The 57,671-nt window shown below is 40.2% G+C and carries 49 protein-coding genes and 1 tRNA gene (1 of these 50 running past the window's edge); 37 read left to right on the forward strand and 13 right to left on the reverse strand.

Translation table 11 applies throughout. The features are described 5' to 3' along the window. Window positions 1-544 (reverse strand): IS110 family transposase (locus IE080_RS15385; protein WP_189584603.1); only part of this gene is annotated, 544 nt, incomplete at its 3' end. Between the two features lie 174 nt (window positions 545-718). Beyond that, the gene (locus tag IE080_RS15390; RefSeq protein ID WP_189584606.1) at window positions 719-1,621 is read right to left on the reverse strand and encodes a nucleotidyltransferase family protein; all 903 of its coding nucleotides are present in this window, start codon (window positions 1,619-1,621) and stop codon (window positions 719-721) included. Between the two features lie 313 nt (window positions 1,622-1,934). Between IE080_RS15390 and IE080_RS15395 the strand changes: the two genes are divergently transcribed. Beyond that, window positions 1,935-2,273: a P-II family nitrogen regulator gene (locus tag IE080_RS15395; protein WP_189584609.1), complete on the forward strand. Its 339-nt coding sequence runs from the start codon at window positions 1,935-1,937 to the stop codon at window positions 2,271-2,273. A gap of 42 nt (window positions 2,274-2,315) precedes the next feature. Further along, window positions 2,316-3,548: an ammonium transporter gene (locus IE080_RS15400; RefSeq protein ID WP_189584612.1), complete on the forward strand. Its 1,233-nt coding sequence runs from the start codon at window positions 2,316-2,318 to the stop codon at window positions 3,546-3,548. 63 nt (window positions 3,549-3,611) lie between these two features. Here the strand turns inward: IE080_RS15400 and nadC are convergent, their stop codons facing one another. Both nadC and IE080_RS15410 read right to left on the reverse strand, forming a co-directional pair. After that, window positions 3,612-4,472 (reverse strand): carboxylating nicotinate-nucleotide diphosphorylase, encoded by an 861-nt coding sequence (gene nadC / locus IE080_RS15405; protein ID WP_189584615.1) that lies wholly within the window; start codon window positions 4,470-4,472, stop codon window positions 3,612-3,614. A gap of 25 nt (window positions 4,473-4,497) precedes the next feature. Beyond that, the gene (locus tag IE080_RS15410; RefSeq protein ID WP_189584618.1) at window positions 4,498-4,905 is read right to left on the reverse strand and encodes a DUF4783 domain-containing protein; all 408 of its coding nucleotides are present in this window, start codon (window positions 4,903-4,905) and stop codon (window positions 4,498-4,500) included. A gap of 131 nt (window positions 4,906-5,036) precedes the next feature. Here IE080_RS15410 and gpmI point away from each other — a divergent pair, with 131 nt between their 5' ends. The 6 genes from gpmI to ftsY all read left to right on the forward strand — a co-directional run bounded on the left by gpmI (window position 5,037) and on the right by ftsY (window position 9,003). After that, window positions 5,037-6,563, forward strand: a complete 1,527-nt coding sequence (gene gpmI, locus IE080_RS15415; protein WP_189584621.1) for a 2,3-bisphosphoglycerate-independent phosphoglycerate mutase — start codon at window positions 5,037-5,039, stop codon at window positions 6,561-6,563. Window positions 6,564-6,571: 8 nt separating this feature from the next. After that, window positions 6,572-7,150 (forward strand): hypothetical protein, encoded by a 579-nt coding sequence (locus IE080_RS15420; RefSeq protein WP_189584624.1) that lies wholly within the window; start codon window positions 6,572-6,574, stop codon window positions 7,148-7,150. Between the two features lie 148 nt (window positions 7,151-7,298). Further along, window positions 7,299-7,541 carry a 50S ribosomal protein L28 gene (gene rpmB / locus IE080_RS15425; protein ID WP_189584627.1) on the forward strand — a complete coding sequence of 81 codons (243 nt, stop codon included), beginning with the start codon at window positions 7,299-7,301 and terminating at the stop codon, window positions 7,539-7,541. 35 nt (window positions 7,542-7,576) lie between these two features. Next, window positions 7,577-7,759 carry a 50S ribosomal protein L33 gene (rpmG, locus tag IE080_RS15430; protein WP_189584630.1) on the forward strand — a complete coding sequence of 61 codons (183 nt, stop codon included), beginning with the start codon at window positions 7,577-7,579 and terminating at the stop codon, window positions 7,757-7,759. Window positions 7,760-7,803: 44 nt separating this feature from the next. Beyond that, complete coding sequence (locus IE080_RS15435) at window positions 7,804-7,956, forward strand: DUF4295 domain-containing protein (protein ID WP_189584633.1); 153 nt, start codon at window positions 7,804-7,806, stop codon at window positions 7,954-7,956. Between the two features lie 90 nt (window positions 7,957-8,046). Beyond that, complete coding sequence (gene ftsY / locus IE080_RS15440; protein WP_189584636.1) at window positions 8,047-9,003, forward strand: signal recognition particle-docking protein FtsY; 957 nt, start codon at window positions 8,047-8,049, stop codon at window positions 9,001-9,003. A gap of 294 nt (window positions 9,004-9,297) precedes the next feature. Here the strand turns inward: ftsY and IE080_RS15445 are convergent, their stop codons facing one another. Together IE080_RS15445 and IE080_RS15450 are read right to left on the reverse strand one after the other, a co-directional pair. Beyond that, entirely contained in the window at window positions 9,298-10,422 is a 1,125-nt protein-coding gene (locus IE080_RS15445; protein WP_189584639.1) for a DUF4221 family protein, read from the reverse strand. 939 nt (window positions 10,423-11,361) lie between these two features. Continuing rightward, a complete protein-coding gene (locus tag IE080_RS15450) occupies window positions 11,362-12,936 on the reverse strand; it encodes a calcineurin-like phosphoesterase family protein (protein ID WP_189584642.1) in 1,575 nt (524 codons plus the stop codon). 428 nt (window positions 12,937-13,364) lie between these two features. On the opposite strand from IE080_RS15450, the gene IE080_RS15455 reads away from it, so the two are divergent. The 6 genes from IE080_RS15455 (at window position 13,365) to IE080_RS15480 (ending at window position 23,353) form a co-directional block, all read left to right on the forward strand. Next, the gene (locus tag IE080_RS15455) at window positions 13,365-16,319 is read left to right on the forward strand and encodes a SusC/RagA family TonB-linked outer membrane protein (RefSeq protein ID WP_229800679.1); all 2,955 of its coding nucleotides are present in this window, start codon (window positions 13,365-13,367) and stop codon (window positions 16,317-16,319) included. A 14-nt stretch (window positions 16,320-16,333) separates the two neighbouring features. Continuing rightward, the gene (locus tag IE080_RS15460; RefSeq protein WP_189584645.1) at window positions 16,334-18,019 is read left to right on the forward strand and encodes a RagB/SusD family nutrient uptake outer membrane protein; all 1,686 of its coding nucleotides are present in this window, start codon (window positions 16,334-16,336) and stop codon (window positions 18,017-18,019) included. A gap of 42 nt (window positions 18,020-18,061) precedes the next feature. Next, window positions 18,062-19,378 (forward strand): histidine phosphatase family protein, encoded by a 1,317-nt coding sequence (locus IE080_RS15465; RefSeq protein WP_189584649.1) that lies wholly within the window; start codon window positions 18,062-18,064, stop codon window positions 19,376-19,378. 448 nt (window positions 19,379-19,826) lie between these two features. Further along, entirely contained in the window at window positions 19,827-21,470 is a 1,644-nt protein-coding gene (gene susR / locus IE080_RS15470) for a SusR family glycan utilization regulator (protein ID WP_189584652.1), read from the forward strand. 329 nt (window positions 21,471-21,799) lie between these two features. Next, entirely contained in the window at window positions 21,800-22,525 is a 726-nt protein-coding gene (locus IE080_RS15475) for an energy transducer TonB (protein WP_189584655.1), read from the forward strand. Window positions 22,526-22,708: 183 nt separating this feature from the next. Continuing rightward, a complete protein-coding gene (locus IE080_RS15480) occupies window positions 22,709-23,353 on the forward strand; it encodes a response regulator (protein ID WP_189584658.1) in 645 nt (214 codons plus the stop codon). A 69-nt stretch (window positions 23,354-23,422) separates the two neighbouring features. Here IE080_RS15480 and IE080_RS15485 read toward each other — a convergent pair whose 3' ends face one another. The 3 genes from IE080_RS15485 to IE080_RS15495 form a co-directional block, all read right to left on the reverse strand. Next, window positions 23,423-23,632 carry a hypothetical protein gene (locus IE080_RS15485; RefSeq protein WP_189584660.1) on the reverse strand — a complete coding sequence of 70 codons (210 nt, stop codon included), beginning with the start codon at window positions 23,630-23,632 and terminating at the stop codon, window positions 23,423-23,425. Window positions 23,633-23,762: 130 nt separating this feature from the next. Then, a complete protein-coding gene (locus IE080_RS15490) occupies window positions 23,763-24,800 on the reverse strand; it encodes a cellulase family glycosylhydrolase (RefSeq protein WP_229800680.1) in 1,038 nt (345 codons plus the stop codon). 103 nt (window positions 24,801-24,903) lie between these two features. After that, window positions 24,904-24,975, reverse strand: a tRNA-Arg gene (locus IE080_RS15495). A 327-nt stretch (window positions 24,976-25,302) separates the two neighbouring features. Here IE080_RS15495 and IE080_RS15500 point away from each other — a divergent pair. The 13 genes from IE080_RS15500 to IE080_RS15560 all read left to right on the forward strand — a co-directional run bounded on the left by IE080_RS15500 (window position 25,303) and on the right by IE080_RS15560 (window position 38,612). Next, window positions 25,303-25,845 (forward strand): 30S ribosomal protein S16, encoded by a 543-nt coding sequence (locus IE080_RS15500; protein WP_189584662.1) that lies wholly within the window; start codon window positions 25,303-25,305, stop codon window positions 25,843-25,845. Between the two features lie 14 nt (window positions 25,846-25,859). After that, a complete protein-coding gene (gene rimM / locus IE080_RS15505) occupies window positions 25,860-26,390 on the forward strand; it encodes a ribosome maturation factor RimM (protein WP_189584664.1) in 531 nt (176 codons plus the stop codon). A gap of 3 nt (window positions 26,391-26,393) precedes the next feature. Then, a complete protein-coding gene (gene trmD, locus IE080_RS15510; RefSeq protein WP_189584666.1) occupies window positions 26,394-27,080 on the forward strand; it encodes a tRNA (guanosine(37)-N1)-methyltransferase TrmD in 687 nt (228 codons plus the stop codon). Window positions 27,081-27,166: 86 nt separating this feature from the next. Next, entirely contained in the window at window positions 27,167-27,538 is a 372-nt protein-coding gene (gene rplS / locus IE080_RS15515; RefSeq protein ID WP_189584668.1) for a 50S ribosomal protein L19, read from the forward strand. Window positions 27,539-27,972: 434 nt separating this feature from the next. After that, the gene (gltX, locus tag IE080_RS15520) at window positions 27,973-29,499 is read left to right on the forward strand and encodes a glutamate--tRNA ligase (protein ID WP_189584670.1); all 1,527 of its coding nucleotides are present in this window, start codon (window positions 27,973-27,975) and stop codon (window positions 29,497-29,499) included. Between the two features lie 21 nt (window positions 29,500-29,520). Continuing rightward, complete coding sequence (locus IE080_RS15525; RefSeq protein WP_189584672.1) at window positions 29,521-29,730, forward strand: hypothetical protein; 210 nt, start codon at window positions 29,521-29,523, stop codon at window positions 29,728-29,730. A gap of 93 nt (window positions 29,731-29,823) precedes the next feature. Further along, window positions 29,824-32,571: a TonB-dependent receptor gene (locus IE080_RS15530; RefSeq protein ID WP_189584674.1), complete on the forward strand. Its 2,748-nt coding sequence runs from the start codon at window positions 29,824-29,826 to the stop codon at window positions 32,569-32,571. A gap of 55 nt (window positions 32,572-32,626) precedes the next feature. Then, entirely contained in the window at window positions 32,627-33,292 is a 666-nt protein-coding gene (locus tag IE080_RS15535) for a porin family protein (RefSeq protein WP_189584675.1), read from the forward strand. Window positions 33,293-33,345: 53 nt separating this feature from the next. After that, on the forward strand, window positions 33,346-33,927 hold the full coding sequence (locus IE080_RS15540; protein WP_189584678.1) for a NifU family protein: 582 nt from the start codon (window positions 33,346-33,348) through the stop codon (window positions 33,925-33,927). Then, window positions 33,920-34,990: a DUF3810 domain-containing protein gene (locus IE080_RS15545; protein WP_189584681.1), complete on the forward strand. Its 1,071-nt coding sequence runs from the start codon at window positions 33,920-33,922 to the stop codon at window positions 34,988-34,990. The genes IE080_RS15540 and IE080_RS15545 overlap by 8 nt, the downstream gene beginning before the upstream one ends. A 343-nt stretch (window positions 34,991-35,333) precedes the next feature. Further along, entirely contained in the window at window positions 35,334-36,914 is a 1,581-nt protein-coding gene (locus IE080_RS15550) for a peptide chain release factor 3 (RefSeq protein ID WP_189584684.1), read from the forward strand. Between the two features lie 4 nt (window positions 36,915-36,918). Beyond that, window positions 36,919-37,653 carry an RluA family pseudouridine synthase gene (locus IE080_RS15555; protein WP_189584688.1) on the forward strand — a complete coding sequence of 245 codons (735 nt, stop codon included), beginning with the start codon at window positions 36,919-36,921 and terminating at the stop codon, window positions 37,651-37,653. A 437-nt stretch (window positions 37,654-38,090) separates the two neighbouring features. After that, window positions 38,091-38,612, forward strand: coding sequence for a phosphoglycerate mutase family protein (locus tag IE080_RS15560; protein ID WP_189584691.1), 522 nt, complete (start codon window positions 38,091-38,093; stop codon window positions 38,610-38,612). 1,670 nt (window positions 38,613-40,282) lie between these two features. Here IE080_RS15560 and IE080_RS15565 read toward each other — a convergent pair. Then, a complete protein-coding gene (locus tag IE080_RS15565; protein ID WP_189584694.1) occupies window positions 40,283-41,044 on the reverse strand; it encodes a DeoR/GlpR family DNA-binding transcription regulator in 762 nt (253 codons plus the stop codon). Window positions 41,045-41,170: 126 nt separating this feature from the next. Here IE080_RS15565 and IE080_RS15570 point away from each other — a divergent pair, with 126 nt between their 5' ends. From IE080_RS15570 to IE080_RS15580, 3 genes are all read left to right on the forward strand, one after another. After that, entirely contained in the window at window positions 41,171-42,736 is a 1,566-nt protein-coding gene (locus IE080_RS15570) for a glycerol-3-phosphate dehydrogenase/oxidase (protein ID WP_189584697.1), read from the forward strand. Window positions 42,737-43,207: 471 nt separating this feature from the next. Further along, window positions 43,208-44,698 carry a glycerol kinase GlpK gene (gene glpK, locus IE080_RS15575; protein ID WP_189584700.1) on the forward strand — a complete coding sequence of 497 codons (1,491 nt, stop codon included), beginning with the start codon at window positions 43,208-43,210 and terminating at the stop codon, window positions 44,696-44,698. Further along, entirely contained in the window at window positions 44,698-45,444 is a 747-nt protein-coding gene (locus IE080_RS15580) for an MIP/aquaporin family protein (RefSeq protein ID WP_189584703.1), read from the forward strand. The genes glpK and IE080_RS15580 overlap by 1 nt, the downstream gene beginning before the upstream one ends. Window position 45,445: 1 nt before the next feature. On the opposite strand, the gene IE080_RS15585 is transcribed toward IE080_RS15580, so the two are convergent. Continuing rightward, on the reverse strand, window positions 45,446-46,813 hold the full coding sequence (locus tag IE080_RS15585) for a DUF5723 family protein (protein ID WP_189584706.1): 1,368 nt from the start codon (window positions 46,811-46,813) through the stop codon (window positions 45,446-45,448). Window positions 46,814-47,070: 257 nt separating this feature from the next. Here IE080_RS15585 and IE080_RS15590 point away from each other — a divergent pair, with 257 nt between their 5' ends. Both IE080_RS15590 and IE080_RS15595 read left to right on the forward strand, forming a co-directional pair. Further along, entirely contained in the window at window positions 47,071-48,177 is a 1,107-nt protein-coding gene (locus tag IE080_RS15590) for an NHL repeat-containing protein (RefSeq protein ID WP_189584709.1), read from the forward strand. 155 nt (window positions 48,178-48,332) lie between these two features. Further along, entirely contained in the window at window positions 48,333-49,481 is a 1,149-nt protein-coding gene (locus IE080_RS15595) for an ATP-binding protein (RefSeq protein WP_189584712.1), read from the forward strand. Window positions 49,482-49,772: 291 nt separating this feature from the next. Here IE080_RS15595 and IE080_RS15600 read toward each other — a convergent pair whose 3' ends face one another. Next, on the reverse strand, window positions 49,773-50,912 hold the full coding sequence (locus IE080_RS15600) for an acyl-CoA dehydrogenase family protein (RefSeq protein ID WP_189584852.1): 1,140 nt from the start codon (window positions 50,910-50,912) through the stop codon (window positions 49,773-49,775). Between the two features lie 307 nt (window positions 50,913-51,219). After that, window positions 51,220-52,854 (reverse strand): adenine deaminase, encoded by a 1,635-nt coding sequence (gene ade, locus IE080_RS15605; RefSeq protein WP_189584715.1) that lies wholly within the window; start codon window positions 52,852-52,854, stop codon window positions 51,220-51,222. A 155-nt stretch (window positions 52,855-53,009) separates the two neighbouring features. Here ade and cmk point away from each other — a divergent pair, with 155 nt between their 5' ends. The 5 genes from cmk to nqrC form a co-directional block, all read left to right on the forward strand. Beyond that, on the forward strand, window positions 53,010-53,720 hold the full coding sequence (gene cmk / locus IE080_RS15610; RefSeq protein WP_189584718.1) for a (d)CMP kinase: 711 nt from the start codon (window positions 53,010-53,012) through the stop codon (window positions 53,718-53,720). Continuing rightward, window positions 53,701-54,594 (forward strand): 4-hydroxy-3-methylbut-2-enyl diphosphate reductase, encoded by an 894-nt coding sequence (locus tag IE080_RS15615; RefSeq protein WP_189584721.1) that lies wholly within the window; start codon window positions 53,701-53,703, stop codon window positions 54,592-54,594. The genes cmk and IE080_RS15615 overlap by 20 nt, the downstream gene beginning before the upstream one ends. 138 nt (window positions 54,595-54,732) lie before the next feature. Further along, on the forward strand, window positions 54,733-56,115 hold the full coding sequence (locus tag IE080_RS15620) for a Na(+)-translocating NADH-quinone reductase subunit A (protein WP_189584722.1): 1,383 nt from the start codon (window positions 54,733-54,735) through the stop codon (window positions 56,113-56,115). 4 nt (window positions 56,116-56,119) lie between these two features. Further along, entirely contained in the window at window positions 56,120-57,337 is a 1,218-nt protein-coding gene (locus tag IE080_RS15625) for an NADH:ubiquinone reductase (Na(+)-transporting) subunit B (RefSeq protein WP_189584725.1), read from the forward strand. Next, window positions 57,324-57,671: the 5' portion of an NADH:ubiquinone reductase (Na(+)-transporting) subunit C gene (gene nqrC, locus IE080_RS15630; protein ID WP_189584728.1), read on the forward strand. 432 nt of this gene lie beyond the right edge of the window; 348 of the gene's 780 nt are visible here — the first part of the coding sequence; the start codon lies at window positions 57,324-57,326; its stop codon lies beyond the right edge, outside the window. The genes IE080_RS15625 and nqrC overlap by 14 nt, the downstream gene beginning before the upstream one ends.

A 57,671-nucleotide genomic window follows, 5' to 3' on the forward strand; every position in this document is an offset into this window, starting at 1 on the left:
TTGACCAGCTTCTGGATTGACTACTGCTGAATTTTTCAGGAATCTCTATACCGAACTGGTAAAGAGTAGCTTTAACCCTGTTCTTTTCAGAGGTTAGCATTTTGGGCAGTGCAAAGTGTTGCCTCAAAAGCTTTCTGTCAATCTCGATATGGACAGGAGGTACATCAATCCCTTCAAATCCGTTGGAGCGGAGTAATTGAGCCAACTTTCTACTGTCAGATTTATCGGACTTCTGTTGCCTGTCCTTATGACTGGTAGGTACATCCATAGCGTGGACTACCTGGCAGTCTACACCAAGATTTCTAAGGCTTCTACAAATTGTAAACCCATTGAAACCAGATTCATATACAGCCTTATAATCTGCACTAGGATAATGCTTATTCAGATAAGACACTAAGGATACAGGGTCTGGATCCCTTGACATGGTCTTGAGTTCGAACTTGTCGGTAAGTAATGTTACCTTCCAACTTTTCAAATGACAATCAATTCCAAGATAAATAGATTGTCCGGTAAATGAATCTTTACTAACTTTAGTAGATGGCATAAGCGTTCTGTATTTAAAGGTTAAGGTTGAAATTCTTCCTTTAATATACGAAATTTAGCTTATGCCTATTTTTCAAACATAATACCTTTGCGCCTTAGCGTGACACCCCCCCCCAAAAAAAATAGCAACCCTTGAATCCCCTCTTTCAAGCAAGGAGACTCAAGGGTTTTACTTTTATGACCATAAGTTGGAAGGATATTCACCCTTTTCATGAAGTGCCTTCAAGGCTTCAATCACTCCAGGCTTATCCTCTGTATACGTTACCCCAAACCATGTCTTGCCGCCTTCTAAGATTTCAAAGGCTGCTTTGCCTGCTTGAATCAGGTTGTTGGCAATAGTCGGTATAAAAAATTCGGACTTGAGATTTTCCTGGTTAGTGGGAAGAAACTCCTTCCACATGGATTCAATGTCAGAGAATACCGCTGGATGAAAACCCCAGAAATTCATGGAAACAGGCGTGCCCGTCGCAATCTCCAAAACCTCCCCATCTCCTTTGGCTAGAATTTTCTCTCCTTCACGTGCAATAGCCGTGCGTTCGGTCATGCCAATGAGTTGGTTAGCGTCATTCATTTCGCAGACTCCTCTAGAAACTGTCCCATTTTCGGATAATACATTCTCAATAGCATAGCCAACCATCGCATGTAAGTTGGGCTGAACGCCATTGCTCAAAAACTTTCCTAGTACTTCAAAAGCCTCTTTTCCATAAAAGTCATCTGCATTGATCACAGCAAAGGGTTCGGCGACTGCATCTTTGGCGCATAACACGGCATGAGCTGTGCCGTAAGGCTTGACACGGGCCGGGTTCTGGAACTCTTCGGGAACAAAAGACTGCAAAGACTGTATCACAAAGTCAACTTCGATTTTTCCCTTGACCTTTGGTAGTATCAGTTCTTTGGTAGCTTCCAGGATTTCCTCTCGTACGATCAGGACCACTTTTCCAAAGCCAGCTCTGATGGCATCAAAAATTGAATATTCCAGAATAATTTCTCCGCTTGGTCCAAATCCGTCGATTTGTTTATTTCCTCCATACCTGCTGCCCATTCCGGCAGCCAATACTAAAAGTGTTGGTTTTGTCATGAAATCAATTGGTTAGTAGAAACGCAAATTTACTCTTTTACGGGTACTTTAAAAGGATTGTGTTTTTTTTGCTTTCATGAGCCAATTTTTCTTAAAAAATCAATTTTTAGCTAAAGCAGGTATTAAAAATAACTATCTAATTTCAAAAATGTAGTAAAATCATCGAATAAGGATTTATCTAAATCTTGAAAAAAGAAAAAATGCATAAAATTTGGCATTGATGGTTAAAAAACTGGTCAAAAATATTTTTTTATCAAAAAAACCGCTAGATTAGCATCGAAAACCTACTAAACCGAATAAAATATTGTAGAAAATGAAAAAAATCGAAGCAATTATTAGAACATCCAAATTTGAGGACATACATAAATGTGTCGCAGGTTTGGGGGTGAAATTTTTCACCTTCTATGAGGTGAAAGGTATGGGTATGGAACATCCCAAGGTTCAAACCTACAGAGGTATCGCCTATGAACCGGCTTATATTCCCCGTACAAAGATTGAAATCGTCACTGCGGATGAGCATGTGGAGGATATTGTCAACTGCATCCTTACCCAAGGTAGAACAGGGGAAGTTGGGGATGGTAAAATCTTTATTTACGAAGCCTTAGAAGCGTACAGAATCCGAAACAATGATACTGGAGAGGCTGCCTTATAATTCCGTTTCTTTATCGATCACTCACCTTTAACGTTCAAACCTATGAATCAAGAAATCTTTACTATAAATAATTTGTGGATGATGGTGGCCACTATTTTGGTTTTCATCATGCACTTGGGCTTTGCTAGCTTAGAAGCTGGACTGACCCGCGCCAAAAACACGGTAAACATCCTATTTAAAAATACCATTATTCCAGCCATCGGTTTATTGACTTATGCCTTTATTGGCTTTAATTTAATGTATCCGGGAGATGACTTTGTGGGTAGTTTCTTTGGCTTTGCCGGAATCGGCCTGTCTTTACCTGAAGGCTGGAGTACCTCTGAATACAATGAAGGATATACCTTTTTTACTGACTTTATTTTCCAGGCCATGTTTGCAGCTACTGCCGCGACTATTGTGTCAGGTGCTGTTGCCGAAAGGATCAAATTAGGACCATTTATCTTCTTCTCTTTGCTCTATGTGGGCATCTGTTATCCAATCGTGGGTATGTGGAAGTGGGGAGGAGGGTTCTTGGATGCACTGGATATTCCTTTCTATGATTTTGCTGGTTCTACCATCGTGCACTCCGTCGGAGGATGGGGGGCTTTGGTGGGAGCATTTTTGCTAGGGCCAAGGTTAGGAAAATACACGGCAGATGGTATGAAGCCTATTCCTGGGCACAATATCCCAATGGCCACTATCGGTGTGTTCTTGCTATGGTTTGGCTGGTTTGGATTTAATGGAGGTTCCGTGTTGACCGCCGATCCGGGAACGGTATCCTTGGTCTTTGTAACCACCGCCATTGCGGGGGCAGCGGGAGCTTTTGGAGCTTTGATTGCCTCGTACCTGAAGTTTAAAACATATGATATCACCATGGTGTTAAATGGTGTGTTGGCAGGGTTAGTGTCCATCACAGCAGGAGCCGATCTGATGGGTGTAGGTGAAGCTGCTATCATCGGATTTATCGGAGGAACTTTAGTAGTCTTTGCAGTGGTGTTCTTTGATAGAATCAAAATTGATGATCCGGTAGGTGCTATTTCTGTTCACTTAATCTGTGGGGTTTGGGGAACCTTAGCTGTAGGGTTGTTTGGAGATTTAGCAGGAATGGGCCAAGTATGGTCCCAATTGATCGGTATTGGTGTAGTGGGTGCTTTCTGTGTGGGGACTTCTTGGTTGATTTTCTTTAGTTTGAAGAAAACTATCGGAATTCGTGTAGATGAGCGGGAGGAATTAGAAGGGTTGGATATCAACGAGCATAGCATGTCAGCCTACCCTGATTTTGCAACAAAAGATTAAATACAATTGACTATAGCCATTATATGCAAAAAGCCGGGATGATTTTCATGCCGGCTTTTTTCGTTAAAAGGCTTTTAAGCTAATATCGAGAGATTTTACCGTATGGGTCAACGCTCCAACCGAAATAAAATCAACGCCACATTCCGCCACATCGGCTAGCGTCTCTTCGGTAATGCCCCCCGATGCTTCTACGAGGTATTTTCCATCAATAAGGTTTACTGCTTGTGTCATGGTAGCAATGTCCATATTATCCAACATGATGAAGTCTATGCCTCCAATTTCCAAGACCTGAGCGACTTCATCCAAGCTACGGGTTTCTACTTCAATTTTCAGATCCAACTGATGCGTACGTAGATACTCTTTCGTATTGGCAATGGCTTGTGCAATCCCTCCTGCAAAGTCAATATGATTGTCTTTAAGCATCACCATATCGTATAAAGCAAAGCGATGATTCACTCCGCCTCCTATAGCTACAGCCCACTTTTCCATCATGCGGAAATTAGGGGTTGTCTTTCGGGTATCCAGTAATTTGGCTTTGGTGTGTGCTATTTTTTCTGTTAGGTAAGCAGTTTTTGTAGCAATGCCACTCATACGCTGCATGCAATTGAGGACCAGGCGCTCTGTACTCAAAATGGAGGAGGCTTTTCCCCGTACGATCAATCCAATATCTCCAGGATTAACTTTTGCCCCATCAGGGATGAATCGCTCTACCTGAAGGCTTGGGTCGTATTGATGAAAAATCTGCTCCGCCAGGTCCATGCCTGCTAAAACACCGGCCTCTTTGATGATCAGTCTTGCCTGACCGGTACGGTTTGGGTCAAAAGCGGCCAAGGAGGAATAATCTCCTGGGCCTATGTCTTCCTGTAAGGCAGCATGGATAAACGCTTGAATGCGTGCTGTGGTTAAGTAAGGTAAGTTTTTCACAGCGCAAAGGTAGGGATATTTGCGATTAGTCCTTGATGATGTCTAATGCAAAGATGGTAAATGCGTCTTTTTCAGACCTTGCTTTGATGAGAATTTTGAAGCGCTGATCTAGGGAGAAGTAATGGCCCATATTTGCGGTAATATCCTGACTTCCTGCGCTTCTATTGAGCAAGTTGAAGTCTTGAGGTGGATATTTTCTGAAAAAATCACGCATGACCTGTTCGGCTTGATTTCTGGAGTAAATACCCGAATTTCCGCTGATATTTATTTCCACGCGGGAGCCAAAGTAATGGGAGAGTTCCTTGCTGGATCCGTTTTTGAAGCTGTAGGCCAATTCTTCCAAGTCATTGTGTACAGTCACAGCACTTGGCTGACTCCACAATGGAAGAATCAAAAGACTTAAAACGATAATAAAGGTACTCAGGTTTGTCATGATGAAGGTAGTTAAACAAATATTAAGCCAAAAAGAGAAAAAATATTTCAGTGCTAATTTTGTGGTATAGCTAAAGAATAGGCATTTTTACGCTCTCTTTAATTTTTGTTTGAATAAAACACACATGCGACATGAATAAGAAAGTTGTTTTAATGATTTTGGACGGTTGGGGTTTGGGTACCAATCCAGCAGTATCTGCCATAGAAAAGGCGCAGACTCCATTCATGGACAGTCTATTTAAAACATACCCACATAGTAAGCTGGATGCCTCCGGTTTGGCGGTAGGTTTGCCTGAGGGTCAAATGGGGAATTCAGAAGTGGGGCATATGAATATCGGTGCCGGAAGAGTAGTCTATCAGGATCTGGTAAAAATCAATAAAGCTGTTGAAGAAGGCGATTTAAATACGCATCCGGTCTTGCAGGAAGCCTTTGCCTATGCCAAGGAGCAATCCAAAGATGTACACTTTATTGGATTGGTGTCGGATGGTGGGGTTCATGCACATATCAATCATCTGAAAGGTCTATGCGATGCTGCTAAAGCAAATGGCTTGCAAGAGGCCTTTATCCATGTGTTTACGGATGGGAGAGATACTGACCCCAAAGGTGGGTTGGGATATGTAACCGAATTACAGGAACATTTAAAAAATTCTGTTGGGACCATTGCATCGGTGGTTGGCAGATACTATTCCATGGATCGTGATAAGCGCTGGGAGCGGGTGAAGTTGGCCTATGACGCTTTGGTGAAAGGTGTGGGTGAGCGTTCCAAAGACATCAAAGCTGCCATTGCCAAGTCTTACGATAATGGTGTCACAGATGAGTTTATCCGTCCAATTATTCAAGCCAATGGAGAAAACAAGCCAGTAGCGACGATCAAAGAAGGAGATGTAGTCATTTGTTTCAATTTCAGGACAGATCGTGGAAGAGAGATTACGCAGGTATTGACTCAAGAGGACTTTGAGGATTACAGCATGAAAAAGATGAATCTCCATTATGTAACCTTTACCAACTATGATGATACGTTTAAAGGGGTAAAGGTCTTATTTGAGAAAGATAATTTGAATAACACCCTTGGGGCAGTCTTGGAAAAAGCGGGGAAAAAACAAATCCGAATTGCTGAAACAGAAAAATACCCACATGTGACTTTTTTCTTCTCGGGAGGAAGAGAGGTGGCTTTTGAGGGAGAAAGCAGAATTTTATGTCCTTCTCCAAAGGTGGCTACTTATGACCTGAAGCCTGAAATGGCAGCTTTCGAAATCGCCTCCAAAATCAAAACCGAATTGCGTAAAAAAGAAGTGGACTTTGTTTGTTTGAATTTTGCCAATGCGGATATGGTAGGACATACAGGGGTGTTTGATGCAGCAGTCAAAGCCTGTGAAGCGGTGGATGCCTGTGCCAAGCAAGTGATAGAACAAGCCTTGGAAAGTGGCTACACCACCATTGTTATCGCAGACCATGGAAATTCTGACATGATGATCAATGAAGATGGTAGCCCGAATACGGCCCATACAACCAATCTAGTGCCGTGCATCATGGTGGACAAGGAAGATGTTCTGAAAGTGAAGGATGGCAAGCTAGGAGACCTAGCGCCGACAATTCTCTCACTTATGGGTATTGATGCACCTGCAGAAATGACCGGAGATAATTTATTAGTGGGATGAGTTATGCTATGAAAAAGTCAGCAACCCGGTATTATTATTTCTTTGCATGCATTCTTTTCTTCATTGGTGTACAAGCTTGTAATCCTGCTTCAAGGGAAGCCTCTGAGGCTGATGAACCTGCTTATTTCCCTATGAAGGAATATGTAGAAGTCTTGGCGGAACAATTGTCGGGTAAAAATGTAGCCCGACAAATCACTGTTAACGGGGAAACGGAACGGAAGGAGGATTTATTCGAGTTGGAAGATTGGCTCAATGAATTTGATTTCTTTATCCAAAATGATATCAACCGTCCTGCCTTGGCCTCCGCGTATGCTACTACCCGAAGTGAGGAATACCTGATTCATGAATTAAAGGAAGGAGAAAAAAATAAGACCCGTAAATTGGTGGTGCGTTATGAAGACGGCCAAGTAAAGGAGTTAAGCTTTTTTGAAAAGAAAGAAAATTTCTTTTACACCTCAGAAATCAGAGGGGTCATGTTTTTCAATTCAGGGGACGGTTATTTGAGCCATTACTTGGTTGAGAGCTTCCAGGACGTGATTTGGTCCAAGCCTAATCGCATGGTCGTGCAAGGATATGTGCGCTATTGAGAAGGATTGATTGAAAAGGTTGTGGATTTAAACTGTGGTTTTGAGAACTTTATCGAAAAAAATAAAATCAACTTTTGTTAATTCGAGCAAAAGTCCGATATTTGCAGACTCAATTTAAAAAACGTCTATACTATTACGACAATATATCATGGCAAAAGTTTGTGACATCACCGGTAAAAGACCTCGAGTAGGTAACAACGTATCGCACGCGAACAACAAAACCAAGCGTATGTTTTATCCAAACCTACACAAAAAGAACTTCTACATTCCAGAAGAAGATGCTTGGATTACGTTGAAAGTTTGTTCCAAGGCTTTGAGAACAATCAACAAAAAAGGCGTTAGCGCCGTTTTGAAAGATGCTCAGGCTAAAGGTATGATCATCATTAAATAATCAGTCAGGTTAACGCATATAAATACTAGGAAGCGATGGCTAAGAAAGGTAACAGAGTACAAGTGATTATGGAGTGCACAGAGCATAAGGATTCTGGCCTTCCAGGTACTTCAAGATACATCACAACAAAAAACCGTAAGAATACGACTACACGATTGGAATTGAAAAAATACAACCCAATCATGAAGAAAATGACGGTTCACAAAGAAATTAAGTAATTAGGCACGGTGTTGTCAAAAACAACCTTTAATTCTCCAAAGATATGGCAAAGAAAGTAGTAGCGACTCTAAAGAAAGAAGGTGGTGTAACGTATGCTAAAGTTATCAGAGCAGTAAAATCTGACAAAACTGGTGCTTACACCTTCAAAGAAGAAATGGTTCCAACCACTATGGTTCAGGAAACGTTGAAGAAATAAGAATTTATTTCGATAAAATTCGAAATGTCCCTTCGAGCAATGACTTGAAGGGACATTTTCATTATATTCGGGCTTCAATTACATAACATTATGGGAATCTTCGGTTTTTTTTCCAAAGAAAAAAAGGAAAGTTTGGATCAAGGGCTTCAAAAGTCCAGTGAAAATATTTTTTCTAAAATCAGCAAAGCAGTTGTCGGAAAGTCAAAAGTTGACGATGAAGTTTTAGATGAACTGGAAGAAATCCTGATCACCTCTGATGTGGGGGTTGATACGACCATCAAGGTGATCCGAAGAATAGAAGAGCGGGTTGCAAAGGATAAGTATCTCAGTGCATCTGAATTGGATGTAATCTTGAGAGAAGAGGTGATGGGGCTTTTGGAAGAAAACAAAAGTGCCGATCTATCAGACTTTGATTTGCCTGCGGATAAAAAGCCTTATGTAATTATGGTGGTTGGTGTGAACGGTGTTGGAAAGACTACCACCATCGGAAAATTGGCGCATCAGTTCAAAGCAGCCGGTAAAACAGTTGTCTTGGGAGCTGCGGATACCTTTAGAGCTGCTGCCGTGGATCAGTTGATTTTGTGGGGTGAGCGAGTAGGGGTGCCGGTAGTATCTCATGGGATGAATACGGATCCTGCTTCTGTGGCCTTTGATACGGTGAAGAAAGGTGTGGAGATGAATGCCGATGTAGTAATCGTAGATACTGCAGGCCGTTTACATACCAAGGTCAACTTGATGAATGAATTGACCAAAATCAAGCGCGTGATGCAGAAGTTTATCGATGCCGCCCCGCATGAAATTTTGTTGGTACTAGATGGTTCCACGGGTCAAAACGCCTTTATCCAAGCCAAAGAATTCACCAAAGCTACCGAAGTTAGTGCCCTAGCCATTACCAAATTGGACGGAACTGCCAAAGGTGGAGTAGTTATTGGTATTTCTGATCAATTCAAGATTCCTGTGAAATATATCGGCGTAGGCGAAAAAATGACCGATCTACAGGTGTTTAATCGAAAGGAGTTTGTAGATTCTTTGTTTAAGAAGAAGTAAGCTGCTGAATGGCTTTGAATGAAGTCTCCTTTAGATGCCAATATAGCCATCCATTTTTTTTGAAATTATCATATTATAAATGATCTATTAGCTCCATCGGAGCGGGCGACATTTGACCAACGGGCTCCAACCCGTTGGTATATTTGAAACTTTTTTAAGAACATGCACCTATTTTTAAGCCACAAAATATATCGCCGATAGGCATATATCAACTTATTTCGCACTAGCATATTTCATTATCTATCCCTCCTAATCTCTCGATTTAATTATTTCTAATCTTACTAAAGCGGCTAATCAAAAATCGGTCTTAAGCCTCACATACCCATCATAATCATCTGATTCAGCATCCAACAGCTTGAGGTAAATTCCATCAGGAGTAAAAAACGGCGTGCGACTAATGATGGCGGCATTGAAACTAATCTCTGCTAGTTTCTGGAAATCAGCATCAAAGAAAAGTAATCGATGGTCTCTAATGACCTTCTCATCTATCTTTTTCTCTGATATAATCAGGTTCCTAATAAAGTGATTACGATATGGGTCCCAAGTGATGGTTCCATACCGACTACTTTCATGATTGGGTAAAAAGGCAATCATCTCTCCATACTGCTCGGTTTTTCCTTTAAGGAATTGTAGCTTTTCTGTTGAACCGGCATATCTCCATTCCTGTCTATCGGAATGAATGAGCAACAATGAATCTGAGGCAGGTAAGGAAATAACTTGTGCTTGAAGCTTTGGATGGTAAGTGTTGTAAAAAGTTCCCAACTCAATATCGTCTAAAAACTCTTTGTAAAGATCGGGGAAAGTAAATGAAGCCAAGGGTCTGATTTCGTCTGAGGTAAAATCTGCTTCCCAGATCCAAGGATTGTTTTCAAAACTTTCTTCTTTGAGAACAAAAGGTACTAATGGGATGATCAATTGTTGGTTTTCTTTGTCCCAGGAGATTTCTTGGCCTTTGAGGATATTGAAAAGCGCATTAGGTATTTTGCTATCCAAGGGAAATGGAATTCTTTTTAAAACCTTCCCCTTTTTGTCTAGCTGAATCAGTTCTTTGGGGCTGTTCAGAATAAAGATGTAATCATCTGTAATTAATCCCCCATAGCTAAAGGAACCAATGCCATCCGGACCTTCTTTTTCCAAAAGCTGTTTGCTGACCGGTGTGAGTTCGGGGTAGGGTATGGTGAAAAGGGTGTTTTGTGCCAATGCCATCAATGACTGCGAAGATGCATCGTAAGTAAAGGCGCTTGGGAGACGACTTGTCTCTAGGTCTTTAGCGATGTAAATGGTGTCAAGAATTAATTCTTCAATTGAAGCATACAGTACAGTGGGTGTTTTGGATTCTTGATTGGAGGTGCAGGAGAATAGCAATAAAAGTGAGGAGATTAAAAGAATCGTTGTTTCGAAAAGCTTTGTAAATTTCATGTCGGATTATTGTAGTTAACTAATAGGTTAAATTTAACGATTTCGTTGGGTATTCCAAAAATTCATCATTCAAAATTCGACGTTCGTCATTCGACATTAATACCCTACTTTGGTTCACGCCACGCTCGCTACGGTAGATCGCTACGTCCGCGGAGTGGTGGTCCACGAATGGCACGAATGTCACTAATTTAGTATGAATAAACCTTGGCTTGGAATACAGCCCAACTCCTATTTTTCATGTATCCTCCGTCTTTTATAAGCACAACCCCGATCCCAGCGGGATCACATGTTTATAGTACAAAAATATGCCTCGTAAAGAGTGCGACCCCTCAGGGGTCGAATGTGCTATATGCCAATATTTTAGCTATAAACATATGACCTCTTGGAGGTCATCTCATTCCGAACTTAATAACTGATTACGTTTTCTATTACCAGAAACCTACTTGGTATCCCGAGGGTCGGGACAGGCTCTGGTACTTAGTATTAGGTTCAATAATTCATCATTCAAAATTCGACGTTCATCATTCGACATTAATACCCTCCCTACTTTGGTTCACGCCACGCTCGCCACGGTGGATCGCTACGTCCGCGGAGGGGTCGTCCACGAATGTCACTAATTTATTCAAAATATGCCATTCCTGATATGATACCTGGCCTAAACCCTATTTTTTCCAATCTATACTAAGTCTTCCACAAGCATACCCCGATCCCAACGGGATCATATGTTTATAATACAAAAATATGTCTCGTGAAGAGTGCGGCCCCTCAGGGTCTGTTTGTCTGCAAAAGGCAGGGTCGAATGTGTTATATGCCAATATTTTAGCAATAAACATATGGCCGCTTGGAGGTCATCTCATTCCGAACTTAATAACCGATTACGTTTTCTATTACCAGTAACCTACTTGGTACTTTGTACTTGGTACACCCCCCTTTCACAAATCAAGGCTTAGGAACTACCCTCAAGGCATGCGTAGCGGTATGCACAGCTCCATACATATCGGTGGCTTGAATTTCTATGGTGTAGTCACCTGCGGGTAAGTTATTGGGAAGGGCTGCTCTCCACAAATGATCGGTTAGAGCCGGATTAGATGGCCTTCGGCCTGGGATGGGTGTTTGAGTAGTGTCCCACTCCATGACTTCTAACCAAAAACTTGGATCCAAACTTTCAAAATTGATCATGGGCTTCCATTCTCCACCGTTGATTCGGTAGTTAACTTTATCCGATGCTGCGCCTGTGAAAAAGTTGGCTACTAGTTGAGCGGTGGTCCGTACGCCTTCTACCAGAATTTTTGGTGCATGCACTTGCATCTGATAATCTCCTGATCTTCCAGCAGGCTTGTATCGGGCAGTATAGTTTGTTCCTTCAATGTCTAAATACACATATCCTTTAGGAGAGCCGTCTCGCTGGGTAGCAATTGGGGTGCCGTCTGCTTGTATTTTTCCACTATACCAATCCCCTGATGGTGTGCCAATATTGAAGTGATGGTGGGGCTTGTTTCCTTGAAAGCCATCCTCTTTGCCAAAAAAAGTTTGTTTCATGTAATGGGTATGTGCACTCATGGAAAGTGTGTTGGCAAATGGAGAGATCAATTCCAAGATTTTCTCTCTATCAGCATCTCGAAAACTATCGCCATTTTCTTCAAACAAAGGGATATGCATCAATAAGACAACCAATTTATCTTTGGGTACAAGCTTGAGGTTGTTTTCAATAAAGGCCAATTGGTCTTCCCGCAATCCTCCCCAATAACCTTGACCATCCCGTGGATCTGGGTAAAGGATGTTTTCGAGTACGACGAAGTGAGCATTTCCCTGATTGAAAGCATAGGTAGCAGGTCCAAAGGCAGCGGTAAAAGATTCGTCGCTGAATTCATCAGAAGCTGCATCAAAATTCATGTCGTGGTTGCCCATCACATGGAACCAAGGCAATCCAACCATACCAATAACTTCTTTGTAAGCAGGGAAAAAGTCAGGCCTATCTCCTACAATATCACCTAAGGATGCACCAAAACTCATTCCTGAAATTCCTTCAACCTCGGATACGATCCCTTTTCTAAAAAACTCCAACTCATCCAAACTGTATGGCTGAGGATCTCCAAAAATCAAAGCAGTGAATTTATCTGAGGAAGTGGTGGGGATTAATGCAAAATCTACTGATGCAGGTAGTGGTCCTGTAGGAGCAAACCCTGGGTATTTTAGATCAGCAGGTGAACCATTGGGTTTATGGGTATAAAAAAACTGAGGTAGATTATTCCTATCTACTGGTAGTTCGTGTGTAGATGGTTTGATCACAAAAATGGTCTGATGCTCTTGAATTGGTAATTCATAAGCTCCATTACTATCAGTCAGTACAACTTCCACTCCATTGGAAACAGCCACATTGGCAACACCACGTTCTCTGCGTTCTTTTTTTCCATTTTGGTTACTGTCCTCAAAAACAAATCCTTTGACAGTTTGCTGAGCATGAAGTGTAATGGTAAAGGAAAAGAAGATGGCTAGGAGAAGTAATTTTTTCATGGTCTTTGTTGATCAGATTGGATACGTCAAAAGTAGTGATTATTGATGGTAGTGAATTTAAGGGAAGGTTAAGGATTTATTATAAAATGGGGGAAGTACCAAAAATTTATCGATTTTACTTTTTAAATATAAGTTTCAATTAGATGCTCTTTTTTGGAGAATAATTTTAAAAAAAGCTATTCATTTTTGAATGTGTCACTAAATATCAGTGGCACTTTTTTGCTTAAAAAGACTACTTCCTTCTTTCTTAAAATCTACTAATATTTAGAGATATGGTTTGTGTAAATAATTCAAAAACAGGAGGTTAAAATTTTTATTATAGTTTTGGTTTCTACTTTCTAGTTCTACTTGCTTTTGTTAAACGATATCATGACTCTAATTTTATCACTGCCTAGAAAGAGAATTATTTTAACCAAACTAACCTTAAAATGATGATGTTGAAGATTTACAAAATTAAAAGACTATTACTACTTGCATGGTGCTTTTTTGGATTTCTGATTCTATTAAATAGTGCCAATGCTCAGGAGTCACTATTGGTTACAGGAACTGTAACCGATAAGGAAACTGGCGAACCATTAATTACTGCATTGATCTCTGTTAAAGGAGGTACTTCTGGGACTGCTGTGGACGCTAGTGGTAACTTTAGAATAAGCGTCGCACCAAATACTATACTAATCATTTCAAGCATTGGCTATAAAGCAAAGGAAATTATAGCTAATCAAGATCCATTAATTATTTCATTGGAACCAAATGAAGAGAGCTTAGATGAAGTAGTCGTTATTGGATATGGCCGTGTAAGAAAAAGCGACGCTACAGGAGCTGTTAGTTCTGTAAAACTAGACCCATTGAATAAAGGTTTAATATTAACACCCCAAGATGCACTGGTTGGAAAAATAGCAGGTGTAAATGTTGTTCCTGGTACAGGAGCTCCAGGCAGCGAAGGCATAATTAGGATACGGATGGGAGCATCATTATCTGCTTCGAATGACCCACTTATTGTGATTGACGGTGTGCCAATTGCTGGAAGTGCTCCCTTGAGTTCAATTAATCCCAATGATATTGAATCATTTACAGTATTAAAAGATGCCTCAGCAACAGCTATTTATGGTTCACGTGCCTCCAACGGTGTGGTAATCATTACTACCAAAAAGGGTGCCGCAAGATCAGGGAAACCCCAAGTGAGCTACACTGCTAACTTCATGGTAAACAGAGTATATGATTTTTTTGATGTTTTATCAGCTGATGAATACAGAGAGATATTTCCAGTAAAAGCAATTGCGCCAGAAGATTTTCAATTAGGTTCTGCTTCTACGGACTGGCAAAGAGAAATCTATCGTACTAGCTTTGGGACTGATCATAGCGTTTCATTAAGTGGGAATTCATTAAACGTTCCTTATAGGGTTTCAGTTGGATATACAAATCAAGACGGAATAATTTCAGAAAATAATTTTCAAAGAAGTAATGTAAGCTTAGGGGTTTCTCCAAAGTTTTTTGATAGTCATCTTTCATTAGATATAAATTTCAAGGGGATATGGGAAAACGAAAGACCAATATCTACTGGAGTGATCGGAAGCGCAATATCCTTCGATCCAACAAGACCCGTTAGGGAGCAGCATCCCAATAATATAGGACTTGGTTATTTTGTGTGGATGAACGAAGGAAACCCGATTTCTTTAGCACCTACAAATCCAGTAGCAAATCTTTTTCTTACTAGTAGACTGAACAAAGAGTTCAGAACTTTAGGGAATATAGCATTGGACTATGTTGTTCATGGTTTCGAGGATTTAAGGATTAATACTAATTTTGGTTACGATATCAGAAATCGAGATTTTAGTGAAATTATTCCTGATAATGCCCCTGCAACCTTTACATCTATAAGGAATGATGGTCGTGGAAGACAGCTTTTTTCAGAAAATCAGAATACAAATTTCATCTTTACTACCTATGCTAATTATAACAAGACCGTTAGAAATAGGAATAATTTTGACGCAATGGGTGGTTATGAATGGCAGAGGTTCTGGTATAGTATAAATCCCCAAAGCATCGTGCGTGATGTAGTTGATACATCCGTACCTGATGAAGATGCGTTATATTTACTTTCATTTTTCACCAGGGTAAATTATTCAATAGGTTCAAAAATATTATTCACGGGAACCTTACGAGCAGATGGATCATCACGTTTTAGCCAAGAAAACCGTTGGGGATATTTTCCATCAGGAGCAGTTGCTTATCGTTTAACAGAAGAGGCTTTTATCAAAAATATTTCAGCAATTTCAGATTTAAAGTTTAGAGTCAGTTATGGCAAAACGGGTCAGCAAGATATTGGAGGATATCATCCATCATTAGCCACTTATACTGTATCAACAAATGCTCAACGATATTTATTCGGAAATGAATGGATAAATATGATGAGACCAAATGGGTATGATCCAAATATTAGGTGGGAAACTACTTCTACATACAATTTAGGTTTTGACTTTAGTCTATTTAAGGATTATGTTTTTGGTAGTATTGATGCGTATCATCGTACCACAAACGATCTTCTTAATAGGATAGCGGTACCTGCTGGGAGTAATTTTACAAATATTATTGAAACCAATATTGGCAGTATGCGAAACCAAGGAGTTGAATTTGCTCTAGGAGGCACTCCAATAAAAAAGAATAATCTTGAATGGACTATTAGTGGGAATTTCACCTATAATAAAGCAACCATCACAAAACTCAACACCATTGATACAGAAGACAATTTTGTAAAAACTGGAACCATAAGCAGACGCGATTTTCAGATTCATAAAGTGGGTCATACTCCCAACACCTTCTTTTTACTACAACAGGCATATGATGATAACGGAAACCCATTAGAAGGACAGTATATCGGCAGGGATGGAGCAATAACTTCTAGTGAACAGGATGCAAACAAGTATGTTACAGGAAAAAGCTCTTTACCTCCATACTTCTATGGTATAAGTACAAGGGTAACATACAAATCTTGGGACTTCGGAATGAATGGACATGGAAGCTTTGGGAATTATGTTTTAAATTATCAACAAGCTGGCCAAACTCTTATGTCACTATTTAGCTCCGAGGGAGTCTCTAGCAATATTTCAAGGCAAGCACTAGATCGTGGATTTACAATGGAACGTTATTTTTCTGATATGTTTTTAGAATCGGGCTCATTTTTTAGGTTTGATAATATTACAGCTGGTTATACGATTAATAACATATGGAAAGAGGGCAGTATGTTAAGACTTGCATTAAGTGCCCAAAATATGTTACTTCTAACACGCTACTCAGGAGTAGATCCTGAAATTTTTAATGGTCTTGATAACAATGTTTATCAACGTCCGAGAATATTTACCTGTTCTATCAATTTTAACTTCTAATTCGACAAATAGCCATGAAAAGATTTAATTATTTACCATTTATCGCTGTAATACTCTTATCTACATTCACAACTGGTTGTTTCAAGGACTTGGATACATTACCCCTTAACGATCGACAATTAATTAGTGAACAGGTTTATGCAACCGAACAGGGATATTTAGCTGTTTTAGCCAAGATTTATGGATCGCTTATATTGAATGGTCAGGATGGGCCTGATCGAGATGGTGATCTTGGGGGTTTGGATGTTGGATATAGTGGATACACTCGTGCCATTTTTTATTTGCAGGAATGTTCCACTGATGAGGTAGCTCTTCATGCTGGAAGCTCGCAGGGATCTAGAGATTTCTTGTTCGTTAATTGGAATCCTTCTACACCTATTTTGCAATATGCCTACTATAGACTTTATATGACCATTGCGTATTGTAATGAATTTTTGAGGGAATCCACAGATGAAAAATTACAAGCAAGAGGTCTATTGGATCAAATGAGGTCAAATATAGAGTACTATCGCTCAGAGGCTAGATTTATTCGTGCATATAGTTACAGTATGATATGTGACTTGTATGGATCAGGGCCATTTATAGATGAATCAATGCCTGTAGGTGTGATACCTCAACAACGCTCTCGTGCTGAAATATATAATTTTGCAGTAAATGAATTAGAGGAAATTAAAGATAAACTTAAGTTGCCGGGTACCAACGATTATGGAAGGGTCGATCAGGTAGCAAGCTGGTTCTTATTAGCACGTATTTACCTAAATTCAGAAACTTGGGTTGGACAACCAGAATATCAAAAAGCATATGACTATGCATCCATGGTAATCAATAGTGGTCAATACCCACTTGCTTCAGACTGGCGTCATATTTTCCTTGCGGATAACAATACCTGTCAAGAAATTATTTGGCCATTGGTGCAGGACGGAGAATATACCATAAACAGTGCAGGCACAAATTTTCTTATGAAAGCATTAAATAATGGTCGCATGAGTAACTTTTATGTGACTGGAATAGGAGCACGTAGTTGGGGAAATGCAAGAGCAAAAACCCAATTAGTGGAAAAATTCTCTCCTAGCGATCAAATATTCGACATTGAAGATACTTGGGGAGATAAAAAAGCCGATAAGCGAGCTCAATTTTTCACAGAAGGTCATACCAAAGAAACTTGGAGAAGTAATCAACCTTTTATAAATGATTTCACGAACGGCTATGCCATAATAAAATGGCGTAATGTCAATAAAAACAGAGAAGAGCTTGTGCCTGGGGGAACGACCTATACCTACATTGACTATCCTATGTTTAGAACTGCGGATGCATACCTTATGGCTGCTGAAGCGATCTTAAGAGGAGCAGATGGTTCACGAGCTGTAGCGTTAGAATATGTTAATGAAATTAGGGATCGAGCCTATTTATCAGGAAGCTATGGTAATGATATATCAGGCCGAATTTCCGATGCTGAGCTAACTTTGGACTTTATTTTAGATGAAAGAGCAAGAGAGCTCTATACCGAATCAGTAAGGCGCACAGATTTAATTAGGTTTAATAAATTTACAAAAGGGTATAATTGGGATTGGAAAGGGAGTGACGGAACCGCAAATAATTTTTTAGGAAGAGATGTGGATGATAAATTCAAGCTTTTCCCAATCCCAGATAATGAGTTCACTGTAAATCCAAACTTAACACAAAACCCAGATTTCAGATAATTTATTTATCTCAAAAGTAATTATTAATCAAAAGGTGAAAGAATGAAAATATCTCATAATTTAAGAAGATTATCTTTAATATTTTGGATACATGTATTTATTCCAAACATATTAGTTAATGCGCAAGATGTTCGCAAAGAAATTTTTTCAACTATTGAAAAATCAGGTGGAGTTAATTTTGCGTATACAATACCAAATGACATTGAAGCCAATGTGCCACCCTCTGGATATGAGCCTTTCTATATCAGTCATTTTGGGAGACATGGGTCACGTTATCTTGTTAGTGATAAGGAGTATTTGAAGGTTATAAATGTTTTTGAAAAGGCAGATAGCGAACAAATACTTACCCCACTTGGTCAGGATGTTTTTAACCGATTAAAAATTATCTATAGTCAAGTGGAAGGAAATGGCGGAGAACTTACTCCTTTAGGAAAAAGACAAATGAATGAAATATCTGAGAGGATGTTTGAAAAATACCCTAATGTATTCATTCAGAATGCACAAATTACAGCGGTCTCTACAACAGTAGGGCGTTGTATAAATAGTATGGAATTGTTTTGTGAAGGATTAAGGGAAAAGAATCCTGTTTTAAATATAAACATGGATTCACATGAAAACCATATGGACTATTTAAATCATCATACCAGTCAGGCTGTTCAGTTTCGCTACGCAAAAGACACCTGGCTACCTGAATATGAGTTGTTTGAAGAATCACATATTATACCAGATAGGTTAATTAAATCCCTTTTTCTTAGTGTGGAACACTTGGGGCCTGAGTTTAAGCCAAGCTCATTCATGTTTGATTTATTCGAAATTGCTGGGAATATGCAAAATACAATGATTGATATTTCACTTTACGATTTGTTTCAAAAAGAAGAGCTATACAATCTTTGGCAAGCCAAAAACTATCAGCTTTATGTGAAATATGGTAATGCTGCTATTAATGGAGGCATGATGATGGAAAATGCAAAGCCCCTGCTTAATGATATTTTAAATAAAGCAGAGAATGTTATTTCAAAGAATGAGGTTGGCGCTTCTTTTCGGTTTGGGCATGACGGTAATATTGTTCCACTAGCTATGTTACTTCATATTCAAGGAACCTACAATAGCGTTGCTAACCCTCAAGATTATGCTAATTTTTGGAATGATTTTAAAGTTGCTCCAATGGCTGCTAATATACAAATGGTTTTTTACCGACATCCTGAAGTGAAAGATGTGTTAGTTACTTTTTTATATAATGAGCAAACAGTGAGTGTACCTCCAATTGAAACTTCTCTTTTTCCGTTTTACAAATGGTCGGATGTAAAAACATTTTACCAGTCCTTACTTCAAAAGCCAAGTAAAGTGCCAACATCCTAAATTACAAATGATTGAAAATAGGCAGGTTACAACTTTAAATTCATAAAATAGATGTAAAAAATAAGTTTAAAGATCATCTTCAGTAAAGATTATTCGAGTTCAGTTTATACCTGATAGTAAGTATTGAAACCTTATTTACGGACTTGTATTTTCAATCATTGTTGACAGGTAGCAAGTGAAGGATATAAGATTTCTTCATATAATGGAAATTAATAATCACCTATCTTCATGTCTAAACATGAAGATAGGGACAGATTAGGACGCTTTAATTCAATGAAAGTTTAAAGTAAAAGTATAAGATGGTAATTAGATATTAGGTTTGATTCAGTAAATTAGATGAGCAATGAATTGTATAAATTTTCGATTCTTATAACTTAGCACTTCTTGTAAAAACCAAAATTCCTCCTAACCATTGGATTTACTCCACTTCAAACAATTTGAAAGTTATATGTTAAGCAGAAAAAGAAAATTACCTATAGTCTTATTTTTTTTCTTAGCATTTCTTTGTTGCCATTACTCTGCATTTGCATCTCTTTCCAATCTTGATTCACTAATCAAGGCTATTGATAGTGCTATAGAAAATAAAGATTTTTTTACTAAACGAAAAGAAACAAAAATTGATAGTCTACATGCTGCTTTGGCAATATTTACTGATAAGAATAGAAAATACGATGTTAATTCATTTCTTTTTAAAGAATTAGAGCACTACGACTTAAATCGTGCCCTAAATGTTGCGAAAGAAAAACGAAAACTTGCCTTACAGCTTGGTGACAAACACCATATTGAGCAATCCCAAATGAATGTCGCTGAAATGCTTGGTAAAATGGGGATGTATAAGGAGGCATTCGAAATTTTAGATACCATTGATGTTGCGATAATTGATAAAAATAACAAGCAGTATCTTTACCACATTTACCATTCTACTTATTCTCTTTTGTATCAAAGTTCTTTATCTGATGAAGAGAGACAAAAGTATATACGGTATGTTTATCAATATAAGGACTCCTTGTTACAAGTGCTTGATAAAAGTAAATTAAATTATCAGCTGGTTTATACCGCTCGTCTTTTGGATTATGGCCATTATGACTCTGCCTTGGAATACATATTAGGAGCATATCCAAATTATTTGGACCAAAAAGATAACTTTTCCTTTGATTATACATTGGCCTCAGTATATGAGGCTATGGGCAATACTAACTTACAAAAAGAATATCTGGCTAGGGCTGCATTGCAAGATTTAATGAAGCCAGTTAAAAGTTATATAGCCCTTCGTAAATTGGCTATTATTTTGTTTCAAGAAGGAGATGTAAGTCGCGCCTACACTTATATTAAATGTGCGATGGAAGATGCACATTTTGCAAAAGCTCGATTTCGTATGATTGAAATCTCAGAAACTTTACCCATCATTACCGCTGCATACGAGCAACAGGTGAATGCTGAAAAAAGAAATCTTCGTAAATTACTTTACTTTAGTTTGGTCTTAGTAGCATTTTTATTGTTGATTTCTTTTATAGTGTTACAACAAATAAGAAAATTAAAAAAGGCTGAAATAAAGTTAAAAAATAAGACTAAAGAAATTTCAATAATGAATGATCAACTCAAAAGTTTGAATGATCAACTTGCGGAGTCAGATCATGTAAAGGAAGTCTATATAGGTTATGTATTTGATATCTGCTCGTCATATATAAATAAGCTGGAAAACTTCAGACTAACAGTTCACAAAAAGTTACGTTCTCAAAAAATTAACGATGCTATTCTTTTCACAAGTTCAACTAAATTATTTTCCGATGAGCTTAAGGAATTCTATCAAAGTTTCGATGCTATATTTCTCGGGATTTTCCCAAATTTCATAGATGATTTTAATGCTTTGCTCAGGGATGATAAACGTATTTTTCCTAAAGGAAATGAGATACTTACTCCAGAGTTGAGGGTATTTGCTTTGATAAGACTTGGTATTAGTGATAGTGGTAAAATTGCTTTAATTCTTCACTATTCACCTCAGACAGTTTATAATTATAAACTAAAGTTGAAAAATAAAGCTAAATCATCCAAAGAAGATTTTTTCACGAGCTTACAAAAGATTGGGAAGTGACTCTTGATGTCTTTTGCATATTTAAATCCTAATGTTCACTAATGTATCGGCTTAGTTACAGCTTAATAATGGTCTACCTGAAAGCGAATTAAAAAATTATAGAATCCTCTAGTTGGTATATTGATGATAATCTCAGCGTTACCTTGTCTTAAGGGGGATGGGGATTCGGCGCAACTGCTGACTAGTAAAAGTAGGGTTGCAATCCAATATAATTTGATGCTTTTCATATATACGGGAACGCAGTACAAGCAATAAACGCTACAAATAGCAGGTAATTTATTCGAAAATCTTGTAGATTAGTGTTTATAAGTTAGTCATTGTTTCCTGCTATGCGAAAATTAGTTGTTCTTCCGATAGTTTTTTTATTTGTTAGTTTTCATGCCATTGCACAAGAGCGGGAAATTATTCCTCTCAATGAGCATTTTTATCCTCTAGCTCTTGGGTTTGGAGAGCACACGTTCAATGATGTAAAAACAACACCTTCTGAGGGGGAAATCTCAGAAAAAATTTATACCCTAGATCATCGCTTAGTTCAGAATCGAAAGACAACCCTCGGGGACAATGGAGTAGAGCGCATACAAATTTCTACATACGGACCTGATGGGGATTTAATTTCAATTGAAATAACCGAATTTGAAGAAGGGCTAACATACACCCAAGTACACAATGGTAGTCGGGTGGTTTTAGAATTGGCCTGTGCCGGAAATTTTTGTGAGGGAGAGTTTAATGGGTCTTTTGTAGATAGGAATGTATTTAAGCCAAGCCTTAGATCAATGGATTCCTGGGAAAGGTTTATTCAGAGCGAATTAACTTATCCAGTCGTAGCTAGGAGAGTTGGGGCTCAAGGCACGGTTTTGCTAGGCTTGAAAATCAGTTCAAATGGTAGCCTGCTGGAAAAAGTAGTGATAAACCCAAATGAAGTTCATAAATCTTTGGCCAAGGAGGCTCTTAGAGTGATTGATCTTTATAAAGATGGTTTTGTGTATGCTGTGGACCTTCAAGACTACCCTATTGATGCATGGCTGTTTCTACCAGTAAGATTTGTTTTGGGTTAACAGTAATCTTAAAAACTCAGCACAGAAGTGATGCTTTTAGATACTTTTCTGGATAAGAAAAAATTGCGTTATTTTTATATTAAATGGTATTAGTTTCGCTTTTTTACAATTTTAACTGCCTCATTTAGAGTATATTTCTCAAACCTTATTGAATTTATCTTTTCAACTTAAACTATTTTTAAGATGGGGATTTCTATTTTAATGGCAGATGATCACCGGCTTTTCGCTATCGGGGTCAGTAAGCTCCTGGAAGGGTTTCCGGAGTTTAAATTAGTAGGACAAGTTGAAAATGGAAGGGAAGTTATCCTGTATTTGGAGAAGAACTCGCAAGTGGATGTATTGGTCATAGATTTGAATATGCCTATCATGAATGGGATTCAATTGTTGCCATATTTAAACCGGAAGTATCCTGAAATCCGAAAACTTGTCATGAGTGGACAGCGGAATAAAACTACGCTTGAGATGTGTAAAAATCTGGGGGCTAATGGTTTTATTGGGAAAGATGCTTGCTTACAGGAATTTACCGATGCCTTGAAAAGGATAGCTACCGGAGGAGAATACTTTCCATGTTTTGAAGCTTTACATAATCATCGATCCAATGAAACGCCTTGCCTTTATCAAAAAATGCGTGATGTGTTTTGCTTGTCAGATAGGGAAACAGAAATCCTTCAAATGATCTTAAACCAAGCAGAAGGGAAGGAAATTGTTAATAAGCTACACTTGAGCCCTCATACCGTCAAAACACACCGAAAAAATATATATCGTAAGCTGAATGTTCACAATGTATCAGGTTTGTTAGGTTTGATCCGAGAGCATCCTCAATTGTAGAATGTGTACCTTTTTATGGTTGGTAGATTCTTATTTCAGGAAGCTGGCTCCCATGCAAGGCTGCATTATTCATTCTAATTTTTCCTCTAAAGCTAGAATAAGTGGTAGATGATCTGAAAAGCCACGTGTATTGAAACTACTTGGGGAAGAAGGTCGCCCAAATCTAATGGGAGTTCGATGGATGCCTCGTTTCATATTTGGAAGTGAAAATACTCCATGGCTAGCGTTACTCAAGTCAAATGCTCCTTGGCTATCCAAAAAGCCTTTGCTTACCATCATTTGATCAATTAATAAGCGTTCATTTCCAAAGACATATAAATTATCTTCGTGTGAAGGTTGAAAAAAGGTCTATTTGAACTAATAGGCTGACCGTGTTATCTCAACTTTTATTTCAGTATCGCAGATTTTATTATCGAAGGAAGTTTTTGTAAACTTCGCCCCAATGATTGTTGGAAGGACTTGAGTTTGGTTCTCCTTGTTCATTTAATAAGGCATTATTGTATTGGCTGTTTTGAACCCATAGCCAACCTAATACGGGGACTCCATAGCTTTTCGCGGCATTAAGGAAGTGGTTTACTTCCATTACATCGCCTACATTTTGAACCCCAACCTCTCCAAAGATAAAAGGTATGTTGTTACTTTTAATGCTAGCCAGACGCTCCTTAAGTTGATCTTCGTTGGTGTTTACTAGCCATTTTTCATAGGCATGTAAATCAAATGCGATGTTGAATCTTTTTTCTGTAAGTTTTTTACCATGAGAAAGGATGGCGCTTTCTGATTGTCCCATTTCATTTCCAGGAACGATGATTAAATTATGAAATCCATTGACCCATCTGAGGTTATCTACCATTTCACTCATATCTCTAAGCCATCTTTCATGAGTGTATCCATTTTCATTGTTCCAATGATAAGGTTCATTCCAAACCTGTATCCAAACATCGGTCTGATCCTTGAAGTGTTCAGCAATTTCTTTCATTTTCGCTTTGTATGCGATGTAAAAAGACTGTTCTGAAGGGTTGAGTCCTGCCAATAAAATTTGTTCTCCATTTGAATTTACCCAGCCAAATGGACATAGGATTGTGATAATATTTTGAGAGCGGTTTTGATCAACGATTCGCTGTAAGGAGTGGTACCATTTATTGTCACTTCCGAGTATTGGATAGCCATCGATGGGCTGTTCGCCTACATTCCCAATAAATTCCCGGACGATTTTCAGGTTCCATTCTTTCATCAATAGAGGGTCCGCAAGTCCAAAAGTCTGCATAGTGTTGGCACCATTTAAGGTAAATGGCATCCCATTATTGATTATATTGGGTCCTTCTACATGAAAGGGACCTTTGATGATACTTGGTATAGGAGGTATAGAGATATTTGGGTGGTTATCATCAGGTTCGCAGGAGCTCAGCGTGAAACTCAAAAGAGCTATAACAAAGAGTACTCGATTCAATTTTATGCACCGAAACTTTGATATCGACTGTGATTTAAGTTGGTTCAACACAAACTTTTTTAATGCTTTTGACAATTTTGCAACCACGAAATGGACAAACTAGTAGCCTCGCTAGGAATCGAACCTAGATCTAACGTTTAGGAAACGCTTGTTCTATCCATTGAACTACAAGGCCTGATATGAATTGATAGTCCTTAGACAAGATCGGGAACCGAGCTAGGACTTTTCCAGCTACTAGTATGAATAGGAGTTGAGAATCAAGAATCAAGATGCAAGAATCAAGATGCTAGACAGCTCACTGTTCACTACTCACTATTCACTGCTCACTATTCACTGTTCACTACTCACTGCCCCTTCCTCCTTTATTCAAATTTAACCCAATTCCTTACAATTATACAAATATATTCCGTGTGATTTGCTGATTTACAATAATTAACCGTATCTTTGCAGTCCAAAAATTAAGATGGACGGGATCCATCAATTCACTAAATATCAAAATTATATGGCAGTTAAAATCAGATTAGCGCGTAGAGGCCGTAAGAAATTGGCAATCTATGACGTAGTAGTAGCTGATGCGAGAGCTCCACGTGATGGACGCTTTATCGAGAAGTTGGGTACCTACAACCCAAACACTAACCCTGCATCTATCACCATCAACAACGAGCGTGCTCTCACTTGGTTGATGAACGGTGCACAGCCAACAGATACTGTAAGAGCTATGTTGTCTTACAGAGGTGTATTGTTGAAAAAACACCTTCAAATCGGTGTAATGAAAGGTGCTATCACGCAAGAACAAGCAGATGCTAAGTTTGAAGCGTGGAAGTCTGGCAAAGATGCTGCAATCGGCGGTAAAGTGGAATCTTTATCTAAGGCTAAAGCTGATGCTCGTCAAAAAGCATTGGAAGCTGAAGCAGCGAAAAACCAAGCGCGTTTGGACGCTATCAAAGCAAGAGAAGAAGAAGCTAAAGCTGCTGCGGCTGCTGAAGCGGCTCCTGCTGCTGAAGAAGCTCCTGCTGCTGAAGGCGAAGAGGAAACTCAAGCTTAATATCTCATATCCCCATGAACAAAGACAATTGTTTTCAATTGGGCCATATAGCCAAAGTTCATGGACTTCATGGTGAGGTAGGCATCGTACTCGATGTAGATTATCCGGAAGACTACGAAGATCTCAAACATGTATTCGTAGAGCAAAAATCTAGATTGGTCCCCTTCTTCTTAGAACATTTTGTATGGCAGCATAGCAACAAAGTGCTCGCAAAGTTTGAGGATTATGATACAGTAGAAGCAGCTGCCCCACTCGTTGGTTCAGGCTTGTTTCTCCCGCTATCACAACTGGAAGAGTTGCCGGAAGATCAGTATTATTACCATGAGTTAATAGGATTCGAAGTACTGGACGAAGTACTGGGAAGTATAGGGGAAGTAAAAGTTATTTATGACTTAGAAACCCAAGATCTAATGGGTGTTGACCATCAAGGCAAAGAAGTCCTTATTCCGATTCAGGATGGGATCGTCATGAGGGTCGACAAGGTAGCTAAAAAAGTTTACTGCCAATTACCTACAGGATTACTTGACATCTACTTGGAAGATTAACCCATGCGTATAGATATCATTACCGTGGTTCCTGGCTTATTGGAAGGTCCTTTTGCACATTCTATTCTGAAAAGAGCAGAAGAAAAAGGTATCGCAAAAGTCAGAGTTCATAACCTCAGAGCCTATGCCAGTGGCAAACAAAAGCAAGTCGATGACTATGCATTTGGAGGCGGTGCTGGAATGGTCCTGATGGTGGAACCCATCGTCAAATGCATTACAGCATTACAGGCGGAGCGGATCTATGATGAAATAATCTACATGAGCCCCGATGGAAAGACCTTTGACCAAAATATGGCCAATGAGCTTTCGCTGAAAGGGAACATTATGATTCTATGCGGTCATTATAAAGGTGTGGACGAGCGGGTCCGTCAAAAATGGATCACCCGCGAAATCAGCATCGGGGATTACGTTTTATCAGGAGGAGAATTGGCAGCTGCCGTAGTGACAGATGCAATTATCCGATTGATACCAGGCGTACTCAACGATGAAACCTCAGCATTGACAGATTCCTTCCAAGATGGACTGCTAGCACCACCTGTCTACACTAGACCGGCGGAGTATGATGGAATGAAAGTTCCGGATGTATTGCTATCAGGTCATGAAGCCAAAATCGAAGCCTGGAGATTTGAAGCATCGGTTCGCCGGACAAAAGAAAGAAGACCCGACCTATTGGAAGGGAAAGATTTCTAAAGGCGATTGTAAGCAAGCACTAATAATAGAATTCATTCAAGACTGCGCGGAAGCGCAATGCTACAAGCAAATAAAACATTTAAGCTATGAGCGAACTAATGAAAATCGTAGAAGCGGAATACAGCGAGGTAAGAGCTAAATTCCCTTCTTTCAAAGCTGGTGATACCATCAACGTTCACGTAAGAATCGTAGAAGGTAACAAAGAAAGAATCCAGCAATTCCAAGGAACTGTAATCCAAAGAAAAAACCCTAACTCCAATGGTGAGACGTTCACTGTAAGAAAAGTTTCTAATGGTGTTGGTGTTGAGAGAATTTTCCCAATCCTTTCTCCTGCAATCGAAAAAATCGAATTGATGAGAGAAGGTAAAGTGAGAAGAGCTCGTTTGTTCTACTTGAGAGGCCGTCAAGGAAAGTCTGCAAGAATCAAGGAAAAAATCAGAACAAAGAAAGACGCTTAATCAAAGCAAATCTTTGCAAGAAAAGGGAACTCGTTCAGGGTTCCCTTTTCTATTATAGTTTTTTCAGTTGATTTTGAGGTTTTTAACCACTCTCTTATCATAACTCTTGAATAAATTTGATTAACATTCTTAAACTTTCGCTTTTTGGTGAATCTAAAACCCAATTCTCAATCTGTACAGTGTTCAAGTTCCTTAACCCACTTTCATCTAACCTTAAATTTTCAATCAAAAACTCATATGCATTTTTTATACTCCTAAATCGTACATCTCGTGTGGTAATTATTTTATCACAAATAGCCTTCTCTGGGCTCGCAATCATCACGTATTGCGTGTCGCTAAGTCGATCAAAATTTACTATCTTTGCACCCTGATTTTCAGAAACCAAACCAACCATTTGCCCTCTAAATGGGTTAGATGACAGAAGAAAAACCAATATGAATAGAGAAGTACGCGTTCGCTTTGCTCCTTCACCCACAGGAGCTCTACATATCGGAGGAGTTAGAACTGCTCTTTATAACTACCTCTTTGCCAGAAAAAACAATGGTAAATTTTTGTTAAGAATTGAGGATACGGATCAGACTAGATTTGTTCCCGGAGCTGAAGAATACATCAAAGATGCTTTGGATTGGTTAGGGATTACTCCTGATGAGAGCCCTTGGAATCCGGCTGACTGTGCTCCATACCGTCAGTCTGAACGCAAGCCTATGTACATGCAGTATGCCTTGGACTTGGTGGAAAAAGGCCATGCGTATTATGCATTTGATACAGCAGAAGAGTTGGAAGCAATGCGGGAGCGCTTGACTGCCGCCCGTGTGGTATCTCCTCAATATAATTCCATTACGCGTACACAGATGAAAAACTCCTTGACTTTGCCTGAGGATGAGGTAAAAGCAAGGCTGGCATCTGGCGAACCCTATGTAATTCGTATCAAAATCCCACGCAAAGAAGAAGTGCGATTAAATGATATGATCCGTGGTTGGGTGATGGTACACAGTTCAACCTTGGATGATAAGGTATTGATGAAATCCGATGGGATGCCAACCTATCACTTGGCCAATATCGTGGATGACCACTTGATGGGAATCACCCATGTAATCAGAGGGGAAGAGTGGTTACCATCTGCTCCATTACACGTATTGCTATACAAATACTTTGGTTGGGAGGATACTATGCCTCAGTTTGCACACTTGCCCCTATTACTCAAGCCTGATGGAAATGGCAAGCTTTCCAAGCGTGATGCGGATAAGCATGGATTTCCGGTATTCCCGATGGACTGGCAAGATCCTAACACGGGAGATAAAGCTATGGGATTCCGTGAACAAGGGTATTTGAAAGAGGCATTGATCAATTTCTTGGCTTTCTTGGGCTGGAACCCTGGAGATCATCGGGAAATGTTTACCTTGGATGAACTGGTAGAAGCATTCAGTATTGAGCGTATTGGAAAGTCAGGGACCAAGTTTGACATCAATAAAGCAAAGTGGTACAATGAACAATATCTGCGAGCTAAAACTGACGAAGAACTTGCGGTATACTTGCAAAATGAAGTTGCCAAGGATGGCTTGGAAGTGGATGCTGAAAAAGCAGCCAAAATTGCAAGCATCATGAAAGAGCGTGCAACATTCCCTGCGGACCTTTGGAAAGAAGGAAAATTCATGTTGATTGCTCCTCAGAGCTTCGATCAAGATGTGGCAAGCAAAAAATGGAATCAGGATGCAGTGACGGTATTGAATAGCTATGTTCAAGAATTAGCAGCTGACACTGCGGAGTTCACTCCCGAGTTGGCCAAAGCTTTACTTGAAAAAGCAGCCGAGAGCAACGGAATCAAATTAGGAAAAATCATGCAGGCAGTACGCTTGGCGGTGACAGGCGTAGGTGCTGGTCCAGATTTGATGGCCGTATTTGTCATCATCGGCAAGGATGAATTGATCAAACGTATTCAATTTGCCGTATCAACTTTATAGAATAAATAACTAGCTGGAGTCATGGCGAAAAAACCCAAAAAAGAAGAAAATCCAAAAGTCCATAAGGATTTGGAAGGATTCAAAATGAGTATCAACTCATTCGGTGAGATTTCTAGCAGCTTTTCCATCGAGAAGCTCAATGAGTTTTTGAACAAAAATGTCGAAGACAAAAAGCTAAAAGACCGAGAGGATATTGATGATATCAAAGAAGGGAAATCTTCTGACTCTTAATCAGAAAACTGAAAAGCGCTCACGTAATTGTAGCGCTTTTCTTTTTTCCGTACTGAAAATAGTTTACTTTTAGTTGTCCCAAACTTCATCAACATGAGAAAGGTATTTTTAGCATTCGTAGGATGGTTTATGGTGCTGTATACATTTGCCCAAACGGGTTCTATTACAGGAATCGTACTGGACGCACAGACGAAAGAGCCGCTTCCATTTTGTAACGTTTTTATTAATAACACCACAATTGCCACGACTACGGATTTTGACGGGGCATTTACATTAACAGGTATTGCTGAAGGAGATATAGAGGTAGGTTTTTCCTTTATTGGTTACAAAGCACAACAGAAAACGGTAACAGTGAAGGCGGGCACCTCCCAAAGTATTTCAATTAATTTAGCCCCTACTGAGCAAGAACTGAGTGATGTAGAGATCAAAGCCTCAAGAGATAAAGCTTGGGAGCGAGAGCTTAAAAAGTTTAGCGATTATTTTTTAGGTACAGATGAAATTGCATCTTCTTGTGAAATTTTAAACCCATGGGTGATCGATTTTCCTGAAAACAATAGCAATACCGCTTTCCGTGCATTTGCCTATCAACCAATTCAAATCAAAAATAATGCTTTAGGATACTTACTGACCTTTGATTTGAAAGAGTTTCAATTCACCAATCAATCCTATGTTATCGTAGGAGCAACACGATTTGAAGAATTAGAGGCACCTGATAACCGAACTCGCAACCTTTGGAGAGCAAATCGCTTGGATACTTATTTGCGTTCACCTGCCAATATGTTCCGTGCTATGATCATCGGTAGGCACAATCAGGAAGGGTTTTATTTGTATTGGGATAAGCCTGGGGGATCAGAATCTAGGAATATGCGTTCCGATGTGTTTGCCGAAGAGTTGGGGAAATCTGTCATCAAATACGAACCTGAAAACTTGGTGTCACTTGGGAAAAAACCTGGGGAGTACAGGCTTTTTCTCAAAGGAAGAATTGAGATTCACTATGAAAAAGGATATTCCAAAGTCAATACCTACAAAGATGCTCCCTATCCAATTTCTTGGCTGGAAGTCAATGGTAACTATGTAACCGTTACTTCCAATGGAATGGTAGTCAATCAAAAAGATGTGGTTTTTTCGGGCGATATGAATAAGAGTAAAGTGGGAAACCTGCTGCCTCTGGATTACAGTCCTTCTTTAGCTGCCCAAATGCAGGCGCAAGTAGTGCGAGATGCGAATAGCCTGCAAGAGCGAATTCACTTGCACACCGACAGATCGTATTACTACAAAGGAGATCAGGTGTTTTTCAAGGCTTATATAAATTATGCCAATCCTTTCAATCGCCGTGAGTTGAGTCAGGTCTTGTATGTAGAACTCCTATCCGAAGACAGAGATGTGATTTTGGAACGTAAGCTCAAGATAGAAAATGGAGTAGCTGTTGGAGATTTTCGATTACCGGAGCGCTTAGAAGGCAATGCTTACTATGTAAGAGCCTTTACCCAATGGAACCGGAACTATGGGCCTGATGCCTATTTTGTTCAAGCTTTACCCGTTTTGGATATTACCCAAAAAATCCTGCAACCTGTACAAGATCCAAGTAGGGATTTGCCTGTTAAGGTTACTTTTCAAGCAGAACCTACGGAGCTAGATAAAAGGACACTTGTAGTGCTTTCTTTAGAAACCAAAGATGCAAACAATAGACCTATTGCGTCCAATCTATCGGTAAGCATTACAGATGACAGGCTGGCCTTACCCAATGCTGTTCCTTCTAGAATTGCTGAAAACTTGGCAATCAAAGAAGTTCCTGCCCATATTACTACCGAAAAGTTTATGCATCAGGTTGAAAATACCTTTAGTCTTTCAGGCATGTTTAAAAATGAAAAAGGTAAAGCTACAGCTACACCATTTACTGTTTATATCAATAACTTCGAAGGGGAATTAGATTGGGAGACAGAAAAGGATGGCTCCTTTATATTGGATGAAATGGATTTTTATGGACCGATTGATTTCTCATTTTTGGCGGTGGATAAAAAAGGAAAAGGCTACGGCACCTTCGAATTGACACCTAAATTGAAGCCTCCGTTTTTTATTCCTTCACATGCTAGGATGCCTACTATCTCAGATGCAGGTGAGCAATTATTTAAAGAAAGAATTGCTGAGGTAGTCTTGGAAGAAGTCAAGGTAGAAGCGGTCAGTTCGAGATCGAATAAGGCAATATATGGAAATGCTGATTATGTTATAGCAGGGGAATCCCTGATGCGTGGAGGAAATGCAGCTGATTTGTTGTTAGGGATAAAGGCCTATGTGCCGGGGATGATGGTCAATTCTCTGGGACAGGTTACTTTAAGAGGAGGTGCCACTTCGGTCTCTAATTCTTTGGAACCATTGGTGATGCTGGATGGGAATGTATTGCCATCAAGTTCTGCCGCCAATGTGATCCGTTCGATCAATCCTAACGACGTGGATCGGGTAGAAGTAGTGACCCGAATGCTTTCAATCATGGGGGATATGGGCCGAAATGGTATAATTGCGATTTATTTGAAAAAAGGGAATATGCAGACAGCTGACCTCTTGGCAGGAAGTCCAGGTTTGAGTTCATTTGTCGTAGAGGGATTTCACCCTCCTTCCAATTTCGTACAACTAGATTATGGAACATTGGAAGATGCACCGCTTTATGATGAACGTGTCACTTTGTATTGGAATCCTTATTTGATTACAGATTCTGTGACGGGAAAAGTGCAATTAGCCTTTTATACCAATGATTTGGACTCCCCCAAAACGGTGACCGTCGAAGGGTTGACGATCGATGGGCAGGCCATTCATGCTACATATACGATTCCTTTTCGTAAATAAGCGCTAAATATTTGCTACTATTCCCATTTATTAAAGATCTACTGTATTTTTGAGCATGAAATTATCCTATCTGCTGTTTGGGTTACTGCTGCTGATGAGTTGGGAGGCTGTTGCTCAGTTGAATGTCGGGGTACGGGGTGGCTATAGTACGTCTTCAATTACCTATAGACCTGAGCCGGGACGTCCTGCTATCAATACATCCAATATCAATGCGCCTCTTTATGGCTTGGTAGTAGAGTATTTTGGTAATAAAAATGCAGGCATTGCCTTGGAGATTCATCAGGTGAGTTTGGGTTACACCCAACGGGACAGTATCTCCGGCGGTGAGAATCAAACAGAATTGCGCTATTTAAAAATGCCTCTTCTGTCCAATTTTTATTTCGGTAATTCCGGGCGCTTTCATATCAAATTGGGACCTCATGTGGGTATGTTGATCAATGCGATTGACATCAAGCGAGAGGTTCCTGATAATCCGATATTCCTGCCGACTTATGGTCAGCCGGGTGATAATCCCAACCGCTTTATGTATGGATTGACCCTTGGGGCTGGATTGTCCAAGCTTTTAGGCAAGTCAACCTTAGCGGGTGATGTCCGCTTTGGATATGAATTTGCACGACCGGAATCCCAAAACCGGATTTTTGATATGAACTCTTCTACTATTGAAGTTTCTCTGACATATATGTTCCAGTTGGTCAAGCCGAAGTGGAAAAAAGAAGAATAGAGGAACTATTTAGTGTTTTTTGAGGTATAGGAATAGAATTAAATCCAATCGACATGTTGCAAGCTCAAAAACGCCCCGTACATATTTATATGGAAGCCAATCCCAACCCAAACTCTATGAAGTTTGTGGTCAACTTTATGTTGGCAGATGATGGCATTAGTTTTGATTATCCTACCCAAGAGAGCACGGAGACCTCTCCTTTAGCAAACGAGTTATTCAATTTTGCGGCAGTAGAGCGTGTTTTTATCGCTGCAAATTTCGTAACTGTAAGCAAAAAAGAAGATGTAGAATGGTTCGAGATACAAGACTTTATCCGTGAGCATATCAAAAAATATTTGGAGTCCGGTAAATCGGCAGTAACGGTGGTTTATGATAAAGATCCGTTATTTGATGAAAATGACTCTGAAATTGTGAAAAAAATTAAAGGGATTTTGGACGAATATATCCGTCCTGCCGTTGAACAAGATGGTGGAGCGATTGTATTTCATAGTTTTCAAGATGGTATTGTGAAAGTATTGTTACAGGGAAGCTGTTCGGGCTGTCCTTCCAGCACTGTGACCTTGAAGGCAGGAATCCAAAATCTTCTTACCCGAATGATTCCGGAGGTAAAAGAAGTACAAGCAGAAGGTGTTTAAAGGAAATTGGACGTGGACAATCTTAGGCCTGACTAGTTTACTGGTCAGGCATTTTGCAATTAAGTACCCTGAGAAAACCGAATTGGTTTACTCAAGAACTGTTTTTCCTGGAATTCGCAATATTGTGGATACTACGATATCCCAATTGCCATTTGCTACAGTGTATCTTTTTGTAGCCTCTATCTTTATTTTTATTGGCATTTTTATTTATTACTTTTTCCAAAAGCAAGGCTGGAAAAATAAATTAGGCTATAGCATTCGCTCGCTGTTTAATAGTTTGGGCGCTATCGTATTTTTTTTCCTTGTCCTTTGGGGGTATAACTATCAACGTGTACCGATTTTTCAGCAAGTAAACATTAATCCTATTCCATTGAATCAGGAGCAATTGGAGGATGAGATGAACTTGACCTTGAGGATTGTCAATAACCTTCGTAATACCATTACCCAAGATACAGTAGCGATTGAAGAAATTCTTGCGTACGATAGTTTGGAGCGATTGGTAAGAGCCAATATGCGAGAAAATTTATACCTCTTGGGTTTAAATTTTACAGGTGAGCCTCGGACCAAACAATTTTACCCAGCTGGCTTTATGCGTAGAATGGGCATATTGGGTATCTATTTCCCTTTCACTGGAGAGAGCTACATAGACCCCACTTTACATCCCCTGGAAAAACCTTTTACGATTGCGCATGAAATGGCCCATAGCTATGGGGTGACTGATGAGGGAGAGGCTAACTTCATTGCTTGGGTTATTTGCTCCAATTCAGAGGATCCCTTACTTCAATACTCCGGTCAACTCCGCCTCTTACGGTATCAGATGAATGATTTACTTCGGATGTCCCGGGATCTTTACAGGGATTTTTACCAAGGCTTGCCCACAGGAATTCGCAACGACCTCTTATCTATTCAAAAAATACAGGAACAGATTAAGCCTTTTAATCTAGAGATCAGCCGGAAGTCCAATGACCTTTTCCTGAAAACCCAAGGAGTCAAAGCGGGCGTGAATAGCTATCAACAATTGCCGATGTTAGCCTTTGCTTGGAGAAATACCTTAAGAGACTGATAAAAAAGTCCACGAATGGTACGATGACGCATTGGGTCTCACGAAAAGGGTTCACGCAGAGGCGCAAAGGCGCAAAAATATTGGATTAAGCCCAAATCTAAACTTTACCTTCTAAAATCTGAAATAAAAAAGTCCACAGATGTCACAGATTTACACAGATTAAGGAGTTGAGAGAAATTTTGGGGGATAGTTTATTTACAATGGCAGGATTGATCATTTAATTTACTCGCATGGCTCGGGGAATGGGATTTCATCCTTCCTCCTTCCTCCTTTCATACTTCCCTCATTTCTCGGAAATTTACCGTACCTTTGCAAACTGAAAAAAACTGAATCAGGAATTTAGATGAGTTTGACTACCGAAATACAGAAGCGCAGAACCTTTGCTATCATTGCTCACCCGGATGCGGGAAAAACTACCTTGACTGAAAAACTTCTGCTTTTTGGTGGAGCTATTCAGACGGCGGGTGCCGTAAAATCCAACAAGATCGACGTAGCTACCAAATCTGACTGGATGGAAATAGAGAAGCAGCGGGGGATTTCTGTTGCTACCTCTGTCATGGGTTTCGAATATAAAGGCGTAAAAATCAATTTGTTGGACACTCCTGGGCACCAGGATTTTGCGGAAGATACCTACCGTACATTGACAGCGGTGGATTCGGTAATCATGGTGATCGATTGTGTGAAAGGGGTAGAGATCCAGACAGAGAAATTGATGGAAGTGTGCCGGATGCGAAATACACCGGTTATCTGTTTTATCAATAAATTAGACCGGGAGGGCAGAGACCCATATGAGTTGCTCGATGAGGTAGAGGAAAAATTGAATATTCAAGTTCGTCCGCTATCCTGGCCTATAGGAATGGGTAAAAGCTTTAAGGGTGTTTACAATTTGTTTGACAAAAAACTAAACCTGTTTACTCCAAGTCAGCGAAAACTTTCAGATGACAGAACTGTCATTGAAAATTTGGATGATGCTGAACTAGATACACTTATCGGTCAGAATCCTGCCAATCAATTGAGAGAAGATGTGGAATTGATTGAGGGTGTGTATCCTGATTTTGATGTAAAGGAATACTTGGAAGGTAGAGTAGCACCTGTGTTTTTTGGTTCTGCGGTGAATAATTTCGGAGTCAATGAAATGCTGGATACGTTCATCAATATTGCCCCTGCACCGAAAAGCAGGAATGCTGAGGAGCGGGAAGTACTACCAGAAGAGTCCAAGTTTTCTGGGTTTGTATTTAAAATCCATGCCAACATGGATCCTAACCATAGAAACAGAATTGCCTTTTTGAGAATTTGTTCCGGTAAATTTGAGCGAAACAAGCCTTATAACCATGTTCGAGGTCCCAAGCCTTTGCGTTTCTCCAATGTAACGCAATTTATGGCGCAGGATAGGGAAATCGTAGACGAAGCATTCCCCGGAGATATCATTGGCTTGTACGATACGGGGAATTTGAAAATCGGGGATGCACTGACGGAGGGAGAAAACCTGACTTTCAAAGGAATTCCTAGCTTTTCTCCGGAGATTTTCAAGGAGGTCATCAATAAAGATGCCATGAAAACCAAACAATTGGAAAAAGGTCTGAAGCAGTTGATGGAGGAGGGAGTTGCCCAGTATTTTACCTATGAAATGGGTAACCGTAAAGTGGTAGGAACCGTTGGTCAATTGCAATTTGAAGTAATTCAGTTTCGACTGAAGCATGAATACAATGCCTCTGTGGAGTTTGCTCCTATGAATCTGTACAAAGCTTGCTGGATCAGCAGTAAGGATAAAAAACAATTGGATGAGTTTGTTCGCTCTAAGAGTAGACACATTGCCAGAGATAAGGACGATAAATTAGTCTTTATGGCCGAGTCGAGAGCTTGGTTGCAAATGGTGCAGGACAACTATCCTGAAATTGAATTTCATTTCACCTCGGAATATTAAGTCCATGAAAAAGAAACCATTCTCCGTAGTCTATGAAGATAATCACCTGTTGGTGGTCAACAAAGCTGCGGGTATCCTTGTCCAAGGAGATAAAACAAAAGACAAAACCCTTACGGATTACTGTAAGGAGTATATAGCTCAGAAATATGACAAGCCAGGGGCAGTATTCTTACACCCCGTGCACCGCTTGGATAGACCGGTGAGTGGTTTGGTGGTATTTGCCCGTACTTCCAAAGGCTTAGAGCGCATGATGGAATTATTCCGCAAGCGCGATATTCATAAGGTGTATTGGGCGGTGGTCAAAAATAAGCCAAAAGAGGAGTCAGGAAAATTAACACATTACTTGGTAAAAGATGAGCAGAAAAACTTTGTAAAGGCATATACCAAAGAGGTTCCTGGTTCACAAAAAGCCGAGTTGAATTACAAAACCGTTGGCAAGCTGAATGATCATTGGCTCTTAGAGGTGCGCCCGGTATCGGGTAGGCCACATCAGATTCGCGTTCAATTGGCTTCCATGGATTGTCCGATCAGAGGGGATATCAAATATGGTTTCCATAAGCCAAATGCGGATGCCAATATCAACTTGCATGCCTTCCATTTGGTCTTTGTCCATCCGATCAAAAAAGAAAAGGTCTATCTACGTGCCGCTTTACCGGAAGAAGCTTTCTGGGAGCAATACTTAGAATTTGAACCAGTCAAAGCAAAAGATCAGCATGTAGCGAATACATTTAGTGGATGATGGGAGTGAACAGTGAGCGGTGAACAGTGAGCGGTGAACAGTGAGTACTGACAGTGACGAAGTGAGCAGTTGGCAGTGGGAAATTGAATGGATGAAGGAGGAGTGTTGAAGAATTTAGAATGAGGAATGAATAATGAGGAATGGAAGGGGTGTGGAATACGGTTTAGTGTGGCAATAGTGATTGGTTGATGAGTTGGAGGTCCTCGGTCCACTGTCGACTGTCCACGGCACGATTGTGATTGAAATATGATTATTCTTTTTTATTTCCTGAATCCCTACTTGGTACATGTGAGTGATTAGTAATTAGGTGTCCACAGCAGTGACATTAAAGTGCTAAAAAAGGATAAATGCAAGTTTCAACCGCGCTGCAAGTCTTGATTCTTGGTTCTTGTTTCTTGCTTCTAATCTCTCGCATCTCGCTTCTAAAAAAAATACTTATGAAAAAACAATTCGGATTTTACACAGCAATAGTTTTCTTAGCAGTACTCCTTCTATGGTCTTGTGGGGCGAAGCAGGAACCGAAGACCATCTATGTGGTGAGGCATGCAGAAAAATTATTGACTGGGGATGATCCATATTTGAGTGTGGCGGGGACTGTGCGATCCAAGAAGTTGGCAGAGATTCTTTCCGATAAACAAATTGAACATGTGTTCAGCACCGATTTTATACGTACAAGAGCGACTGCTCAGCCGTTGATTGAAAAAATCCCCGGCTTGACCTTGGAGATTTATGAAGTCCGTAAGCATGATGATCTTGTGAAGGAATTAAGGAAGCGTAAAGGGAATATGTTGGTGGTCGGCCATAGCAATACCATTCACCATGTTGTCAATTACTTTGTTCAAAATGGGGAGCAATACTCTGAATTAGAAGATTTAGAATATGGGTATATTTTTGAAATTACTCTTGAAAAGGATGGTTCGAGTACAGTACTCAGAAGAGATTACAGGGAGTTTAATTAGTGAGCAGTGAATAAGTGGGTAGTGAGCAATGGGGAGTGATTAGTGATTGGTTGATTAAGTGATTAGTAGAGGGAAGTCGACGGTCAACAGTCGACGGTCAACGGTTTCGTAAGTCGTAGACTAGCTATTCGTGTTTTTACTCCGGGACTCCCTACTTGGTACTTTGTACCTGGTACTTGGTACATCTACAGTACTTGGCGGCTGAGCGGAGTCGAAGCCAGTAGTATGGGAATGTGGAAAATGTGAAATGAAGAATTTTGAATGATTTGTGGGATTCTACAGAATAGCGACGGTGGAACTAGTGGAAAGTGATCAGTTGACAATGAACAGCTGCAGTTGGAAGTGAGCAGTGTAGGTGCAGGGTGCTTTTTATTTGTTTTCCATTCCACATTCCACATTGCACATTCAAAATTCCTCACTGCTCACTCTTCACTGTCTTTCGTATCGAGCGAATTATCATGCTATAATCCATTTAACAGCTCCATCGGAGCGGCAGGCATTTTAGCAACGGGTTTCAACCCGTTGATTCGAAATCATAAGCTAAGGCGAAGTGTCGTAGACACGATTGACATGAGCTAAAGGCTTTTATGTCGGCCGTCCCTATGGGACTTTGGTGGTATCAACTAAATTTTAATCCGAGGGTTGAAACCCTCGGCTAATATGTTGGTCGTCTCTATGAGACTACTTGGGGAATCAGTACAGAAGAAAAAGCTGCTTTCAAGCATTCGGTTTCCGAAAAGATAGCTCTACGATCCTAACGGGATCATATGCTTATAGCACAAAATCAACCAAGGCCAAGGTGCGACCCCGAAAGGGGTCGAATAGGGCTACTATTCAATTGGTATCTATAAACATGTGACCTCTTCGAGGTCGGGCTTTTCAGTGCTTATAACACCTAACAATCTTCGAAAAAATTCTAAATTTTCGTTTCTTGGGTCTTGATACTTACCTAATCGCAACCAATTCCTCATTCTATATTTCCCTCGTTTCACACTTTATGCGTCTTGGGACTTGATTCTTATTAGATGGATAAATCTCAATCCTTACAGTTTTCAAAGATATATTCCGATGATTTGGTGTATTTGCTGACGTTCCATGGTAGTGGGTTAAAACCCAACTAAATGATTCAGGAGATGCTCATGTATTCCCGGGTTAAAACCCGGGGCAATTCATGGAGTTAACTTATAAATTCTTAATTGAGTCTACTAAGGGAATCAGTACAGAAGAAAAAGCTGCTTTCAAGCATTCGGTTTCCCAAAAGAAAGCTCTACGATCCCAACAGGATCATATGTTTATAGCACAAAATCAACCAAGACCAAGGTGCGACCCCGAAAGGGGTCGAATAGGGCTACTATTCAATTGGTATCTATAAACATGTGACCTCTTCGAGGTCGGGCTTCTCAGTGCTTATAACACCTAACAATCTTCGACAAATTCTAGACATATCATTCTTCTTCCTGAATGCTACAGGAAATACAATTATTGATTAATATGCCCCGAAAACTTGAATTAGTTAAAAACTGTTTCTACTCTTATTTCCACTTTATTTCTACCTAATTTCAAAAAGACAAGCCTCCTTCTTACACCAAGTCTTGATTCTTGTTTCTTGGCTCTTGCCTCTAATATCTAGTCTCTCGCTTCTCGCCTCCTGCTTGCAGCAGGCAAGTCTCCTAAACAACCCTCACTTCAATCCCCATGGCTTCCATTTTTTCGCGGTAAAGTTCGGGAATGCCTGCGTCAGTGATGATGATGTCGATATCTTCTAAGTTGCAGATTTTCCCAAAACCTCTTTTGCCAAACTTGCTGGAGTCAACGAGCAGGATGATTTTTTGCACACCCTTCATCATCTGAGAATTAAGGTGGGCTTCCATCATATGGGAAGTCGTCAACCCATCTTCCAAACTCACACCGTCTGCGCTAAAAAATAACTTTGAACAGGCAAATTGCTTGAGCATTTCTTCTGCATAGTGGCCTACTACCGAACTACTGGTTTTCCTTACTACTCCACCTAATTGAACTACCTCCACTTCAGAAGCATCTATCAATGCTAAAGTCACATTCATGGCGGCAGTGAGTACGGTCAGCTTTTTATTTTTGGGAATGGATTGCGCAAATGCTACTACTGTGGTGCCCGAACCGATGATGATGGCATCATCTTCATCTACCAAACTAGCAGCTATTTGAGCAATTTTCAATTTCTCCTCTACTCGAACCAATTTTTTCTCATTGACAGAACGATCATTGACATAGGGAGATACTGGAGTAGCAGAACCATGGGATCGATATAATAGACCTTTATCCTCCAAGAGCTTTAAATCTTTTCGGATAGTAACCACAGTAACATCCAGCTCTTTACTCAAATCTGTTACGTTGACGAAACCATTTTTCGCTAATTCGTCTAAAATATGCTTATGTCGTTCTGCTATGGTCATTTATCTTGATTTTGCCCTTAAAAGTACCCAAAAACGGACATAAAAGAAAGCCTAAAAAATTTAAATATTTCATTTTGTTTCTTTTTGTTTCTTTTTTTGATATTTTTGAACAAATGATTACTAAAAATGGATAGAAATAAAAACCTTCTTCGATTACAAGACGAAAATTACCTATGGGATATTGCGGTAATCGGGGGAGGAGCTTCGGGTTTGGGTGTTGCTTTGGACGCATTGTCCAGAGGATTGTCTGTGGTGTTGGTGGATAAATCAGATTTTGCCAAAGGCACCTCGAGTAGAAGTACCAAATTGGTACATGGAGGGGTGCGCTATTTGGCCCAAGGGGATGTTTTTTTGGTATTGGAAGCCTTGAAAGAGAGAGGAAGGTTATTGCAAAATGCGCCTCATTTAACCTATAATCAGCCATTCATCATTCCCATCTATGGATGGTTTGACCGCTTACAATACAGCGTGGGATTGAAAATTTATGATTGGATGGCAGGGAAACTCCGCTTGGGAAAATCTAAATTTATCTCCAAAAAAGAAACCAAAATGCGACTTCCCCAAATCAAGGAAAAAGGCTTGATGGGTGGAGTGGTCTATCACGATGGACAGTTTGATGATGCCCGCTTAGCGTTGAGTATTGCTCAAACCTGTGACGAAATGGGTGGCTGTATGCTTAACTATATGCAAGTAATCTCACTTAGCAAAGATTCCTCTGGTAAAATTAATGGCCTTCAAGTAAAGGATAATCTTAGTAAAACGAAGTACAAAATTCGCACAAAAATGGTAGTCAATGCTACGGGAGTTTTTGCTGATAAAATCCTGCAAATGGATCAGCCTGGAGCTCCTAAAAGTATTCAACCTTCCCAAGGAATTCATTTGGTATTGGATCAATCGTTTTTGGGGGGCAAAGATGCCCTAATGATACCCAAAACCTCTGATGGTAGGGTGCTGTTTGCTGTGCCTTGGTTGGATAAGTTGGTCGTAGGTACTACAGATACTTTGAGAGATAAAGCCAAATTGGAACCAGAGGCTTTGAGTAAGGAGATTGATTTTATTCTGGAAACGGCTGAAGGATACTTGGATAAAGTGCCTACTCGCAAAGACGTGAAAGCGGTATTTGCAGGACTGCGGCCCTTGGCAGCCCCCAAAGAAGGGAGTACCAAAACGAAAGAAATCTCCCGTTCGCACAAGGTAATTGTTTCCGATAGTAAACTAATTTCCATCACAGGTGGGAAATGGACAACTTTCCGCAAAATGGGGGAAGACACCGTGGAGGAATTTGCAAGGGTAACAGATCAATCAATGGCAGCCTCCGCTTCTGCCCATATCAAGTATCATGGGTATACCGAAAATCCAGCAAATGGACATTGGAGAAGTTATGGTTCGGATGCTAAGAAGATCCAAGAAATGATTCAAGAGAACCCTGAACTTGGACAACAACTCCATCCCGATTATCCTTACACGCAGGCTGAAGTAGTTTGGAGTACCCGTCATGAGATGGCAATGAAAGTAGAAGATATTCTAAGCCGACGCATGCGGGTATTACTCCTAGATGCCAGAGCAGCCCTACGAATGGCCCCCCAGGTAGCCAATCTTATGGCCCAAGAACTGGGCAAAGACGAAGCTTGGATCACGGAAGAATTGGCAGATTTTGAAAAACTAGGGAAGAAGTATATCTTGGAAGGATGATGTTAGAAGCGAGAGATTAGAACCAAGAATCAAGAACCAAGAATCAAGAAAAGCTCGCAGAATAAACGGAAAACGCAGAATAATTTGATTTGAAAAATTTGTGACCAAAGGGAGAAATTAAGAATCAAGCCATAAACTATACATGCCTTGAGCCAATGTCAATCGTGTCTACGACACTTCGCCTAGGGAATAATTTTGCATCAACGGGTTGAAACCCGTTGCTATAATGTCTGCCGCTCCGATGGAGCTAATTGCTGGTTTATAGAATGAAACATGAGAGATTAACCTATTAAGAAAAAAACTAGAGAAACTAAACTATTGAATGATGAACGTCGAATTTCGAATCTTCAAACAGTACTAACCTCATATTCACATGATAAAATGAGAATTGTAAACTTACAGATATCCAAACCGTTGACCGTCGACACTCAATCAACTAATCACTAATCAACCACTAACTGTTCACTCCCCATGACCCACTATATCCTAGCCCTTGACCAAGGGACGACAAGCTCAAGAGCGATTGTATTTGACAAACAGGGACAGATTGTTTCTGTAGAACAAAAAGATTTTAAGCAGTATTTTCCTAAATCCGGTTGGGTGGAACATGACCCGCAGGAGATTTGGTCCAGTCAATCTTCAGTGATGATCGAAGCCTTGGCCAATCAGGGTATCAAAGCGTCCCAAATCGCTGCCATTGGGATTACCAATCAACGGGAGACCACCCTCGTTTGGGACAGAGCAACTGGAAAAGCCATTTACCATGCGATCGTTTGGCAAGATCGAAGGACTGCTTCTTATTGTGAGGAGCTGAAGCTTGCGGGAAAAGCGGAGTTGATCGCTGACAAAACAGGTTTGATCGTGGATGCCTATTTTTCTGCGACCAAATTGAAATGGATTCTCGACCATGTGGAAGGGGCTCGTGAAAAAGCTGCTAAAGGAGAATTGGCATTTGGGACAGTAGATACCTGGTTGGTTTGGAAATTGAGTGGAGGCCAAACCCATGTCACCGATGTAAGTAATGCGAGCAGAACCATGCTGTTCAATATCCATGAGAAGCAATGGGATCAGGAATTATTGGAGTTGTTTGATATACCGACCAGTGTTTTGCCAGAGGTAAAGTCTTCTTCAGAAGTCTATGGAACTACCTCAGGAGATATTCTTTCCCATAAAATCCCCATTGCGGGGATTGCGGGCGATCAGCAGGCGGCATTGTTTGGACAATTGTGCACCCAAGCTGGAATGGCCAAAACCACCTATGGTACAGGTTGCTTTTTGATGATGAATACGGGCGATACTCCCGTCAAATCCAGCAATCGCTTGCTAACAACTGTAGCTTGGGAAATCAATGGAAAGATGCAATATGCTTTGGAGGGCTCAGTTTTTATAGGAGGAGCTGCTATTCAATGGTTGAGAGATGGGATAAACCTTTTAAGTGAGGCCAAAGAAAGTGAATCATTGGCCAAAAGTTTGGGTGATAATGATGGTGTTTACTTTGTTCCTGCCTTGGCTGGATTGGGGGCGCCGCATTGGGACGCCAATGCCCGAGGTGCTTTTTTTGGCATCACCCGTGGGACTACATCGGCCCATATGGCCCGAGCTGCCTTAGAAGCGATCGCCTATCAAGTGAATGATGTGATCAAAGCCATGGAAAAAGACAGTGGAGAGCCAACCAAAGAAATGCGTGTGGATGGAGGGGCTACGGCCAATAATTTTTTGATGCAATTCCAGGCAGATATTCTTAATTGCAGTATTCAGCGACCCACTATTGTCGAGACTACGGCGCTAGGGGCAGCTTTTTTGGCAGGCTTGGCTGTTGGCTTTTGGAAAGATGAGGATGCGTTGAAAGAACTTTGGAAAGCGGACCGATCATTTGAACCCCAAATGGATGTAGCTCAAGTGGAGAAATTTTTACATTTTTGGCATAAAGCCGTGGAGCGTGCTAAAAACTGGATAGAATAATGGATGCATTTGTAGCAGAATTTGTAGGAACATCCTTGCTATTGGCAATGGGTTCCGGGGTAGTCGCCAATGTGGTTTTGCAAGGAACCAAAGGAAATGGCAGTGGATGGATAGTCATTACCACCGCTTGGGCTTTGGGTGTATTTATTGGTGTAGTGGTTGCGGGCCCTTACAGTGGCGCACATTTGAATCCTGCCGTCAGTATTGCCCTAGCCATTGCAGGCGATTTCCCTTGGGCGGAGGTACCGAAATATATCATAGCACAGATGTTGGGCGCTATGTTTGGATCGGGTATCGCTTGGCTGATGTACAAAGATCACTTTGATGCCACGGATGACCCAGGATTGAAATTCGCTCCCTTTGGAACTGCTCCAGCCATTCGGAACTTACCTTCCAATTTATTCTCCGAGATCATCGGGACGTCTGTGTTGATTATTGTGATTTTATATTCCACCGAACCTGTTTTGCAGGATGGAAGTGGAACTCCTATAGGCTTAGGTTCTTTAGGTGCGCTGCCGGTGGCTTTTTTGGTGTGGGTGATTGGTTTGAGTTTAGGGGGGACGACTGGCTACGCCATCAATCCAGCAAGAGACTTTGGTCCTCGCCTGATGCATCAGCTGCTTCCGATCAAAGGAAAAGGCAGTAGTGATTGGGCTTACAGCTGGGTGCCCATAGTAGGTCCTATTTTAGGCGCGGCCATAGCAGCAGGAATTTATTTATTGCTGGGAGTAGGGGGGATGGTATAATTTACCTGCCAAATCCAAAACTAAAACCAACATACGCATCTGCCTGATTAGTGTCATTTAAGAATCCTGTCAGTACGGAATTGCTTCCGATGAAGAACCCTCCTGCCCGAAGTCCCAGTCCTCCCGATATACCGGCAATCTCTGTACTCATCCAAGGAGAGAAGATTTCAAATATACCGAACTTTACACGTGGGGTTATTGCGAAGATGTTTTGGGCAGCGATCTGTTCGTTTTTACTGGTGTTTCCAAGATTGAACTGACTGAATAAGCTCAGATAAAATATTCTTGAGAGCCGAAGATCCGTGTAAGCCGTCAATAATCTGGGTAAGTTTGGATTATAATCTCCGTCAGATGTTTTGGTAAAAAATCCTGAAGCTAGTAATTGGTTTTCAATATCCTCGAAGCTTCCCTCCAATTGATTCAAATCAAAACTTTGACCAGATGGTATATTCATGCTGTAGTTATGATTGACCTGATTGGCACCAAAGTCCAAAGACCCCATTCCTTTGAAAGAAAAACCGGAGCTTGCCTTGACTACCCCATCTTTTATCCATTCATGAGATAAGCCCAAATCCAGTCCAAGGCCCGAAATACTCCCAAAGGACAAGGCGTTGAGATTGAATTCATCCAATGATTCATCAAAAATTACCCCAGAATAATTGAAATTTAGCCGACCAGTTGCATTGGTGATTACCGAACTGTTTTGATCAATCCGTAGCGTTCCCTGAATATTTTCAATCCCTGCATTGAAGTACGCACTTGGCATGAGTAGTCGAATGCCCCCTCCCACAGAGACTCGGTGATTTTCATTTTGGAAAACTTCTCTTCCTGCCATCAATCCAAATTCTGTCCAAGCGGCAAGATTGATCCGTTGATTGGATGTTAGGCTTATGGTGCTTTCCACAAATGATTGCCCATCAGTGGCAGTAGTAATACTTCGACCCAAACTCGCATCAAAATCAATCACATCTGTTCGTACAAAACCTTGTGTGGTTACACCAAAACCCCATTTACCTACCCTAAACCCAACTGAAGGCCCCATGATTCCGATGTCTGTTCGTACATTCACAGGTCCATCTACCCTATTAAACAGGATCTCTGTAATCTCTTCATCTCCGAGAAAATCACTAAAGGAAAGTACATCATTACTCACATTTCCCGCTATGGAAAAAAGATTGACTTCCACCTTCCGGTGAAGATTGCTGATCTCCGCCGGATTCATGGTGGCATGCAGGAGCCCACGCCTAGTCGTGTTCTGAATACCTACAAATCCTTGTTGGGCAAAAGTCGGCGCTATGCCCAAGAGTGTACAAACAATCAATAGAGCGGCTTGTAATGCACGTTTTTGATTTTGGAAAAGGAATTTCATAAGGGTTTTTTTTTGTGATGAGGATGATTTTTTCTCTTTGATTCAATGTAACCAAAACCCATTAAATTTAAAAGAATCTTAAAAGCTTATTCAATTACAATTTTTTTTAGGCGGTTTTCTATAAATTTGAGATGATCACTAATAAACGAATTATGAGGGTATTTTATGATTTTTATCGAGCCACCTTTTTGCTGGTTTTTTCCGCTTTCCTGGCTTCTTGTCAAGGAAATGAATCGTCAAAAGCAAACGATTCATCCATGCTAGCCTTTGAAATCGTCGTTATCGATAGTGTTCAAGTAGAAGATGTGTTGGCTTCGTTGTTTTTGTTTCAATATGCTACGGAGGAATATCTTTTCTTCAGAGATGCTGGTGCATCCAAGATTTTTGTGTTTGATAGGACTGGTAAGCCTGTAACTGAATGGGCTAAAACGGGCGATGTTCCTGGGGTTTTTAGCATGGTTGCTGACAATCTCTCTTTGACCCCAGAGGGTAATTTGCTCATCACTGACAAGGTTCATGGGCTCATCGTTTTTTCTCGGGAAGGCGAAGTACTTCTCCAAAATCGCGTGTATCAATACCAGACAGGGTTTCATGGGTTTATCAATATCTTCCGCAAAAACCAAGTGATTGAAAAGAATGGGAAGACATATGTCCTGCATCATCTAGACCTGATGGATGACATTCAGGAAGTGGGGCAAGCGTTTTTCGAAAAGCGCATGAATCTTTTGATGACTGACTTGGAAACTCGAGAGACAAAACAACTGATCCCTTTTCCGAAGGATAGTAAATTTTTGGCAGGCCTTGCTTACCCATTCGAAGATTTTCGCCCACGATTTTTCTTTGACCAATCAAAGGAAAAGCTTTACCTGATGTTTCAGAATGAGCCTGTGCTCTATACCTACTCATGGAAAGGTGAAATTCCTGTTTTTGAATCCAGTCAACGATTGGAGTTGGATGGGTTTTATGAAAATGAAGGCTTGGAGTATGGCCAAGTTCCTTACGGTGTACTCAATGGAACTCAATTGGGTTTTCCTTTTCCTTCATCCATCGAAAGTTTGGAAATGGTCGGAGAAGTCTTCTTAATTCATTACAAGCCCGGGCCATCTCCATCAGCTTTGCCTGATTGGGAAAAAGTCAGGAATGGTAGTGCCGATGAATCATTGAAAACTTCCGTACGACAGCAGCAGGAATGGAAAACAGTTGCCCTTGTCGATGGGAAGGTTCTTCCAGTACCACGCCCTGCCATGTGGAACGATAGCTACAGGGTGATCGATGAAGAACTCTGGTGGATGAAGCCTCTAAGCAAAGATAAGGAAGATGAAAGCTTTACGGTGTATAGGGGGAAGCTTCAATTGATGGATTAAATTGTTTTGCCTTTGATTTGGCTTGCATGTGTATGAAAAAAACTAGGGGACGTATCGTTTTATGTATTATCCAAAATTATAATCCCTGAAAATATGGATATTTGGTGATTATAATCTCCAAATATACGTATATTTGGGGATTATAATCGCTGATTATGCATATTAAGCGGATTCTCCATAGCGAACTTTCCAAACGAGTAGATTGGAAAAAGGTCATCATACTTCTTGGACCTAGACAAGTTGGCAAGACAACATTGGTAGAAGAATTGGCTTCCCAGTTAGGTCATGACTATTTGCTATTTACTGGTGATGAATTTCAAACGGTCGAATTTTTATCGAATCCTAATCTTGAATTTTTAAAAAGTTTTATTGGCAAACATAAGGTAATTGTGATTGATGAAGCTCAGCGCATCCCTGAAATCGGATTGACATTAAAGTTAATGGCAGACCATTTCACTGGTATCCAACTAATTGTAACAGGTTCATCCTCCTTGGAATTGGCTAGCTCTGCAAATGAGCCCTTAACAGGTCGGAAGTGGGAGTATAAAATATTTCCTATATCATGGCAGGAATTAACTGATTGGCAAGGACTTGCCAAAGCATTGCCAAAGCTGGAAAAGCTACTTGTGTTTGGATCGTATCCCGAAATAATATCCAATACGGGAGAGGAAATTGCTTTACTTCAAAATCTTTCTTCAAGCTACCTTTACAAAGACCTGTTGAATTTTAAAGGAATAAGGAGGCCTGAACTACTTCATAAGCTTCTTCAAGCGTTGGCTTGGCAGGTAGGTTCTGAAGTGAGCTACAATGAATTAAGTCGAACTGTTCAAGCTGATAAATCCACTGTATCTGCTTACATTGATTTATTGGAAAAAGCATTCATTATATTCAAACTGAATCCATTTAGCCGAAATCTACGCTCCGAAATAAGTAGCAGCAGAAAAATTTTCTTTATTGATAATGGGATGAGAAACTCCATCATAGGGAATTATGCTGCATTAAGCAATCGGAACGACATCGGCCAATTATGGGGAAATTTCTTGATTTCCGAACGCCAAAAATTACTTTCTTACAATGGCTTTTATGGGAAAACCTATTTTTGGAGAACCACCCGTGGGCAGGAAATAGACTATGTGGAAGAGATTGATGGGAAAATTTTTGCGTTCGAATTCAAATGGAATCCAAAAGCCAAATCAAAGTTTCCAACAAGTTTTGTGGAAACGTATAATCCGGTGACGACGCAAGTGATACATAAGGATAATTTTTGGCAATGGTTAGGACATTATCCCTATACAAACCAATAAAGGTGGTGGTTGATTTTGTCTTTTCTATCCACTAATTGTGGGTGGGTAAACCAGTAAATTGGTAGCCTATCAATCAATACATATCTGAACTCTGTTGCATCCTCTGTAATCCAAGCGTGGGCTGTTTTGCATAAATTTGATTAATAGATCGGTGGGTTGGATGAAAACCTCTTCTCCTCTGTCTTCCCTTTAAAGGTTGTTACGTTTGTCTTGCAGAGCCTAATAAAAAATACCCCTTCCAATTTTTTATTATCAGAAGGGGCAAATGGATCATTTTTACTTTTTAAGCAATTATCTCAATATTTCACGGGAAATTACCAATTTTTGGATTTCAGAAGTACCCTCACCGATGGTACATAGTTTGGAGTCTCTGTAGTATTTTTCTACCGGATAATCTTTGGTAAAGCCATAGCCTCCAAATATCTGTACGGCTTCATTGGCCACACTTACGGAAACTTCTGATGCATATAATTTAGCTTTAGCCCCCGCCAAGGTCACTTTTTGACCTCTATTTTTCATGTCTGCAGCTTTGAAAGTCAATAAGCGAGCGGCTTCCACTTGAGTTGCCATATCTGCCAATTTGAAGGAAATTGCCTGAAATTTGGAAATAGGCTGATTGAATTGCTCGCGCTCTTTGGAGTATTTGATAGACTCTTCCAAAGCTCCTTCTGCAATACCCAAAGACAAAGCTGCAATGGAAATCCTTCCTCCATCCAAAATTTTCATGGATTGGATAAAACCTTCCCCAACTTCTCCCAAAATCTGACTTTCGTGCACTCGGCAATCTTCAAAGATCAACTCAGCTGTCTCGGATGCACGCATACCAAGTTTATCTTCTTTTCTTCCACCTCTGAAACCAGGTGTGCCTTTTTCGATGATAAAAGCAGTCATACCATGAGAATCACCTACTTCACCTGTGCGTGCGATAACGACGGCCACATCTCCAGAATAACCATGTGTAATGAAGTTCTTTGCTCCATTAATTACATAATAATCACCATCTTTAATGGCAACTGTTCGCATATTACCTGCATCCGAACCTGTGTTAGGCTCTGTAAGACCCCAAGCTCCTAAAAACTCACAGGTAGCTAGTTTTGGTAGGTACTTTTGTTTTTGCTCCTCGTTTCCAAACATGAGGATGTGTCCGGTACACAAGGAATTGTGAGCAGCCATAGATAAGCCTACAGAAGGATCTAATTTAGCGAGTTCAGCAATTGCTGTCACATATTCAAAGTAACCAAATCCAGAGCCACCATATTCTGTGGGTACTAATACCCCCATCAGTCCGAGCTCTCCCAATTTTTTAAAAAGCTCCAAAGGAAAGTGCTGATTGTCGTCCCATTCTTTTCTAAACGGAGTAATTTCTTTGGCTCCAAAATCACGGATCATCTGAGCAATCATCTGCTGATTCTCATTCATCTCAAAATTCATCATATATATTCTCTAGTTATACTTGGGTTTATACCTTTCGAATATACAAACTTCCTGTGGATGTTGAAGGTTTTGCCTGCAAGCTAGTAATTCAAATAGGATTCCAGGCTTTGATTTTTTTGACAAATAAGGGAAAATCAGAATGGCTTGGTTTAAAATAAAGCACAAGTGATTTACATTAAAACGAAATTATATTTTGCAAAAATTTCTTTCCATTTTTTACAACTGGTTGAAATTGAGGATAGAATTTCTGTGAATGTTCCTTTTTTCTGGAGAAAAACTGAACTTCAATAATCATGTAGCTGAATCAAGGGAGAAATACATCTACAAACTTGAACTCCTTCCCGTCAAATAAACCTTTGTCGCTCAATTTTAAATCAGGAATAACCAAAAGTGCCATGAAGCTTAAGGTCATGAATGGGCTTTGTAGGGTAGAGCCCATGTCTTTGGCCATCAAATCAATAGCTGTGTATGCTTTTGCTACCTCGTAGCCATCTTCTGCGGACATGATACCTCCAACGGGAAGCGGTAAAAGCAATTCTTGCGCTCCATCTATTGCCACTACGCCACCTTTGACCTCAATCAATGCGTTAACCGCGCGACAAATGGACTCGTCATCAACTCCCACTGCAATAATGTTATGAGAGTCATGACCTACGGAGGATGCGATAGCTCCTCTTTTTAAGCCGATATTTTTAATAAAAGCTACAGCAGGTGGGCTGTTTTGGTAGCGGTTGACTACACTTAATTTCAGGATATCATTCGCTACATCAGCCACAGCCAAACCATTTTTTATCAGGATATTTCCTTGAATTTCAGGAGTGATCAGTTGTCCATCCAAGGCTTCAATAACCCGTATACGGTTGCTACTTGCAGGTACCTGAAATTCTTGCGGATGTTTGGGAAGGGCTTCGAAATTATTGATAATTGGGTTATTGGCTTTTTGAATAAAGGTGCTTCCATGTGCGGCTACTAATTGACCGTTGATGTAGGTCTTCTGGACACGGAAATTTTCCAGATCATCCACCACAATAAAATCCGCCGGATCGCCTTTACGCAATTGACCAACTTCCAGCTTGTAGTGATCTATAGGAGTCAAGCACGCAGCCTTCAATACATCAAAGATATTTTTTCCTTTTGCTACCGCTCTTCTAACCAATTCATCGATATGACTGACAGCTAAGTTGTCTGGGTGCTTGTCGTCAGAACAAAACATCACCATATCCGGGTAATCATCGATGATATCTATCAAGGCTTCAAAGTTTTTGGCAGCGCTGCCTTCTCGGATAGCTATTTTCATACCCAGTTTTACTTTGTCCAAGGCCTCCTCAAGAGTAAAACACTCATGATCCGTAGTAATGCCTGCTGAAGCATATTTTTTGGCCAAATCTCCCATCAATCCGGGAGCATGTCCATCGATTGGTTTTCCATAGCGCTTTGCCATGTCAATTTTAGCCATGACATCGGGGTCACGGTTGACTGTTCCAGGCCAGTTCATCATCTCAGCTAGATAGACGATTTCCTTTCGTTCCATCAGATCATGGATGTCTTGCACACTTATCTCTGCGCCAGCAGTTTCAAAAGGAGTAGCTGGAACACATGAGGGAGCTCCGAAATAGAATTTAAATGGTGTCTGTTTTCCATTGTCAATCATGTAGTTTACCCCTTCCATCCCGCATACATTTGCAATTTCGTGTGGGTCAGATATGGTAGCTACCGTGCCATGGACTACTGCCAATCGGGCAAATTCAGAGGGAACTAACATGGAAGATTCTACATGCACATGGGCATCAATAAATCCTGGTAAAAGATAAGGAAGATTTTTATCTTCATGGATTCGCTGAATGGAAACAATTTGACCTTTATATACTTCGATTTCAGCTGCATAAATTGATTTGTTGCGAATATCTACCAAGTTACCTTGAATGATCAGCGGGCCCATATAAAAAGAGGTTTTAAGTTATTGAAATTCATAAGTTAGCGAAAATGAAGCATACCCTTACATTTCGGAGGATTACATCTATTTGCCAGTAAAATTAGATTTAAATCTACTATATTTGCGCCTGAAATCAAGATAATAACACGTACTTTTCATAAATGAATAAGATTGTAATTGCGATTGATGGATACTCGGGTTGTGGCAAAAGCTCTACTGCGAAGGCCGTAGCGAAAAAATTAGGGTATACCTATATCGACAGCGGGGCGATGTACCGCTCTGCCACACTGCATTTTTTGAATCACTCGGTAGATATCTACAATGAGCAGCAAGTCATAGACAGTTTAAAGCAATTGATAATCAGCTTTCAAATCAATCCAGCCTCGGGTTTACAGGAAACCTATCTCAACGGTCAGAATGTTGAGTCTGATATTAGAAACATGCGGGTATCAAATTACGTGTCAGAAGTAAGCACCATCAAGGCTGTACGTGAGGCACTAGTGGCTCAGCAGCAAGCGCTTGGACAGAAAAAAGGTGTGGTGATGGACGGAAGAGATATCGGAACAGTCGTTTTCCCTCATGCGGAATTAAAAGTGTTTATGACCGCCAACCTAGAGGTCCGAGCGCGTCGAAGACAACAGGAATTAGCTGAAAAAGGGCAGGAAGTGCCTTTGCAGGATATTATAAATAATCTAGCAGATAGGGATAAAACAGATTCTACTAGAAAAGAAAGTCCATTGATGAAGGCGGAGGATGCAGTTGAAATTGATACTAGCCATCTACGCTTTGAAGAACAAGTAGACAAAATAGTACAACTGGCTCATGAAACGATGAGCAATAATGATGTAGCGTATGAGAGTAAGCATAGATAAAAATTCAGGATATTGTTTCGGTGTTGAATTTGCCATCAAAATGGCTGAGGATGAAATGGAAGCCTCGGATAAGCTATATTGTTTGGGAGATATTGTTCACAATGACATGGAAGTCAAGCGTTTGGCAGACAAAGGTTTGGTGATTATTGATCGTGAGCAGTTACAGGAGTTGAGTGACTGTAAAGTTCTGATTCGAGCGCATGGCGAACCACCTGAAACCTACAAAATGGCCATCGAAAATAACATTGAGTTGATCGATGCCTCTTGTCCTGTCGTGTTGAAATTACAACATAGGGTCAAAACTGCCTTTGATAAAATGGAGAAAGAGCAGGGGCAAATTGTCATCTATGGCAAAAAAGGACATGCGGAAGTGATTGGATTGACGGGGCAGACCTTAGAAAAAGCAATCGTAGTGATGGAAGATAAGGATTTGGATAAGATTGATTACGCTAAACCTGTTACGCTTTTTTCACAGACTACCAAAAGCACCAAAGGATTTTATGAGCTGAAAGAAAAGATTGAGGAAAGAATCAAGTCGGTGAAAGGGGAGTTTACAGAATTAGATTTTAATGCCAATGACTCTATATGTAGACAAGTGTCCAACCGTGAGCCTCAATTAAGTAAATTTGCTGCTGATAACGATGTGATTGTTTTTGTTTCTGGTAAAAAAAGCTCCAATGGTAAGGCACTTTATCAAGTGTGTAAATCCGTGAATCCAAAGAGTTATTTTGTAGAAAATGAAAACGAAATCGATCCGAGTTGGTTTGACCACCAAGACACTGTAGGAATATGTGGTGCTACCTCTACACCTATGTGGTTAATGGAACAAGTAAAAGCTCATATTGAGAAGTTAGAACATGATTTTGCGATATAATTAAAATTCTTGTATCCAAATCGTTCAAATTCCGTAAGTGTCCTAAGTCACAAATAATAACAAAATAATCTTCTATAAACTGATTGATTTTATTAGATTTGGGGCGTTTTTAAAAAGATCATATATTCATAAAATCATATGTCAAAAACAATAAAGCTTAAGAAGGGATTCGATATTAAGCTCGTAGGTAAAGCTGAAAAGCAGCTTGCAGAGTTCAAGCCCGCTAAGACTTTTGCGTTAAAACCAACCGATTTTATCGGTTTGCAGCGACCAAAAGTAACTGTAAGTGAGGGGGATACTGTCAAAGCAGGTACGCCTATCTTGTTTGATAAAGCCATGGAATCCGTGCAATACGTTGCGCCGGTATCTGGTGAAATCGTAGAGATTAAAAGAGGTGAACGAAGAAAATTGTTAGAAATCAAGATCCTTGCTGATAGCGCTATCAGCTATGAATCATTTGACAAGTTTTCTGAAAGCGATCTTTCAAAATTGACGAAAGAGGATGCAGTTGCTCAAATGTGTAAAGGTGGTGTATGGCCTCAATTGGTTCAAAGACCTTACGGCATTGTTGCAAATCCTGCTGATACTCCTAAGTCAATCTTTATTTCAGCCTTTGATACCCATCCATTGGCAGCCGATTATGGTTTTATGTTGGAAGGAGAAGATAAATACTTCCAAGCAGGCCTTACAGTATTAGGTAAATTGACCTCCGGAAAAGTTCATTTGAATGTAAACGAAGCTGAGCAGGTTCCTGCCATTTTCGCAAATGCGAAAGGTGTTGAGTTAAATAAATTCTCAGGACCACACCCAGCTGGTAACGTAGGTGTGCATATTCATCATATCGACCCAATCAATAAAGGTGAGATAGTATGGACTATTTCTCCATTTGGCGTTGCTCAGATTGGCAAGTTGTTCTTGGAAGGTAAATATGATGCTACAAAGAAATTTGCAATCGCAGGTTCAAGGGCAAAGAAAGCAGCTTATGTAAAAACATACATGGGGGCTTGTGTAGATACCTTGGTTCAAGGAAACTTGAAAGAAGATGAGAAATCAGCTGTTGCTCCAGATACGCGAGTGGTTTCCGGAAACGTATTGACAGGTGAAAAAATCAATGCTGATGGATACATCGGTTATTACCACAATCAAATCACCTTGCTTCCAGAAGGTCACTACCATGAGTTTTTGGGCTGGGCACTTCCTACCAAGCACTTAAGTTATCATAGAGCTTTAGGTTTGTTCTCTTTCTTGAATCCTAAGAAAGAATATGTGCTTGATACCAACGTACGTGGGGAAGAAAGAGCATTTGTACAGACAGGTGTTTTTGAAAGTGTCACTCCTATGGATATCCTTCCTGTGTATTTGTTAAAAGCAATTATGGCGGAAGATTTCGACGAAATGGAGGAGTTAGGTATTTATGAGGTGGTTGAAGAAGATTTGGCACTTTGTGAATTTGTGGACGTATCCAAACACCCAGTACAGGAGATTGTCAGAAAAGGTTTAGACTTATTACAACACAGTTAAATATATGAAGTTTCTAAGAGATCTGTTGGACAAGCAGAAGCCCCTTTTCAAAAAAGGAGGCAAGTTAGAGAACTTTTATTATGCATTTGAAGCAGGTGAAACATTCTTGTTTACACCGAATCATACCAATGCAATAAAAGGTGCTCAAGTGAAGGATGCGATTGACCTCAAAAGAATGATGATCACTGTAGTGATTGCTATGATACCTTGCTTATTGTTTGGTATTTACAACACAGGACATCAACATTTCTTAGCTACTGGTCAAACCGCAGGATTGTGGGAAGATTTTGGTCCTAAGTTGCTATTGGGACTTCAGCTAGTACTTCCGATTGTAATCGTTGCTTATGCGGCGGGTGGTGCAGTAGAAGCAGCATTTGCTGTCATTCGTAAGCACCCAATCAACGAAGGTTTCCTAGTAACAGGGATGTTGATTCCGTTGGTTGTTCCTGCAACACTTCCTTTATGGCAAGTTGCATTAGCTACTATCTTCGCTGTAGTTATTGCAAAAGAAGTATTTGGTGGTACAGGAATGAATATCTTGAACGTGGCTATGACGGCAAGAGCATTCTTGTATTTCGCATATCCTGCACAGATTTCTGGTGATCAGGTATGGACATATTTGGGAGATAAAGCTCCTGTAGATGGTTTCTCTGGCGCAACTGCGCTTGCAGTAGTGTATAATGCAGGTCAGGACGGCGTAGTTGCTACTAAAGCTCTTGCCGAACATAACGCAAGTTTGCAATCAGGACTATTCGAGTTTTGGAACTTATTTATGGGCTGGATACCGGGATCTATAGGTGAGACATCCGCATTAATGGCACTAGTTGGTGCAGTCATTTTGATTGCAACCGGTGTTGCTTCCTGGAAAATTATCGTTTCAGGTTTTGCAGGCGCATATTTTATGGGTGTTATCTTTAACCTTTTTGCTGGAAATAACGAATACTTAGCAATGCCTGCTGAGTACCACTGGGTAATTGGAGGTTTGGCCTTCGGTATTGTATTTATGGCTACCGACCCAGTTTCGGCAGCTCAGACAGAAGTAGGAAAATGGATTTATGGTTTCATGATCGGTGTGTTGACAGTAATCATCCGTGTTACCAACCCAGCGTATCCTGAAGGTATTATGCTAGCCGTTCTATTTATGAACGTGTTTGCGCCATTGATCGATTTTTATGTAGTAAAAGCTAATAAGAAAAGGAGGTTACAACGTGCAACAGTCTAACGCTTATATCATCACATTCTCAGTAATCCTGACAGTAGTATTAGGATTATTATTGTCCGGTACTTCTCAGGTATTGGGACCTATTCAGAAAAAAGCTGTAGAACTAGATACCAAAAAACAAATTTTGGGTGCAGTTTTAGAGTCTTCTGATTTGAGAAAAATGACTTCTGACGAGATTCTTGCGTATTATGACAAAAGAATCACTTCTAAAGTCGTAGATATCGATGGCAACTTAATTGAGAAAGATTCTGATGGGAATCCTATCATCGCAGAAAATGTGAATGTTGCTAAGAACTACAAAATGGCTCCTGAAAAAAGGCAGTATCCAATGTTT

Source organism: Mongoliitalea lutea (assembly GCF_014652135.1).
GTDB classification, from domain to species: Bacteria; Bacteroidota; Bacteroidia; order Cytophagales; family Cyclobacteriaceae; genus Mongoliitalea; species Mongoliitalea lutea.

Coding starts and splice junctions, on each gene's coding strand:
- IE080_RS15565 (WP_189584694.1), bottom strand. CDS start 41,044: ATGACCATAGCAGAACGACATAAGCATATTTTAGACGAATTAGCGAAA.
- IE080_RS15625 (WP_189584725.1), top strand. CDS start 56,120: ATGAAGTTTCTAAGAGATCTGTTGGACAAGCAGAAGCCCCTTTTCAAA.
- IE080_RS15620 (WP_189584722.1), top strand. CDS start 54,733: ATGTCAAAAACAATAAAGCTTAAGAAGGGATTCGATATTAAGCTCGTA.
- IE080_RS15395 (WP_189584609.1), top strand. CDS start 1,935: ATGAAAAAAATCGAAGCAATTATTAGAACATCCAAATTTGAGGACATA.
- rimM (WP_189584664.1), top strand. CDS start 25,860: ATGAACAAAGACAATTGTTTTCAATTGGGCCATATAGCCAAAGTTCAT.
- IE080_RS15400 (WP_189584612.1), top strand. CDS start 2,316: ATGAATCAAGAAATCTTTACTATAAATAATTTGTGGATGATGGTGGCC.
- IE080_RS15590 (WP_189584709.1), top strand. CDS start 47,071: ATGCTAGCCTTTGAAATCGTCGTTATCGATAGTGTTCAAGTAGAAGAT.
- IE080_RS15435 (WP_189584633.1), top strand. CDS start 7,804: ATGGCAAAGAAAGTAGTAGCGACTCTAAAGAAAGAAGGTGGTGTAACG.
- cmk (WP_189584718.1), top strand. CDS start 53,010: ATGAATAAGATTGTAATTGCGATTGATGGATACTCGGGTTGTGGCAAA.
- trmD (WP_189584666.1), top strand. CDS start 26,394: ATGCGTATAGATATCATTACCGTGGTTCCTGGCTTATTGGAAGGTCCT.
- IE080_RS15595 (WP_189584712.1), top strand. CDS start 48,333: ATGCATATTAAGCGGATTCTCCATAGCGAACTTTCCAAACGAGTAGAT.
- IE080_RS15555 (WP_189584688.1), top strand. CDS start 36,919: ATGAAAAAGAAACCATTCTCCGTAGTCTATGAAGATAATCACCTGTTG.
- IE080_RS15570 (WP_189584697.1), top strand. CDS start 41,171: ATGGATAGAAATAAAAACCTTCTTCGATTACAAGACGAAAATTACCTA.
- gltX (WP_189584670.1), top strand. CDS start 27,973: ATGAATAGAGAAGTACGCGTTCGCTTTGCTCCTTCACCCACAGGAGCT.
- IE080_RS15500 (WP_189584662.1), top strand. CDS start 25,303: ATGGCAGTTAAAATCAGATTAGCGCGTAGAGGCCGTAAGAAATTGGCA.
- IE080_RS15445 (WP_189584639.1), bottom strand. CDS start 10,422: ATGAAATTTACAAAGCTTTTCGAAACAACGATTCTTTTAATCTCCTCA.
- IE080_RS15530 (WP_189584674.1), top strand. CDS start 29,824: ATGAGAAAGGTATTTTTAGCATTCGTAGGATGGTTTATGGTGCTGTAT.
- IE080_RS15455 (WP_229800679.1), top strand. CDS start 13,365: ATGATGATGTTGAAGATTTACAAAATTAAAAGACTATTACTACTTGCA.
- IE080_RS15390 (WP_189584606.1), bottom strand. CDS start 1,621: ATGACAAAACCAACACTTTTAGTATTGGCTGCCGGAATGGGCAGCAGG.
- IE080_RS15560 (WP_189584691.1), top strand. CDS start 38,091: ATGAAAAAACAATTCGGATTTTACACAGCAATAGTTTTCTTAGCAGTA.
- IE080_RS15535 (WP_189584675.1), top strand. CDS start 32,627: ATGAAATTATCCTATCTGCTGTTTGGGTTACTGCTGCTGATGAGTTGG.
- IE080_RS15420 (WP_189584624.1), top strand. CDS start 6,572: ATGAAAAAGTCAGCAACCCGGTATTATTATTTCTTTGCATGCATTCTT.
- ftsY (WP_189584636.1), top strand. CDS start 8,047: ATGGGAATCTTCGGTTTTTTTTCCAAAGAAAAAAAGGAAAGTTTGGAT.
- rpmB (WP_189584627.1), top strand. CDS start 7,299: ATGGCAAAAGTTTGTGACATCACCGGTAAAAGACCTCGAGTAGGTAAC.
- IE080_RS15485 (WP_189584660.1), bottom strand. CDS start 23,632: ATGATGGTAAGCAAAGGCTTTTTGGATAGCCAAGGAGCATTTGACTTG.
- gpmI (WP_189584621.1), top strand. CDS start 5,037: ATGAATAAGAAAGTTGTTTTAATGATTTTGGACGGTTGGGGTTTGGGT.
- IE080_RS15450 (WP_189584642.1), bottom strand. CDS start 12,936: ATGAAAAAATTACTTCTCCTAGCCATCTTCTTTTCCTTTACCATTACA.
- IE080_RS15465 (WP_189584649.1), top strand. CDS start 18,062: ATGAAAATATCTCATAATTTAAGAAGATTATCTTTAATATTTTGGATA.
- IE080_RS15585 (WP_189584706.1), bottom strand. CDS start 46,813: ATGAAATTCCTTTTCCAAAATCAAAAACGTGCATTACAAGCCGCTCTA.
- susR (WP_189584652.1), top strand. CDS start 19,827: ATGTTAAGCAGAAAAAGAAAATTACCTATAGTCTTATTTTTTTTCTTA.
- rpmG (WP_189584630.1), top strand. CDS start 7,577: ATGGCTAAGAAAGGTAACAGAGTACAAGTGATTATGGAGTGCACAGAG.
- rplS (WP_189584668.1), top strand. CDS start 27,167: ATGAGCGAACTAATGAAAATCGTAGAAGCGGAATACAGCGAGGTAAGA.
- IE080_RS15615 (WP_189584721.1), top strand. CDS start 53,701: ATGAGAGTAAGCATAGATAAAAATTCAGGATATTGTTTCGGTGTTGAA.
- glpK (WP_189584700.1), top strand. CDS start 43,208: ATGACCCACTATATCCTAGCCCTTGACCAAGGGACGACAAGCTCAAGA.
- IE080_RS15475 (WP_189584655.1), top strand. CDS start 21,800: ATGCGAAAATTAGTTGTTCTTCCGATAGTTTTTTTATTTGTTAGTTTT.
- IE080_RS15540 (WP_189584678.1), top strand. CDS start 33,346: ATGTTGCAAGCTCAAAAACGCCCCGTACATATTTATATGGAAGCCAAT.
- ade (WP_189584715.1), bottom strand. CDS start 52,854: ATGGGCCCGCTGATCATTCAAGGTAACTTGGTAGATATTCGCAACAAA.
- IE080_RS15600 (WP_189584852.1), bottom strand. CDS start 50,912: ATGAATTTTGAGATGAATGAGAATCAGCAGATGATTGCTCAGATGATC.
- IE080_RS15580 (WP_189584703.1), top strand. CDS start 44,698: ATGGATGCATTTGTAGCAGAATTTGTAGGAACATCCTTGCTATTGGCA.
- IE080_RS15525 (WP_189584672.1), top strand. CDS start 29,521: ATGGCGAAAAAACCCAAAAAAGAAGAAAATCCAAAAGTCCATAAGGAT.
- IE080_RS15410 (WP_189584618.1), bottom strand. CDS start 4,905: ATGACAAACCTGAGTACCTTTATTATCGTTTTAAGTCTTTTGATTCTT.
- IE080_RS15460 (WP_189584645.1), top strand. CDS start 16,334: ATGAAAAGATTTAATTATTTACCATTTATCGCTGTAATACTCTTATCT.
- IE080_RS15480 (WP_189584658.1), top strand. CDS start 22,709: ATGGGGATTTCTATTTTAATGGCAGATGATCACCGGCTTTTCGCTATC.
- IE080_RS15550 (WP_189584684.1), top strand. CDS start 35,334: ATGAGTTTGACTACCGAAATACAGAAGCGCAGAACCTTTGCTATCATT.